The following is a 57551-nucleotide window of genomic DNA, read 5'->3' as shown; positions in this document are numbered from 1 at the left end:
CCCGAGCGTCCCCGGTACGAGCCGCGCGAGCGCGACGACCGGGAACGCAGTGGCCGCTTCGACCGCGACGACCGCGGCGACCGCCCCGAGCGACGGCCGCGCGAAGCCCGCGCCGGCATGGCGACGTACCGCATCGCCGTGGGCAAGCGCCACCGCGTCGAGCCCCGCCAGATCGTCGGCGCGCTCGCCAACGAGGGGGGCCTGCGCCGCGACGACTTCGGCGCGATCCAGATCCGGCCCGACTTCTCGCTCGTCGAGCTGCCTGCGGACCTCCCCCGCGGCACCCTCGACCGGCTGACCGACACCCGCATCTCGGGCCGGTTGATCGAGCTGCGCCTCGACACCGGCGGCCCGGGCGGGCGTCGCCGCGACGACGACGACCGCGGTCCGCGCAAGCCGCGCCACCGCGACTGACCCGCGGTCAGGACACACCCGCACGAGGCTCGGCCCGGTGATCGCACCGGAGCCGGGCCTCGCGCCGTTTCCGGCCTCCGCCCGTTGCACCGCCCGGTTCATCTGTGCGAATGCGACCCCGCGCCGCCACGGAAGGCCCCTTTCGCACAGACGAAACGCCGTGCACCGCCGCGTCGAGGCGGCGCACACGCCTCGCGGCGTCCACAGCCTGCCGGTGGCACAGCTTGCTCACCGCCGCCGCCCATAGGATCGAGGTATGGCCGGATTCTGGGGCAAACGCAAGCGTGACAACGAAGAACTCGCGGCGCAGGACGCCGACCTGGCGCGCCAGGCGCGCGCGGCGCTCGTCTCGGCCGATGAGCGTCTCCGCGTCACCTCCGACGAGCTCACGTTCGCCGAGATCGAACTCGGGGCAGAGCCGACGAAGGACCTCCGCGAGGCGCTCGAGGCGGTGCGCACTCATCTCGCCGAGGCCTTCCACCTCCACCAGCTCAACCACGACGAGATCCCCGACACCCCCGAAGAGCTGCGTACTCGCAACGCGCGGATCGTGCAGCTGTGCGAGTGGGCCGAGGATCTGCTCGACGACCGGACGTCGGCCCTGGCCGCCCCGATCGAGCGCGCGCGCCGCGCCCCCGAGATCATCGCCGGCGTCCGCGCCGACGCCGAGCGCCTCCGCACCCGCCTGCCAGGCGCTCGCGAGACCGTGGAGCGCCTGGCGGCGCGCTACTCGGCATCCGCGCTCGCACAGGTCGAGGCCAACCCGGCCGAGGCGGAGCAGCTGCTCTCGTTCGCCGAGCACAGCGCCGGGATCGCCGAGCGACGTCGCGAGGCCGGTCAGCGCGAGCAGGCCAACCTGGCGCTCGAAGCGTGCACCGAGGCCGCCCGTCGCGCGGCGACGCTGATCGACGCGGTCGAGACGTTCGAGGTCGAGGCGCTGCGCGCCGAGTCGACGCTCTCGGCGATCGTCGAGGACTCGCGCGACGACATCGCCGTGGCGCTGCGTGAACCGCATACCCCCGCCGTCAGCGCCGCGATCGCCGAGCTGCAGGCCGCCCTGGCCTCCCTTCCGGGCGCCGGCGTCAACGCCGACCCGTTCACGCTCCTGTCGCGCCTGCGCACGGCGAACGCCGGGCTCGACGATGCGATCGCCGCCGCACGCGAACGGGCCGCGCGGCCGATTCCGCCGCTCGAGCACGTGCGCCACTCCATCGACGACGGCGACCGGCAGCTCGCCGTGGCGCGCGACGTGATCGCGGGCCACCGCGGCTGGATCGGCGCCGACGCGCGCACGCGCCTGGCCGAGGCGGAGCGCATCCGCATCGACCTCGACCGTTACCTGGGCACGTCGGCATCCGTTGCGACGACCATCGACGACGACCACCGCGAGCAGGCCATGGCGATGTCTCGCAGAGTCGCCTTCCTGGCGGGCGAGGCGCTTCAGCTCGCACAGCGCGACATCGACTCCTCGCGGCCGCAGGGCGGGCCCGACCAATGGGGCGGCGGTCCGGGCTGGGGAGGCGGCGGCCGCGGCGGCGGGGGGAGCGGCCTCATGGGCGGCATCCTCGGCGGCATGGTGCTCGGCGGCCTCATGGACGGCATGTTCGACGGCTGATCCCGTTCGGCTGACCACGCTCGGCCGGCGACCAGGCCGCAAGACGACAGAGGGATGCCCCGACCGCGAGGCCGGGGCATCCCTGTGTACTGCTGCCTAAGAGGCGACGGCCTCCGGCGCGGTCTGGGTCGTGAGCGAGATCACGCCGTAGTCCCAGCCCTTGCGGCGGTAGACGACGCTCGGGTGGTCGGTGCGGACGTCGACGAACAGGAAGAAGTCGTGGCCGACCAGCTCCATGCGGTCGACCGCCTCTTCCACCGACATCCACTCCGGCTCGAACTCCTTCGTGCGGATGACGACGGGTGTGTAGTCCTCCTCGGCCTCGGGGCCGGTGACCACGGGGATCTCGCCGGTGGCGACGGCACGGAGCACGTCGAGGGATGCCGGCTGCACATCGATCCCCTGGATGGCGCCGCTGCCCTTTTCGAAGTGGGCGCCGCGCGGGTGGTTGCGCGCATCCACGCGCTTGTCCTTGGCCCGGCGGAGCTGTTCGCACAGCTTGTCGACCGCCAGGTCGAGTGCGGCGAACTTGTCACCGTCCGTGGCTTCGGCCCGGACGATCGGGCCCTTCCCCGTGAGCGTCAGCTCGACTGTGTCGTCTTCGACTCGGCCGTTGTGATACGCACGGTGAGTGACCTTGACATCAACGCGTTGAGCGCGTTGGGCGAGGTGTTCGATGCGGGTGGCCTTGTCTTCGACAACGGAGCGAAAGCGATCAGTGATCCCCACTCCCACGCCGACGATGCTGGTTTCCATCCCTGCCTCCTTGTTCCGGTCCGCCCGGCCAAGGGCGGACCTTCAGTCGCCTTGTGGTTCCCCACGCTAGCCCCGCACCGCTCGCCTGTCACCTGTGAGTTTCGAATGCGTCATCCGCAGGTCGCCGACCGTTCACGCGTCGCGGGGTGGCGGCTGTCGTGACGGCGCCGACGACGTGCGCGCCCGCCTCGCGCAGCGCGCGGACGGCCTCTTCCAGACTCGCCCCGGTGGTCACGACGTCGTCGACGATGACCACCCGGCGCCCCTCCGCGCGGACGCCGCGCAGGCTGAGCGCGACGTTGCGGCGACGGTCCCCGCGTCCGAGACCGCGCTGATCGCCCACGTGCCGGACGGTCCGCAGCAGTGTCGCGACCGGCAGGCGGGCTTTCGCCGCGATCAGCTCGGGCACGCGATAGCCACGGCGACGGTAGCTGCTCCGAGAGGTCGGCATCGGCACGTACACGACCCCGGATCCGAAGCGTGCCGCGGCGGCGGCGAGCGCCGGCGCCAGGTGCACGGCGAGCGGGGTGCGGCCGTCCTCCTTCAGCGCCCGGATGACGCGGGCCGGTACCCCTTCGAAGGCGAGGCCGCTCCACACCGGCAGATCGCCGTCGACACCGCGGAGGAGGCGCCGCTGCGTCCGCGGCGCAAGCGCAGCCCGGCAGGCCTCGCACAGGCCCGTGTCGGGTTCGTCGCAGCCGGCGCAGCAGATCGGCATGATCAGCGCCAGGGCCTCGCTCAGGGCGGCACGGATCACCCCGGCGAGAGCGGGCGCGGCATCCATCGGTCCACCGTGGCGCGAACGACACGGCCCCACGCTCTCCCCGCGTCGAACCCGGCACAGGGTGCTCGAGCAGACGGCTGGGGAGGAGGCGGCGCTACTGCGGGGCGCCCTGCTGCGTGGCGAGCACCAGCACGCCCGTCGCCGTCGGCTGCCAGCTCGTTCCGCGGTTCACGTAGAGGGTCCCGTCCTCGGCCCGAAGTCGCACGCTCGACAGCGACGTTCCGCCGGCGATCGACGCCATGGGCACCGCGACGGTGGTGGTGGACGGCAGCCCGCCGACCACCTGCTCGAGGACGACCGCCCCCTCGCCGCCGCTCGACAGCACGCCGAGCGACCCGTCGTCGAGCCACGCCAGTCCGCGCCCGGCACCCTCGACGACGCCGAGCTGCACCGGATCGCCGAGGCGCAGCGCGTTGTCGGGGCCGCGGACCACGCCTGCGACCCAGAGTGCCGTCGTTCCCCCGGTGGTCACGATCGCCGCCATGCGGGTGCCGTCCCGTGAGACCGCCATGGCCTCGATGCCGGTCGCGCCCGACCAGGCATCGATCACCTCGATGATCGTGCCGTCCGGGGCATGGGCCTGGACGGCGGCCGGCGCACCGCGCGGCACCGTCCAGATGAAGCCGAAGGGATCGATCGTGGGATCCACGAGCCCGGCGCGCGAGTCGAGGGTCTGGAAGCTCTGATCGGCACCGAGCCGCATCACGGCTCCCGAGGTGAGGCGTACGGCGGCCACGTCCCGATCGGGCGCCACCTGCACGGCGACCACCGGATACTGCTCGATCATGTCGGAGAGCCCGGCGATCTCGTCCAGCTCGTCGCCGGTGAGGAACCCGAAGCCCTCCTCGATCCGCACCAGCGGCGCGCCGCCGACGCGCGTGGAGCGCACCGGGACCGCCTCCGCCTCGATCGGCGTCAGCCCCACGGCGAGCTGCAGCGACGAGACCCCGGTGGTCTTCAGGCTCTCCAGCAGCTGCGTGTACATGCGGTCCATCGTCAGCGGGTCCACCGAGAGCGCAGCCTCGCTGAGATCCACCTCGGCCACCCCGCCCGCGGTCACCGGCACCGCGGGAACGAGACCGACGGCGTCGGGGAAGGCCGAGTCGACCGACTCGGCGAGCCAGCTGCTGGGCGCGCCGTTGACGAGCTCGTCGGCGATCCGCGCCGGAGCATTGGTCGGCGGGAACCAGCGCGCGTCGGGCACGAGGTACTCCCCCGTCGGATCGAAGTACATCAGCGAGTACCGGTTGAACACCCGGGGGAACTCGTCACGGCCGAGCACGACACCGTCGGGCGCGGCACTGATGCGCCATTCGCCGTCGTCGCGCTGCAACAGCTCGAAGGCCAAGGTGCGGGCGCCCACCTCGGCCGGCGCGTACGAGCCCTGGTCGTCCACGGTCGCGACCGCGCGGAGTGAGAGGGTGACCGCGCCGGTCTGCGGCTCGCTGTACACGCGGTCCTCGAAGAGATCGACGGTCACCCCTGCCCGAGGGTCCCAGCCGTCCGCGAACTCCCTCGTGAGGAACTCCCGGGCGCGGTCCCAGTTGGCGGCGAGGCCCGGGCCCGAACCGGCGCGGATGAAGCCCTCGACGATCTCCTCGGGCGTCGCGCCGGGCTGGGGACGGTCGGGGAGCAGGAACGACACCTCGTCCGAGTCCGGTGCGTCCTCCGCGCCCAGGCCGTAGTTCACGGTGCCGCTGGTGGGCAGCCCGGTGCAGGCAGTCAGCACCGCCGCGAGCAGGAGGACGAGCATCGACAGGATGCCGCGGCCGCGCGTCATGGCGCACCGCCCCGGGTGGCGGCATCCCGCAGCGCACCGTCGTCGGTGCTGCCGACCTTGATGGGCTGCGTGAGGCCGAGGTCGTCCACGGCGGCGATGGAATCGTCGCCCGGGTCGAGCGGGATCGGCGAAGGCCCGACGGGGCGTCCCGGCGCGCGAGGGAGCGTCAGGACGAAGTTGGTGCCGCGACCGAGTTCGGACCAGACCGCGAGCTGACCGCCGTGGAGCCGGGCGTCGCCGAGGGCGATCGACAGGCCGAGGCCCGTCCCGCCGATGGTGCGCGTCCGCGAGGGGTCGGCGCGCCAGAACCGGTCGAACACGCGATCGACGTCTTCCGCGCGCATCCCGAGGCCGTAGTCGCGCACACCGAGGGCGACCGACTGCTGGTCGCTGTCGACCGTGATGACGATCGGCCGCCCCTCGCCGTGCTCGATCGCGTTGCCCAGCAGGTTGCGCACCACGCGGCGGACGCGCCGCGGATCCATCTCGACCGGCGAATAGCCGCCCGGAGCCACCAGCCGCACGTCGGTCTGATGCTGCTGGGCGAGCTGCTCCATCGAAGCGATGACGTCCTCCGCGAGGTGTGCCAGGCTCGTCGGCTCCAGCTCGAGCTGCACCGAGCCCGCGTCGTACCGGCTGATCTCGAGGAGGTCGGTCAACAGCGTCTCGAACCGCTGCACCTGGTTGTTGAGGAGCTCGGCCGCCCGGGCGGTGGCGGGATCGAACTCGTCCCGGCGGTCGTTGATCATGTCGGCGGCCAGGCGGATCGTGGTGAGAGGAGTCCGCAGCTCGTGGGAGACGTCCGAGACGAACCGCTGCTGCACGAGCGAGAGGTCGGCCAGCTCCTTGATCTGCGACTCGATGCTGTCGGCCATGGCGTTGAAGGACCTGCCGAGCGTGGCCAGCTCGTCCTCGCCGCGCACCGGGAGGCGCACGCCGAGCTCGCCGGCGGCGAGCTTGGCACTGGTGTCGGCCGCCTCGCCGATCGGGGTCGTCACCGAGCGCAGCACGAACCACGCGATGCCGCTGATCAGCAGCACGAGCCCGATGCCGACGATCCACAGCGTGCTCTGCACGAAGCCGAGCGTCTGCGGTGCATTGGCGAGGTCGTACGCGAGATACAGCTCGTACGGTCCGACGCCGGGCACCGACAGCTGCTGCCCGACGACGATGCCGGGCACGACGGTGCCGTCGTCGGTCGGAAGGGCGATAGACTGCCACACCTGCCGGTCGGGGTTGGCGCGCACGCTGTCGCGGAGACCCTCCGTCAGCACCTCCTCGAACCGGAGGTCGCTGGTGAAGTCCTGCGGCGCATTGCTCGACGGCGGACCGATGCGGAACGCCGCGTTGATCTCGCTCGCCGACTGCGATGCCAGGGTGCCTCGTACGAGGCTCATCACGTTCTGCAGCTGCGTGCTGTCGGACTGGGCCGTCGCGCTGTCGAGCGTCAGCTGGGCGGCGGCCGTCGCACGCTGCGCGTCGCGCAGCACCTGGGTCTGCCGCGACACGAAGAGGTCGTTCTGGATGGCCAGCGCCATCCACACGCACGCCACGATCACGGTGAACGCGGTGAGGCCGAGGGTGACCATGATGGTCCGGAAGCGCAGCGAGCGGCGCCACAGCGCCGCGATGTTGCCCGGCCAGGTGCGCCAGTCGCGCCAGCCGGCCAGCGGCGTCCGGGTGGCCGTCACCCCCGTCGGCGGGGCCGTCATGAGCGCCTCAGACGACCGCGCCGGCGCGATAGCCGACGCCGCGGACCGTCGTCACGATCCGGGGGTTGTCGGGGTCCTGCTCGACCTTCGCGCGCAGGCGCTGCACGTGCACGTTCACGAGCCGGGTGTCGGCCTTGTAGTGGTAGCCCCACACCTGCTCCAGCAGCATCTCTCGCGAGAACACCTGCTGCGGACGGGAGGCGAGTGCGACGAGCAGCTCGAACTCCAGCGGCGTGAGTGCGATCGCAGCGTCGCCCCGGCGCACCTCGTGCGCGGCGACGTCGACCGTGAGGTCGCCGATGCGCAGCTGGTCGCCCGTCGGCTGGCTGCTCGGGCGCAGGCGCGTCTTGATGCGCGCGACGAGCTCCTTGGGATTGAACGGCTTGACGATGTAGTCGTCGGCGCCCGACTCCAGGCCCTTCACGACGTCGGCTGTGTCGGTGCGAGCGGTCAGCATGATGATCGGGACGCCGGACTCGGCGCGCACGCGCGTGCAGATCTCGATGCCGTCCATACCCGGCAGCATGAGGTCGAGCAGGATGAGATCGGGCTTCTCGGTGCGCCACGCATCCACGGCCTGCGCGCCGTCGGCGCAGAAAGCCGTCTCGAATCCCTCCGTGCGGAGCACGATCCCGATCATCTCGGCGAGGGCGGTGTCGTCATCGACAACCAGGATGCGTGATGTCATCGCGCGCGTTCGTCCTTTGCGTTCGGCGCGGGCAAGGCAGTGACCGCGCCTTCCCCTTGCGCTTCACACAGAGTAGTGGACGACGCCTGGATGCATGCCGAGCAGTGCACGTACGACTGCTGAGGGTGTGGACGGCCACCGCTCCCGTCGGAGCCGGTATGCCACGATAGGGAGCAGTCGAGCGGCACCCCGCCCACGCAGGAACCCGACCCCGGAAGAGGATCACCGTGACCGCGTATCCGGCCTGGACTCCGGCATCCCGCCCGGGGATCATCCCGCTCCATCCGCTCGGCTTCGGTACCATCCTCGGGCGCTCGTTCGCCGCCCTGCGCCAGAACCCGCGCGTGCTGCTCGGCTTCGCGCTGATCGTGCAGACTCTCGCCTACCTCGTCGTACTCGCCGCCATCGGCGGCATCGCGTTCGCGTCGTTCGTCCGTCTCGACACCCTGCGTCCCGGCACCGACGAGTACGAGGCCGTCTTCGCGGGCTCGGTCGGCATCACCTTCGTCGCCGGGCTGGTCCTGAGCATGGCGGCGGGTGCTCTCGGGGTCATCGTGCAGGGCATCGTCGTCGCAGAGGTGGCTCACGCCGCCGTCGCCGAGAAGCTGTCGCTGCGTGCGCTGTGGCGACGCATCAAGCCGATCGTCTGGCGCCTGATCGGCTACAGCTTCCTCCTCGCCTTGGCCGTCCTCCTGCTCGTCGCCCTGGTCGTGGTCGCCCTGGTGACCATCGGCATCGCCGCACCGCTGGCAGCGGTCGGCCTGACGGTCTTCGTGATCCTCGCGGCGATCCCGCTCACACTCTGGCTCATGATCAAGCTGCTGCTCGCGCCGGCGGCGATCATCCTCGAGCACGCCACGCTGGGCGGGGCGATCTCCCGCTCCTGGACGCTCACCCGCGGCAGGTTCTGGCCCGCACTGGGGATCATCGTCCTGATCTCGCTGGTGTTCGGATTCGTCGCCCAGGTCATCAGCGTTCCGGCGAGCTTCCTGTCGTCGGGCCTCGCCACGATCATCGCCCCGACCGGAGCGAACGAGCCCACCGCGATCATCGGCATGATCGTGGTCCTCCTGCTGACCCAGATCGTCACGCTGCTGCTGCAGGCGGTCGCCGTGGTCGTGCAGTCCACCGCGACGGCGATCATCTACATCGACTGCCGCATGAGGCGTGAGGGCCTGGACCTCGATCTGCTCTCCTATGTGGAGCGGCGGGATGCCGGGGCCACCGCGCTGCCGGATCCCTATCGCGAGCACATCGGCCGCACCATCGCCGTGCGCGCGCCCGGCTTCGCGCCGTATCCGGGACAGCCGTACCCGGCGCCGGCCTACCCGGCCGCTGCGTACCCCGGGCAGCCGTATCCGCAGCAGCCGTACGGGGGCCGGCCCCAGCAGGTCCCTGCCTACCCCCAGCCTGCCCCCGCCTACCCCCAGCAGCAGCCGGCGCCCGGCTATCCGGTGCCCGCGCAGGGCTACCCGGCCGCCCCGGCCTACAGCGCGCCGCAGCCCTACGGCCGGCCGCCGGCCCCGCCTGCCTACGGCCCGGCGCCCGGTCTGCCGCCGTACAGCCCGGCCCCGCAGACCCCTGCCGAGGCCGCCCCGGCATCGCCGACCGCGCCTCCCGAGGCGGCCCCGACCGCCGCACCGCCGACGCAGTGGGCCCCGCCCGCGGCGCACCCGGACACCGCCGACCGAGAGTCGCCATGGGCGTGAGCGCCGCGATCGCCGCCATCGTGGCGGATGTCGGGCCGCCGCTCACACCCGACGGCGACGAGGCCCGCGAGTGGGCGGAACGCGAGCTCGCTGATCCGGTCTACGACGCGGCCGAGCCGACGCCGTTCGATCTCATCGCGCGCGCGATCGCCGACGCCTTCAGCAACCTGTTCTCCGTGCAGCTGGGCGAAGGATGGGGCTCGGCAGCGGCGCTGCTGGCGGCGATCGTCGTCGTGGTCGCGATCGTCGTCGCCTTCGCGATCTGGGGGGTCCCGCGCGCCACGGGCCGCGCGCGTCAGCAGGCGCCGGCGCTGTTCGACGCGGACGAGCGACGCTCTGCCGCCCAGTTGCGAGCGGCGGCGGCGGCACATGCCGAGAAGGCCGAGTGGGATGCCGCGGTCGCGATGCGATTCCGCGCTCTGGCCCGAGCGTGCGCGGAGCGCGGCGTCGTGGACGTGCCGCCCGGGGCCACCGTCCACGCCTTCGCCCGCGCCGCCGCGCGGGCCTTCCCCGGCTTCGCGGAGCGACTGGAATCGTCCGCGACCGCGTTCGACGACGTCCGGTACCTGCGCCGCCCCGGGACTCCCGAGTTGTACCGCCTGGTCGCCGAGACGGACGATGCCGTCGCCGCTGCGCGACCCGCGCAGCTCCAGGAGACGTCGGCGTGAGCGCCGACGTCGAGATCTCGGCTCCGGCCGGACGTCGGCGACGGGTCGCCGCATGGATCGCGATCGGTGTCGTCCTCGTCCTCGTCGGCGGCATCGGCGCGATGATCGCCGGCGCCGGCGAGTGGAGTCAGCGTGACGCCCTCGACCCGGAGTCGGCCGGCGCCCTTGGGACGCGCGCCCTCTCCCAGATCCTCGAGGAGCACGGCGTCGATGTGGAGGTCGTCCGGGACCATGCCGCTGCCGCCGCCGCTCTCGACGACGAGCCGGCGACCCTCGTGCTCACCGACACCCCCGCCCTCTCCGACGAGGGACTGCTCGCGCTGACGGATGCCGCGCACGACGTCGTCCTGATCGACCCCCGCAGCCGAACCCTCGACCTGCTCCTCCCCGGCGCCGAGCCCGCCGGCTTCGCCGATGCCGGAGCGATCGATCCGGAGTGCGACTTCCCCGATGCCGAACGCGCCGGCGCGGTGCAGCCCGACGCGGTGTTCTCCGCGCCCGACGACGTGCTCGCGTGCTACCCCGGCGGCGACGGATTCGGCCTGCTGGCGGCCGAGCACGGCGACGGGGTCGTCGCGGCGGTCGACGGCACGGCCCTCCTGACCAACGAGGACCTGGCTGAGAACGGCAACGCGGCGCTCGGCGTGAACCTCATGGGACGCAACGCCACCGTCGTCTGGTACCAGCCCGGGCCCGGCGACACCGATCTCACCAGCTCCGACCCCTCGCTGGGCGATCTCACCCCGCCGTGGGTGAGCCCTGTGATCGTGCTGCTGCTCGCCGCAGGAGTCGCCGCGGCCATCTGGCGCGGCCGCCGGTTCGGGCCGCTCGTCGCCGAGCGACTGCCCGTCACCGTGCGCGCGACCGAGACCACCGAGGGTCGCGCGCGCCTCTACGCCCACTCGCGTGACGCCGTCCACGCCGCCGATCAGCTCCGCCTGGGTGCGCTCGAGCGCATCGGCCGACTCCTGGGCCTCGGGAATGCGGCATCCGCTTCCGAGATCGCCGATGCCGCCGCCGCGCGGACGGGACTCGACCGCGCGGGGGTTCACGGCGTGCTCTACCAGCGCCTTCCCGCGGGCGACGCCGAACTGGTCGTCCTCTCTCAGCAGCTTCGCCATCTCGAGGACGCCGTGCACGCGGCCGTCCGCCCGGAAAGGAACGATCCTCGATGACCGACACTCCCCCCGCCGCCCCGGCCAGGATCGACGACGCCGCCTTGCGCGAGGCGATGAACCGCGTCCGGCTCGAAGTCGGCAAGGCCGTCATCGGCCAGGACGGCACCGTCACCGGTCTCCTCATCGCCCTGCTGGCGGGTGGGCACGTGCTGCTCGAGGGCGTTCCCGGCGTCGCCAAGACCCTCCTGGTGCGTTCTTTCAGCGCGGCCCTGGGCCTGGACACCAAGCGCATCCAGTTCACGCCCGACCTCATGCCCGGCGACGTGTCGGGCTCGCTCGTCTACGACGCGCGCACCGGGGAGTTCGAGTTCCGCGAGGGCCCCATCTTCACCCATGTCGTGCTCGCCGACGAGATCAACCGCACGCCCCCCAAGACCCAGGCGGCGCTGCTGGAGGCCATGGAGGAGCGCCAGGTCTCGACCGACGGCGTGACGCGGCGGCTGCCCGATCCGTTCCTGGTCGCGGCGACCCAGAACCCGATCGAGCACGAGGGCACCTACACACTGCCCGAGGCGCAGCTGGATCGGTTCCTGCTGAAGCTCATCGTCGAGGTTCCCGCGCGCGACGCCGAGCTCGCTGTCCTCCGGCGTCACGCCGGCGGCTTCGATCCGCGGGACCTCGCCGGCGCCGGCGTCCGGCCGGCGGCGAGCGCGGACGAGATCCGCGCGGCGCAGCGGGCCGCGGCATCCGTCACGGTCTCCGACGACGTGCTGGGGTACGTCGTCGACCTCGCCCAGGCCACGCGCCGCAGCCCCTCGGTCCAGCTCGGGGTCAGCCCGCGTGCGGCGACCGCGCTGCTGGCGGCCTCGAAGGCCTGGGCGTGGCTCGGCGGCTACCCCGCGATCACGCCCGACCACGTGCAGACGATGCTCGTCCCGACCTGGCGCCACCGGATCCGCCTTCGCCCGGATGCCGAGCTCGAAGGGGTCTCGGTCGACGCCGTGCTCGGCTCGGTGCTGCAGCAGACGCGGGTGCCGATCTAGACATGTTCGTCTCCGGCCGTTTCCCCCTCCTCGTCGCCGTCGGCGCGGTGCCCGTCGTGCTGCTCTCGGCCGCGGGCATCGACGCGTGGGCGGCGACCGCGGGCTGGCTGCTGCTGTGCACGATCCTCGCCCTCGTCGACACCGTGGCGGCGCCCGACCCCCGGCGCATCCGCGTGGAGCGGCGGCTTCCCGGCCGAGTGCTGCTCGGCGAGCCCACCTCGGTCGAGGTGCGGCTGCGCAACACCGGCACCCGCACCGTGCGCGGCCGGTTCCGGGATGCGTGGCAGCCCACGGCCGGCGCACCGCAGGAGCGGATCGCCCTGACGATCCCTCCCGGCGAGAGCAGGGCTTTCCGGATGCCGCTGCTGCCGCGCCGGCGCGGCGAGCTCTCGACGCGCTTCGCCGTGGTGCGATCGGACGGACCGCTGCGCCTCGCCGGGCGCCAGGCGAAGCTCGACTCCACCGGCGCGATCAGGGTGTTGCCGCCCTTCACCGCCCGGCGGCACCTGCCCTCGCGGTTGGCGCGCCTGCGCGAGCTCGACGGCAACACGAGCGTGCAGGTGCGCGGTCAGGGCACCGAGTTCGACAGTCTGCGCGAGTACGTGCGGGGCGACGACGTCCGCTCGATCGACTGGCGCGCGACCGCGCGGTCGACGACGACGATGCTCCGCACCTGGCGACCCGAGCGCGACCGCCACGTCGTGATCATGATCGACTCGGGCCGGACGGCCGCCACTCGTGTCGGCGACGGCGTGCGCATGGATGCCGCGATGGAGGCCGCGCTGCTCCTGGCCGTGCTCGCCTCCCGAGCCGGCGACCACGTCCACCTGCTCATGTTCGATCGGGTGACCCGAGCCCGCGTCACGCGCGTGGACGGCCCGGCGCTCCTGCCGGCTCTGGTGGACGCGATGGCTCCCGTCGAGCCGCAGCTGATCGACACCGACTGGGACGCCGCGTTCGCGCAGATCCGGCTCCTCACCTCGCGGCCGTCGCTGGTCGTCCTGCTCACCGCGCAGGACGCGCCCGAAGCCGCGCGCGGCTTCCTCGGCTCGCTGCCGGCGCTCTCCCGGCGCACGACGGTGCTCGTGGGCACGGTGACCGAGGAGCACATCCCCGACGACTTCCTCCCCGACGCCGCAGCGGTGTATCGGGCGGCGGCCGGCGAGCGGACGGCTCGGGATGCCGCGGCCGTCGCATCGGCGATCGCCCGGGCCGGTGGCGAGGCGCTGGCCGACACGCCCGATCGACTCCCCCCGCGCATCGCCGACCGATATCTCGCCCTCAAGGCCGCGGGACGCCTCTGAGCACGAAAGCGGACACTCCGCCGGCGTTACCTGGGAATTCGCTGACCGTGGCGATAGCCTCGCGACGAGGAAAGGAGTCCGCCATGTCGGATACCACCAACCAGCCCAGCACGGCCACGAAGCTCGTCGCCGAGGCACTGGGGACGTTCCTGCTCGTCTTCGGCTCGATCGGCGCGGCGCTGTTCGCCTCGGACTTCGGCACGGGTGCGAACGGATCGTCTCTGGGAATCGGCTTCGTCGGCGTCTCGCTCGCGTTCGGCCTGACGCTTCTCGCCGGCATCTACACGTGGGGCCCGATCTCGGGCGGCCATTTCAACCCCGCCGTCACCCTCGGCCTCGCCGCGGCCGGCCGCTTCAAGTGGAAAGAAGCCCCGGCGTACATCATCGCCCAGATCGTGGGCGGTGCCCTGGGCACGACCCTCATCGTCCTGATCGGCATCTTCCACCCCGACGGCTGGCTGACCAACGCACAGGACAGCGGCTTCGCCAGCAACGGCTTCGGCGACGCCTCGCCCGGTGGGTTCGGTCTCGGTGCGGCCATCATCGCGGAGGTCCTCTTCACCGCGGTCTTCCTGCTCGTGATCCTCGGCGTCACGCACCCGCAGCGCGGCACCGCCGGCTTCGCAGGGCTCGCGATCGGCCTGACGCTCACCTTCATCCACCTCGCGTCGATCCCGATCGACAACACGTCCGTGAACCCGGCCCGCTCGATCGCCACCGCGATCTACGGCGGAGGCGAAGCGCTCGCCCAGCTGTGGGTGTTCCTGCTCTTCCCGCTCGTCGGAGCCGTGCTCGCCGGATTCCTGCACCGGGCACTGTTCGAGCCGCGCGGCGTCATGCCGGCCCAGGCCACCGCACGCGTCAAGTAGCGCTCGCCCCCGAAACGGCGAAGCGGCCCGTCCCCTCTCGGGGGCGGGCCGCTTCTCGTCGGATCGGGCCGGGGTCAGACCAGGTCGAACCGGTCCAGCTCGGTGACCTTGCCCCACGCCTTCACGAAGTCGCGGACGAACTTCTCGTTCGCGTCGTCGGACGCGTACACCTCGGCGACCGCGCGCAGCTCGGAGTTGGAGCTGAACAGCAGGTCGACGCGGGTGCCGATCCCGACGTGCTCGCCGGAACCGTCCTTGACGCCCGCGAACGCGTGCGCGCCGAGGTCGAGCGGCTTCCAGGTCGTGCCCAGGTCGAGCAGGTTCACGAAGAAGTCGTTCGTGAGGACGCCGGTGCGGTCGGTGAAGACGCCGTAGTCCGAGTCGTCCCAGTTCGCGCCCAGCACGCGCAGGCCGCCGACGAGCACCGTCAGCTCGGGAGCGCTCAGCGTCAGCAGGTTCGCACGGTCGATCAGGTGGTGCTCCTCGGGCATGAACGCCCGCGGTCCGTAGTAGTTGCGGAACCCGTCGGTGATCGGCTCGAGGAACGCGAACGACTCCACGTCGGTCTGCTCCTGCGTGGCGTCGGTGCGGCCGGGGTGGAAGACCACCTCTGCCTCGACGCCGGCGTCCTGCGCGGCCTTCTCGACCGCGGCGTTGCCCGCGAGCACGATGAGGTCGGCCAGCGACACCTTCTTGCCGTCGGTGCGGCCGTCGTTGAACGACGCCCGGATCTCCTCGAGCTTCGCGAGCACCGTGGCGAGCTGCGCGGGCTTGTTGACCTCCCAGTCCTTCTGCGGCGCGAGCCGGATGCGGGCGCCGTTGACGCCGCCGCGCTTGTCGCTGCCGCGGAAGGAGGATGCCGCCGCCCAGGTCGTCTCGACGAGCTGGGCGACCGTCAGCCCCGACTCGAGGACGCGAGCCTTCAGCGCCGCGGCGTCGGCCGCGTCGATCAGGTCGTGGTCCACGGCGGGCACGCGGTCCTGCCACACCAGCTCCTCGGCCGGGACCTCGGGCCCGAGGTACCGGTCGATCGGGCCCATGTCGCGGTGGGTGAGCTTGAACCAGGCGCGGGCGAACGCGTCGGCGAACGCCTCGGGGTCGTCCTTGAAGCGGCGCGAGATCGCGTCGTAGGCGGGGTCGGTGCGCAGCGCCAGGTCGCTCGTGAGCATGCGGGGCTCGCGGCGCCCGTTCGAGTGCGCGAGCGGCACCATGTCGGCGCCGCCGCCGTTGATCGGACGCCACTGGTGACCGCCGCCGGGGCTGCGCATCAGCTCCCACTCGTACGCGTAGAGGATGTGGAAGAACTCGTTGTCCCAGCGCGTCGGGTGGTACGTCCACGTGACCTCGAGGCCGGAGGTGATGGTGTCGTCGCCGTGCCCGGTGCCGTGGTTGTTCTTCCAGCCGAGGCCCTGCTGCTCGAGGCCGGCGGCCTCGGGGTTGTGCTCGATGTTGGTGTCGGGCGCGGCGCCGTGCGTCTTGCCGAAGGTGTGACCACCCGCGATGAGCGCGACCGTCTCCTCGTCGTCCATCGCCATGCGTCCGAAGGTCTCGCGGATGTCGCGGGCCGAGGCCAGCGGGTCGGGGTTTCCGTTGGGGCCCTCGGGATTGACGTAGATGAGGCCCATCTGCACGGCCGCGAGAGGCTTCTCGAGCTCGCGGTCGCCCGAGTAGCGCTCGTCGTCCAGCCAGGTGGTCTCGGGGCCCCAGTACACGTCGGCGTCGGGCTCCCACACGTCCGGGCGGCCGCCGGCGTAGCCGAAGGTCGTGAAGCCCATCGACTCGAGCGCCACGTTGCCCGCGAGGATCATCAGGTCGGCCCACGACAGCGACTGGCCGTACTTCTTCTTGACGGGCCAGAGGAGACGGCGGGCCTTGTCGAGGTTGACGTTGTCGGGCCAGCTGTTCAGCGGCGCGAAGCGCTGCTGACCGGCGCCGCCGCCACCACGGCCGTCGGTGATGCGGTAGGTGCCCGCGCTGTGCCAGGCCATGCGGATCATCAGCGGGCCGTAGTTGCCGAAGTCGGCGGGCCACCAGTCCTGCGACGTGGTGAGGGTCTCGGCGATGTCAGCCTTGACCGCGGCGAGGTCGAGCGACTCGAACGCGGCCTTGTAGTCGAAGTCTTCGCCGAGCGGGTTCGCGACCGCCGGGTTCTTGGCCAGGATCTTGAGGTTCAGCTGGTTCGGCCACCACACGCTGTTGGCGTTGCCGGTGGTCGGGTGCGGCTGGCCGCCGTGGATCACCGGGCAGCCCTCGGAGTCGTTCGGGCGCGGGCGGGTCTCGCCGTCCTCGCGCTCGTCGACCGGGGTGTCGATCGGCGTGACCGCCTGATCGGCGTCGGTGGGGTTCTCGCCGATGGGCTCAGCGCCCTCGTGGATGGTGTCCATGGGTTCCTTCCGGGTACAGATGGATGAAAGTGGTCAGTGGGATGCCGCGGCGCACGCCGGGCACAGGCCCCAGAACGTGACCTCGGCGGCGGCGATCGAGAAGCCGTGGGCATCGGACGGGGTGAGGCAGGGGGCGGGGCCGACTGCGCAGTCGACGTCCTCGACCCGACCGCAGCCCGAGCACACCAGGTGGTGGTGGTTGTCGTCGACGCGAAGCTCGAACAGCCCCGGACGCCCGGCGGGCTCGATGCGGCGAACGATTCCGGCGGCTTCGAAGTCGCTGAGCGCGTTGTAGACGGACTGCAGGCTCGTGTGCGGCACGGTGAGGGAGACTCGCGCGAACAGCTCGTCCGCGCTCGCGTGGGGATGCTGCTCCAGGGCCTCGAGCACGGCTCTCCGGGAGTCCGTCACCCGCAGCCCTGCGGTGCGGATCCGCTCCACCGCATCGATGGCGGGGAGGGGAAGCGTCATGCCTGGAGTCTAGCTTGTTTTGATCTGTTCAAAACACCGAACCGGGCAGCTCAGCCCGCGACGACGGTGGGTGTTCCGGCCTCGTACTCGGTCAGGTCGCCTGTCTCCCCGCTCCGGACGGCGCGGCCGCCGACCACCACCATGTAGACCACGAAGAGCGCCAGCGCCAGCGCGCCGATGCCGATCTTGACCGGCCACGGCCAGGGCTGCGCCGTGACGAAGCCCTCGATGAGCCCGGCCACGGCCAGCGCGAAGACGAGCCCGATCGCGATGGTCGCAAGAGAGCGGCCGGCGGCGGCGAGGGCCTCGCCGCGGGTGCGGCGGCCCGGCGCCGCCCACGCCCAGAAGATGCCGAGTCCCGCGGCTGCGGCGACGAAGATGCAGGTGAGCTCGAGAAGGCCGTGCGGAGCGATGTAGAGAAGGAACACGTCGCCGCGATCGAAGGCCAGCATGATGGCCGCTGCGGTGCCGACGCCCACTGCGTTCTGGACGAGGACCATGATGGGCCAGAAGCCGGTGATCCCGAACAGCACGCACTGCACGGCGATCCAGGCGTTGTTGGTCCACACCGTTCCGGCGAACGCGGCGGGATGGTTCTCGCTGTAGTAGTCGGTGAACTCGCTGTCGGCGTACTGCTGGAGCTGCATCTCGCTGCCCAGGGTCGCGACGAGCGCGGGGTCGCCCGAGATCCACAGCGCGGTCGCGGTGCCGACGGCGATGAAGCCGAGAGCGATCGCGAGGGTCGTCCAACGCACCCGGTACAGCGCGGCCGGCAGCTGGAGCAGGAAGAACCGCGGGAGCTGCCGCAGGACGTTCTCGGGCGCTCCGGTGAGGCGCAGACGCGCGCGAGAGAGCATGGTCGAGATGTGATCGCCCTGGATGCTGCGGCCCGCCGAGGTCTTGGCATCGGCGAGATCGGCCGAGGCGGCACGGTAGCGCGTGACGAGCTCATCGACCTCGGCACCGGTGAGGCGCCGGGTACGGCTCAGCTCCTCCAGACGCGCCCACTCCTCGCGCCGTGCGGCGGTGAGCGCGTCGAGGTCCATGCGGTTTACTGTACCCATGCCCGAAGGCCGTCCCGCGATCATCGACATCCATCAGGACGAGGTGCTCACCGGCGAGGCGGTGGCACTGGACGTGCAGCCCGTCGGCTTCTTCCTCCGGGCGCTCGGCGTGCTGATCGACATGCTCATCGGTGTCGGCATCCTGATCCTGTTCGTGCTGGTCACGTCGTGGCTGGGAACGCTCGGCCTGATCGACGGCGCGATCTGGCCGATCCTGACCATCGCCGTCATCGTGCTCGTGACGGTCGTGATCCCGACCACGGTCGAGACGATCTCCCGGGGCCGGAGCGTCGGAAAACTCGCCGTGGGCGGCCGCATCGTCCGCGCGGACGGCGGCGCGACCGGTTTCCGCCACGCCTTCATCCGGGCCCTGGTCGGAGCGTTTGAGCTCTGGTTCACCCTCGGCGCGGTCGCCGCACTCGTCGGAGCGTTCACCCCGCGCTCGCAGCGGCTCGGAGATCTCCTGGCGGGCACGTACTCGGAGCGCACGCGCACCCCTCCCCTGCCGGTCGGCGGGTTCGACGTGCCGCCGCCGCTGCGCGAGTGGGCCGCGCTCGCCGACGTCGCACGCCTGCCCGAACGACTGGCGCGCCGGCTCGCGCAGTTCGGGCAGAGCGCCCCGAACATGCAGCCCGGTCCGCGCGCGCGGGTCGCGGCATCCCTCGCCGCAGAAGCGGCCGAGCACGTGTCACCGGTCCCGCAGGTCGACCCCGAGACCTTCATCATGGGCGTCGTCGCCGTGCGCCGTCAGCGCGAGCTGCGCGCACTCGAGCTCGAGAACGCGCGAGTCGTCGCCCTCACCGGCGCGACGCCGACCGGGCCGAGAGGGTTCCCTGCCCGCTGAGCCTCAGTAGCGGTAGTGGTCGAGCTTGTACGGGCCGTCCACGGGCACGCCGATGTACGCGGCCTGCTCGTCCGTGAGAGTCGTCAGCTCGACGCCGAGAGCGTCCAGGTGCAGTCGCGCGACCTTCTCGTCGAGCGACTTGGGCAGCGTGTACACGCCGATCGGATACTCGTCCGGCCGCGTGAAGAGCTCGAGCTGGGCGAGCACCTGGTTGGTGAACGATGCGCTCATGACGAAGGACGGATGCCCCGTGGCGTTGCCGAGGTTCATGAGGCGGCCCTCGCTCAGCACCAGGACGCTGCGGCCGGTGGGCAGGCGCCACTCGTGCACCTGCGGCTTGATCTCGATGCGCTCGGCGCCCGGGACGGCGGCGAGGCCCGCCATGTCGATCTCGTCGTCGAAGTGACCGACGTTCGCGACGATCGCGAGGTGCTTGAGGCCGAGGAGGTGCTCGGCGGTGACGACCCGGGTGTTGCCGGTGCCGGTCACCACGATGTCGACGTCGCCGAGGACCGACTCGAGGCGGGCGACCTGGAAGCCGTCCATCGCCGCCTGCAGCGCGCAGATGGGATCGACCTCGCCCACGATCACACGCGCACCCTGACCGCGCAGCGCCTCGGCCGAGCCCTTGCCGACGTCGCCGTAGCCGGCGACGAAGACGACCTTGCCGCCGATGAGGACGTCGGTCGCGCGGTTGAGTCCGTCGGGCAGCGAGTGCCGGATGCCGTAGGTGTTGTCGAACTTGGACTTCGTGACGGAGTCGTTGACGTTGATCGCCGGGAAGAGCAGACGATCCGCGGCGAACAGCTCGTACAGCCGGTGCACGCCCGTCGTGGTCTCCTCGGTCACGCCGATGAGGCCCTCGGCCATCCGGGTGAACCGCTGCGGGTCTCTCGCGAGGCTCGCGCGCAGCGTCGCGAGCACGATGCGGTACTCCTCGGAGTCGCCGGGCGCGGCATCCGGAACCGCCCCCGCCTTCTCGAACTCGACGCCCTTGTGGACGAGCAGGGTCGCGTCGCCGCCGTCGTCGAGGATCAGGTTGGGGCCGTCGAAGCCCTCGGCCGACCAGTCGAAGATCCGGTCCGCGAGGCGCCAGTACTCCTCGAGGGTCTCGCCCTTCCACGCGAACACCGGGACGCCCGCGGGAGCGTCGACCGTGCCCGTGGGGCCCACCACGACGGCGGCGGCCGCTTCGTCCTGCGTGGAGAAGATGTTGCAGCTGGCCCAGCGCACCTGCGCGCCGAGAGCGATGAGCGTCTCGATCAGCACGGCGGTCTGCACGGTCATGTGCAGCGACCCGGCGATGCGGGCCCCCTTGAGCGGCTGCTGGCTGCCGAACTCCTCGCGCAGGGCCATCAGGCCGGGCATCTCGTTCTCGGCGAGACGCAGCTGGTGGCGCCCTGCGGCGGCCAGTGAGAGGTCGGCGACCTCGAACTCGAGCGAGCGGACGGCGGCGGGAGATTCGGTGGGCATCCGCCTATTCTCGCACCCGGCGCGCCGAGCCCGCGGCGCTCAGACCCGCAGCGTCTCGTGCCGCACGACGACCCAGCCCTTGGGCACCGACATGCGGTCGGTGTGGATGGCGCAGAGGTCGTGGGCGTGGGGGTCGTCGACGCCGCCGAGCGGGCCCACGGCGGCCATCTGGTCGCCGTAGTCGTACGTGAGCGTCGACACCGCCTCGCGGGCGCAGCCGACCTTGGAGCAGGTTCTCTGGAGCATCGCCCCGACACTAACCCGCGCTTCGGGCGGGATCGGGATGCCGCGCCCCTCGCCCCCGGATCCGCACGCCTGCCCGACCCCCGACCCTAGGATGGAGCCATGGCGTGGCGGCGAACCCGAAGCACGGAACCGGCGCGCAGCCGGCCGTCGCGGCACGGACGCCACGGCCGGGAGGGCCGCAGCCCGGTCGTCCGCCCGCCGCTGCCGCCGCTGGACACCCGGGTCGACCGCTTCGATCTCGCCGTCGGCACCGCCGCGGAGTTCCTGCGATCGGCGTGGAGCGAGCTGCGCGATGTGAGCTTCGAGATCGCGGACATGCCCGCGGCCTCCGACGACGACGGCATCCCCCGCTGGACGGTGCTCAGCGATGCCAAGCGCATCATCCTGTACCGCCTGCCGATCGAGCGGCTGAGTCATCTGCACCGCGACGACGAGCTCCACCGGCGCATGATGATCGAAAGCTGCGTCTTCCGCGCGGCGGCGGAGTATCTGGACCGCGACCCGTGGGATCTGGGGCCCGAGCGGTTCCGCTTCTTCTGAGCCGTCAGCGGCTCTGAGCCGGGTCAGGGATAGACGGTGATCTCGGGCGCCGCGGCATCTGCGGGCCACACCGGTATGCCGGCCAGCGCCCCGTCGCCGGTGAGCGAGAGCCCGGCGAGGATGTCGTTGCCGCCCGGATCGAGCACGTAGACGGTCCGGGGCGAGAGACGCGCCGTCATGCTCGCCTGCGCCGGCACCGAGAGCTCGAGACGGTACGAGCCGTCCTCGGAGGCCACCGAGATGTCCACCGGCTCGGAAGACGGATTCACCAGCGTCAGCGCGGGCGGCGGGCCGCTCGGCGCGGCGAAGATGCTGGGCACCGACACCGTCGGCGAGGGCAGGTACCAGGCGAAGTCGGACCCCTCCTCGAAGCCCGTGGTCTGCCACACCGCCGCGAGAATGGGCTCGCCCGCGGTCACCGCGACCGTGTAGGACCCGACCGCGAGGCCGCCCAGCTCGATCTCCACCGGCTGGCCTGCCACCAGCGGCACCGTCTGCGGCTCGAGCGCGGGCTCAGCACGGCCGACCGGGGTCACCGTCACGAGGGCGCTGGTCTCGGAGGACGGAGCGAGCAGACGCAGCACGGTCGCGGCATCCGATGCGCCCTCGGCGCCCGGCGACCGCGTCACCGAGATGCCGGTGATGGTCTGTGCGGGCAGCGGTTCGGCCACCGGCCCCACCTGGTCGACGCCCCCGGGCGTGAGCGTGCGGGTGAGGCTCGTCTGCAGCGAGGCATGGATGGGCGACCCGACGGCCGACACGCGCAGCACGGGGCTCTCCTCGCCGCTCACGAGACCGGCGAGCGGGAGCACGCGCTGGGAACCGGCTGGGATCACGACGTCGGTGCCGCCCGGCGGGGCCGACGCCCCCTCGGCGCCGAAGACGGTCAGCTGCACGGTCGCCGGGACCACGCCGGGGTTCGACAGGAGGACGAGATCTGCGGCACCGGTCCGTGCCGAGCCGCCGATCAGCCACGACTCCATGAGCGGGGGACGGCACGCCGATGCCGCGAAGCCCGCCAGGTCGTCGGCCGCGACCGTCGCCGCACCGGCGGCGGCCACATCGACCCTCGCGCGATTCTCCGGCTGTGCGGTGAAGACGGCCGGACCTTCGCCCGACGACAGCTCCGCGACCGAGAGCATGGACTCCTCCGGCGGCTGCGCGCCGGCGCTCACCCCGGCGATCAGGCGCTGCGGCGTGGCGACGGCGAGCGCGGCGACGTTCGTGACGTCGCGGCCGATCGACAGGAGCGGGCCGTCGCAGACGATGACCGATGGCGCGGGCGCCGGGACGGCCGAGACGCTCACCGGCTCCTTCTCCACCGTCGGCCACGGCACGGAGACGGCCGTCACCACCGCTACGACCGCGACGACGGACACCACGGTGCCCACCAGCATCCGGGCGCTGTTCGTCGCCCAGCGGAACACAGGACGGTCGCTCATCGCCCCTCCTCCCAATGCGGTCCGACGACTCGGGGAGTCCGGCGCGCCTCACGACGCGACGCGGCGGTGGGCAGCGCCAGCAGGAGCGCCGCGGCGACCACCGCCAGCTGCACGGCGGCGATCAAGCCGGCGGTGGTCCGAACGGAACTGCTCGGCTGCGGCCGCTCGGACACATCCGTCGTCACGCGCCAGAGCGAGCCCTTCGTGGTCTCTCCGACGGCGTCCAGGTTGTCGCGCTGGTCCAGCGCCGTCGAGGCCGACAGCCGCATCGTGCGCGCGGCGTCGGATTCCGGCGCGGATGCCGGAGCCAGCAGGACGAAGGCGACGCCCTGTTCGCCGAGCGCGGCGACGATCTCCTCCGACGAGGAGGTGACAAGGTCGGCGGCCAGTTCGGCGAGGGCGGAGTCGTCCGCGCTCGACTCCGTGCGCGTGGAGAGGAGCGTGGTCTGACCGCCGAGGGTCTCGCTCCCGCCCCACACCACCCGTACTGAGATGCCGGAGGCGTTCTGCGGCGTGAGAACGATGGTTCCGACATCCGGATCGTCGCGTCCCTCGGCGGCGACGTAGGCCGGCAGGGTGCTCTCGGGCCCGTTCGCCACGGTCGACGTTCCCCGCGCCATCGCCGTGAGGGCCGGCACCGCGAGGAGCGCGACAGCCGCGAGCACCACCGTCGCCGCGAGTCCGCGGGCGAGTGCCAGACGAGGCGCCAGGCCCGCGTCGAGCGTGACGAGCGCGGCGCAGACGGCGCCCAGCCAACCGAGGCTCAGCGCCGCACCCGGCCAGATCGCCACCGGAAGGGACTGCTCGAACGAGACCCAGATTCCCACGACGGCGAACGCGGTGGCGACGCCCAGGGCGGTGACCACCAGCAGCGCCACTCCGACGGCCCATCGCTGGGTCAGTGGAGCCGCCAGGGCGAGCAGCGCGAGTGGGGCGACCAGCAGCGGAACCCACCACGTCGGCCCGTCCGGCAGGATGGTCATCCAGCCTGCGAGGTCGCTCGTCGGGATCCCGGCCGCCAGCAGGGCACGACCGGCGGCATCGGGGGCGACCTGGGGTCCGGCCCACGGCACGCCGGGGTCTGCGAGGAGGCCCCAGAGTTCGCCCCGGCGGATCGCACTCCAGATCAGCGGGCCCGCGATCACGAGGGTCGGGACCACGGTCCACACGAGACGCGCGAGGCCGCGCCCCGCCCGGAGCACCAGCGCGAGCACGATCGAGGCGAGCCACAGCACGGTGAGCGCGGGGGCCAGCGACGGAGCGGTCGCGATCACGGCGGCCAGCAGCAGCGATGTGGCGCCGGCGCCCGCCCACGACCGATGCGCGACCGTGGCGGCGACGAACAGCCACGGCAGCAGCAGGTGCGCGATGACGGCGGCCGGACGGCCCTGAGTCAGTGCGATGAGGAGCGTCGGCGCGAGGGCCCACAGCGCTCCGCCGCACAGCCGCAGCAGGGATCGGTCGGTGACGCGCGTCGCCGCGAACCAGCCACCCAGTGCGGCAAGGGGAAGCGCGAGGATCCACAGCACGACGAGTCCGCGCGAGGGATCCCAGAACGACAGCGAGCCCAGCAGGGCCACCACGAAGGCGAAGGGGTCCGCCGGTCCGACGACATCGAGGCCGAGCGCGCGCTGCCCGAATGCGGTGTCCGCCCAGAGCTGGCCGACCGTCGAGCTCAAGGGCTGCAGAGCGCCTCCGCCGAGGACCGGCCACGCGAGCAGGGCCGTGAACGACACGGCCGAGACGACGAGGGCCGCGAGCACCAGCCAGGCGCCGCCGCCGGCGAAGAAGCGCAGGTCGCTCCGCCGATGCTGACCTGCCCCGCCGTCGTCGTCGAGCTGGTCGCCCAGCCGCTCGCGGAGCTCGGTCCGGCTGGCCCGCAGCGGTGCGAGCTGCGACCAGGACGCCTTTCGCCCCGCGGAAAGGCGACGCCTGCTGCGTGCGACCGCGACCGGGCGGACCATCGCGACGACCGCCGCACCCCATTCCGGAAGGATGAGGCCGGGCTCCTTGCGCACCAGGTCCAGCACCGTGCGCCACAGCGCAAGCGGCAGGATGGCGAGCCAGTGGAACGGCACCGCCGCGGCCGGCGCGTAGACCAGCCGGCGATGCAGCTGCGCGACGCGCGACGCGAACGCCGCACGACGGCGGCGGGCGGCCGTGAGCGGAGAGGGCAGCCCGGCCACGCCGTCGGCCGCGGTCGCGACCAGCGCCGACGGCACCAGCGTCACGCGCGCACCGGCGAGGCGCGCCCGCACCCCCAGATCGAGGCCCTCATCGGCTCCGAGGAGTGCCCGATCGAGACCGCCGAGGTCGCGCCAGGCGTCTGCCCGCACGACCAGACCTCGGACGTCGGCGCCGAGCACGTCATCGCGGCCGTCGTGCTGACCTTGGTCGAGCTCGCCGTCCGCGAGCCCCACGGTGCGGCCGAGCTGCGTCATCCCGACGCCCATCGACACGATCTCGGAGCGGTCGTCCCACCGCACCAGCTTCGGCGCGACGTACGCCACCGAGGGCGAGACCTCGAGCGTGCCGGCCAGGCGGGCCAGCGCCTCGCGTTCGGGCGCGGTGTCCTGCGCGAGAAGCCACACCGCATCGCCGTCCAGGCGGGGGGTGATGAGCGCGAGCGCCTCGGCGTAGCCGGTGGAGCCCGGTGCGGTCACGACCGACTCGGCGGCGGACGAGCCGGCGACCTCGGAAAGGATCTCATCGCCGCCGCACAGCACGATGGTCAGCACATCGACGGGGCGGCTCTGCTCGCTCAGCGCCGCGAGCGTGCGTCGCAGGTGATAGGCGGCAGGCGTGCGGCCGTCAGGGCGCACGACGAGGATGGCGTGAACTCGAGCGGGCATGGCCCCGTCAGCCTAGGCGGACCGGTCGGCGGGGCGTGGTCGCACGCGCCGCGAGCCCGAGATCGAGATCGATGGAACGGATGCTGCTCGTCAGCTGGCCTGGCGCTTGAGCTTGCGCCGCTCGCGCTCGCTCAGGCCGCCCCAGATGCCGAACCGCTCGTCGTTCTGGAGCGCATACTCGAGGCATTCGCCGCGGACGTCGCACGAGGTGCACACCCGCTTGGCGTCGCGCGTCGAGCCGCCCTTCTCCGGGAAGAACGCCTCCGGGTCGGTCTGCGAGCACAGTGCGTCGGTCTGCCAGGACAGCGGATTATCGTCTTCGGGCATCGCCTGACGGCGGACGCCCGGGACCCCGAGCTGGACTGGATCGACGAACCAATTGTCGGGAACGCCTGAACGGTATTGCGATGCCGTCATCTCGTTCTCCCCCCGGGTGATCCCCCTGCACGCGGTGTGCGTGTTAGGACCTAATTACACCCTTGTAGTTCGCCGGGGTCAAGTCGCAGATAGTAAAGCCTCAACTCTGTCTTGAACCTTCGCGACGCGCCGTCGGCGGGGCGCGAAGAGTAACGGTCCGATGAGAACTTCCTCACGGGCGATCGGCGGCTAGCCGGGCACGGCGACGAAGACCTCGCCGTCGCCGCGGACGGCTATCTCGTGCTCGTCCGGCGTGACGAACACCGCGCCGCCGGGCGCCAGGCGCGTCGTCCCCGTGCGTCCCTCGATCGAGACGGCTCCCCCGGTCGACACGGCGATCGCAGGGCCGTCGATCGCCACCACCGTCGCGGCGCCCGCCCGCGCGCGGAAGAGCGCGAAGTCGGGCACCGGTACGTCGTACCGGTCGACGCCCGTCGAGACCTCGCGCGGCTGCACGATCATCGGCGCCCCCGGGGTCTCGTCCAGCACCGACAGCAGCTCGGGGACGTCGATGTGCTTGGGCGTCAGCCCTCCGCGCAGCACGTTGTCGCTGGCGGCCATCAGCTCGACCCCGAGCCCTTCGAGGTACGCGTGCAGCACCCCGGCAGGGACGAAGAGCCCCTCGCCGCGGCGCAGCGTCACGAGGTTCATGAGAAGGGCGACGACGATCCCCGGGTCGCCGGGGGTGGACGCTTCGAGCCCGCGCGCCATCTCGAGCTCGGCGGCGAACTCGATCGAGGTCGCGGCGCTCGCGGCCGCCACGATGTCGCGCGCGTCGGCGGCGCCGTCCTCGGACAGCAGCCACCCGATCGCGGCGCCGAGTGCCGCATCCTCCCCCTCCAGGCGCTCCGCGAGCGAACGCGCACCGGGGCCGATCTCCTCGAGCAGCCGACGCGTGGCGTCGAGGTCGCGCAGGCCTGCGAGGGCGCGGAACTCCTCGCTCATCGCCACCAGCAGCTCCGGCTTGTGGTTGTCGTCCCGGTAGGTGCGCTCGGCGGCATCGCGGGCGATGCCCGCCGCCTCTTCGCGAGCGAATCCCGTCTCGGCCTGCGCCTTCGACGGGTGGGCCTGGATGGAGAGAGCGGATGCCGCGGCCAGCAGCTTCAGCAGATACGGGAGTCGCGCGGGGGCACCGGTCATGGGCCCCTCGGCTTCCAGCCAGGCGTCCAGCGTGCGCCCGTCGGCCGTCACGGCAGGGTCGCCCGGGTGATCGCCGAACCAGACCTCGGCCTCGGCGCGACCCGAGGGGCTGCGACCCTCGAGCTCCGCGAGGAGCGTGGCGGAACCCCAGGCGTAGTCGCGAGGGTCGTTCGAGAGAGGCACGAGCATGGTTCCCAGCGTAGAACGGGCCGCGATGAACCCCGGGCGCGCGCACCGGACGCGCAGGGTCGCGGGAGTAACCTTTCAAGCGATGGCCGTCCACTCCAAGCACCCCGCGGCGACGCCGCCCGCGCCGCCGGTCCGCGAGAGGACCCGGCATCTGCTGCTGCGCGGCTGGTGCATCTTCGTGCTCTTCCTCGCCCTGTCGGGCACCGCCTGGGTGCACGCGTTCGGGACGACGGTCGCCGCGGCCGTGGCCATCGGCGGCGGGATCGTCTCCGTCATCCTCTGGATCGTCATCCGGCCGCCCGTCTACTGGCAGCGCCTCCCCTGGTTCGTCGTCGGATTCGTCGCCTGGGCGACGCTCTCGCTGCTGTGGTCGGCCTGGCCCTCGACCACCGCGCTCACGCTCCTGCTGCTGTGGATCACGACGATCCAGGCGCTGTTCGTCGGCGGCGTGCTGACCTGGCGCGAGCTCGTGCGGGCCGCGGCATCCGCTCTGAAATGGGTCATCGGCCTCTCGTTCGTCTTCGAGCTGTGGGTGTCGGTGGTCGTCGGCGCACCGATCCTGCCCGGCTTCATCGTCGGCAAGGCAGACGACCCGATCGAGTACTGGTCGCGCGACAACCTGTTCTCGGGCGAGCGCATCCAGGGCATCATGGGCAACTCGAACCTGCTCGGCCCGGTCGCGCTGCTGGCGATCATCGTGTTCGCGATCCGCTTCGCCGCGGGCGCGCCGCGGCGCGTCCTGCTGTGGGTGTGGATGGGTCTGTCGGCCTACCTCTTCCTGCGCGCGTCGTCGGCGACCGCCTACGTCGCCGCGGCCGGCGTGCTCATCGTCCTGGCGACGGTGCTGCTGATGCGCCGGACCCGCGGACCCGGCGAGCGCACGAAGTACTACATCGCCTATGGCGTGGTGGGCTTCGGCGGTCTGGCCGCCTTCTGGCTGCTGCGCGATCGGATCTTCTCGGCGCTGGGTCGGGACTCGGACCTCACCGGGCGCGAGTCCATCTGGCAGGACGTGCTCGAGCGCGCGGGCGAACGCCCGTGGCTCGGGTGGGGCTACGCCACGCCGTGGACGCCGTGGGAACCCGCGTTCGACGGCTGGATCATCGACCACGGCCAGACCGTTCTGCAGGCGCACAACATGTGGGTCGACATCCGCATGCAGCTCGGCATCGTCGGCGTCGTCCTGCTCGGCATGCTCTACCTCGCCTTCGTCTGGCGCTCCTGGTTCTTCGCCGTCGATCGGCCGCGCTGGGACCTGCGCGATGACCGCCCGTACTCGCCGCTGACCCTGCTGCCGACGCTCGTCGGCGCGATCGTGCTCGTGCAGGGCCTGGCCGAGTCCTCTCCTCTCCTGCTGTGGGGCTGGATGTTCGTCGTCATGCTCGGCGCGAAGATCAAGCAGTCCCCGCACGTCGGCGAGGGCCCTGCCGAGCAGAGCGCCGCCATCGAACGCGACGAGCCTGCGAAGCGGATGCCGTGACCTCGGCGCCCGCCCCGATCGAGCCGCGCTGGCTGAGCGCGCTGCTGGCCTCCGCCGGCTTCGCTCGCGCGTACACGCTCGTCGTTCTCGGTGCGGTGTTCGCGTCCTACGCGATCGAGCGTGTCGCGGGACGCGTCACCCTCGTCTCGATCATCGTCGGGCTGTGCGTCATCGGCGCCGGGGTCCTGGTCGCCCGACGCGAGGAGATCTCGTTCCTGCGGCTCGTGCCCACCACGCTCGTGATGTTCGTCGGCTGGGCGTTCGCGAGCATCTTCTGGAGCTCCGATACGACGACCTCGTTCTGGAGCTGGCTGACGATGGCGTCGCTGGCCTTCCTCGCGGTCGTCATCGGGCACGTGCGCGACACGCTCCAGACCGCCCGCGCTCTCGGCGACGTGCTGCGCGTGCTGCTGGCGGTGTCGCTGGCCGTCGAGGTCCTCTCGGGGGTGCTGCTCGACATCCCCTTCGCGTTCCTCGGCGTGCAGGGCAACCTCGCCCAGCTGGGGCCGGTGCAGGGCATCTTCGGCACCCGCAACATGCTGGGGTTCGTGGCGGTCCTGGCGCTGATCACGTTCCTCATCGAGTACCGCACGCAGTCGGTGCGCCCGGGGCTGTCGTTCGTGTCGGTCGTGCTCGCAGGCGGCCTCGCCGCGTTCAGCGACTCCCCCACGGTCCTCGTGCTCGCCGTCGGCGTCGGCCTGGCCGTCGGCGCGCTCGCGCTCGTGCGGCACACTCGGCCCGAGCGCCGCGTCGCACTGCAGTGGGGACTCGGGGCACTCGTCGTGGTCGGCGTCATCGTCGGCTATCTGGCGCGGCATCCGATCATCGCCTGGCTCGGAGCCGGCACAGACTTCTCGATGCGGGTCAACCTCTGGAACCTCATGGTGGACCTGCTGCGCTCCCATCCCGTCGAGGGCTGGGGCTGGTACGGGGTCTGGAGCCCACGCGAGCAGCCGTTCATCAACATCAACTTCCGGCTCGACACCGACCACGCGACCGGCCTGAACGCGTACTTCGACGTGCTGCTGCAGCTCGGGTGGGTGGGGCTCATCCTCTTCTTGAGCCTCGCCGGCATCGCGCTCGTGCGCTCGTGGCTCGCCGCCAGCGAGCGGCGCTCGGTGATCTACGCGTGGACGCCGCTCATCCTCATCGCGCTGCTGATCGACTCGATGTTCGAGAGCTTCACGCTGACCGGCGTCGGCTGGATGATGCTGGTGCTGTGCGCCGTCCGCGCCGGGCTGTCACGGTCGTGGCGCGAGCGGTTCGACGTGGCGGACGGCGCGCTTCCTCCCTCGGACCCGGTGCTGCGGGGATGAACCGGAACCCTAAACTCTCTCTGGGCCGCGTCGCGGCCGTGACGGGAGATCGAGTGGCACCAAACGACGCGTCGAGTACGGTCGTGAAGTCCCGCGACCGATCCGTCGATGTACTCAAGGGCATCGGGATCATCGTGGTCATCATGGGCCACGTCGATCTCTCGGCTGTCGGCGGAGCCTTCATCTCCTATCTCTACTCATTCAACGTCGCGCTGTTCTTCATCGTCGCCGGGTACCTGTGGAAGGACAAGCCCGGCCAGGGCTTCTTCGCCTTCGCGGTCGTGAAAGCGCGGCAGATCTACCTGCCCTACGTGGTGCTCTTCTGCGTCTCACTCCTCTACGGCCACCTCATTGTGAGGTACGTCTTCGGGGAGTACGTGATCCCGTTCGACTTCGTCGATTCGGTGAAGGCGCTCCTGTTCTCGAGCGAGTGGCTGAACTCCGTCCCGACCTTCAACTTCGCACTGTGGTTCCTACCGATCTTCTTCATCTCGACGCTCGTATTCTGGGTTCTGCAACGCGTCCGCGACATGCGCATCTATGTGCCGCTGATCGTGATCATCGCACTGTCGGCGCTGCCGTTTCAGAGCATGCTGCCCGGCAGACCGATACTCGCGATCAACGTCCTCCCGGTGGCGCTGGCCTTCATGGGCTTCGGCTTCCTCCTGCGTCGCTGGGTTCCGGTCGGCCGCATCCCCTGGCTCGCGCTCGTCGGCCTGTTCGGTGTGTCGATCATCCTGGCGTGGCAGTTCCCGGGCAACGTCGCCGGAGTCGGGACTCTCTGGTACTTCCCTGGCGCTGTCGCCAGCTTCATCGTCTATCTGAGGATCGCCCGCGACATCGAGTCCAGTTCGTTTCTGGCGTACGTCGGCGAATACAGCCTGCTGATGTTCGGCCTCCACAGCCTCGTCGCGAAGAGCTACCTGTTCACGGGGACGACTCGGCTCTTCGACGAGTGGGCGTCCGGTCTCATGGGCTACGTGCTGAACGTGACCTACGTCGTGATCGGCACCTTCATCATCGTGAAGGTCTACCGCTGGGTGCGCGAACGGGTGGCCGACGCACGCCGCGGCAGGTATGCATCCGTTCCGCTGGGTCCCCCTATCTCGGGGGCGGACGCGTAGTCGAGCAGCGTCCAGGATCCGTCGACCTGAGCAAGGTAGGATCCTCGAGCCATGACTGTGACTTCCGAGAGCGCCGTGACGACCACCGCCCAGCCCTTCGAGCCGGCGTCCGCGACGATCGCGATCGTCACCTACAACCGCTCCGGCCTGCTGACGCGCCTGCTCACGAGCATCACGGAGATGGACCCGAAGCCGGGCCACGTCGTGATCGTCGACAACGCGTCGACCGATGACACCACCGAACTCGTCGCGTCGTTCCGCGAGCGCCTCGGCACCGAGCTCGTCTACCGCCGCATGGAGACCAACACCGGCGGCTCCGGCGGCTTCAGCGAGGGCATGCGGGTCGCCTACGAGCTGGGCTCCGAGTGGATCTGGCTCATGGACGACGACGTCGAGGTGCTGCCCGACGGTCTCGCCAAGATGGGCAAGTGGGCGCCGCGGTTCAAGAGCATCCAGGGGCGCCGGTACGACTACGACGGCAGCGAGTTCTACTGGCAGTACAAGGTGGCCGAGGCCCTCGGCATCCCGATCCCGTTCGCTCCTGCGAGCTTCGACGAGTCGGGCTACCGCCCGATGAATTCCGGATGCTTCGAGGGCATGTTCATCCATCGCGACATCGTCCGCCAGATCGGCCTGCCGGACCCGCGCTTCTTCATCTACTGGGACGACCAGACCTACGGCTGGCTCGCATCGCGCCGGACCGCCTCGGTGATCGTGAACGAGTTCGTGCTGCGCCGCACTCGCGAGATCAAGCAGTGGGACATGGGCGTCCGCCACATGAACGCGTCGAGCAACGCCTACCGGTACTACATCATGCGCAACCGCGCATACATCAAGCACTACTACCGTGCGCAGGGCGTGTACAAGCCGCTGCGCTTCGCGACGGGCACCGCCCTGACCTTCGTCAAGGAGCTCGTGCGCCTGGTGTTCGTCGAGCGCACCGTCCGCGGCACCTCGAACCTGTTCCGCGGGCTGCGCGACGGCCGCCGGATCGCGCGCGATTCGTCGTGGACGCCGATGCCGCCACTCGAGGCCTCTGCTGCTCCGACTCCGGCCGAGGCGCCCGCGAACGAGGATCAGGCCGCGGGATAGTCCGCGTTGTAGCGATCGAGCACGTCGCAGATCGGGGCGTCCATCGCGAGGCGATGCTTGTCGAGGTAGAGACCTCGGGTGCAGAAACGACGCAGGTCTCGTTCGCTGTGACTGACGAAGAACAGCGTTCGACCGTCGGCGAGCAGCTCGTCGATGCGCCGGTAGCACTTCTCGCGGAACGCCTTGTCGCCGACAGCGAGCACTTCGTCCACGAGCAGGATGGGCTCTTCTAGCTGCGACACCACCGAGAACGCGAGCCGGACCTTCATGCCGTTGCTGAGGTGCTTGTAGGGCGTGTCCACGAAGTCGTGGAGCTCGGCGAAGTCGATGATCCCGTCGAACCGGCGCGACACCTCGGCCCGCGGCATCCCGTGCAGTCCTGAAGTGAGGCGCACGTTCTCCCGCACGCTGAGGTCGCCCACGAAGCCGCCGGTGATCTCGATGAGCGGCGCGACGCCTCCGTGCACGTCGACGCTGCCCTCGTCGGGGAGCAGCACGCCGGCGACGAGCTTCAGGAGCGTCGACTTGCCCTGACCGTTGCGTCCGACGACTCCGATCGACTCGCCGGGCTGGACGTCGAAGCTGACGTCGCGGAGCGCCCAGAACTCGTCGGGACGCGAACGGCGCGACGAGTCCGAGAAGAGATCCTTGATGCTGCGTCGCCCGCGCCGGTTGCGGCGGAAGCGGACGCCGAGGTCCTTCACCTCGATCGCCAGAGGGGACGACATCACAGCTCCTTCAGCATCGGTCGCTCGAGGCGACGGAACACGGCGATTCCGACCACGAGGAAGGCCGCGCTGATGACGACGCTCATCACGACCGCGAAGGTGTCCCACTGGTCGGGGAAGAACCCCACGCGGTAGAGCGTGAAGATCCCCGAGAGGGGGTTGAACGCCGCAAGCTCGCGGAACACGCCCGGCAGATCGGAGACGCCGTAGATGATCGGCGAGGCATAGAACAGCGCGCGCAGGATGAGCCGCGTCGTCCGCTCCAGATCGCCCCACATGACGCACAGGGGTGCGACCAGCATTCCGAGGCCAACCAGCAGCATGGTCTGGATGAGCACGGCCACGGGCACCCACAGGATGCCCCAGCCCACCGTCGCTCCCGACACGATGGCGAACAGCGCCAGCACCGGCAGCGAGCACAGGAACTCGATGCCCTTGCTCAGCACGATGCGGTTGACCCAGATCGAACGCGGGATGGCTGTGGAGCGCACGAGGCGCGCATCCTTGCTGAAGGCCTTCGTGAAGTCGCTGACCGCCGCGTTGAACCACACCCAGGGCAGGAGGGCCGTGATGAGGAACACGATGTACGGCTCCTCGCCGACGCCTCGGCCGAAGATCACCGTGAAGACGAACCAGTAGATCGCGCTCATCACCAGCGGATCGAGGACCGACCAGAGGTACCCGAGGGCACTAGTGGCATAGCGGACCCGCAGATCGCGCGCGGAGAGGAGCCACAGCGAGTGGAAGTAGCGCCGCGGCGAACCGGGAGCGCCGACGGTGGCTGTGGTCACGATGTCGAGTCTAGAGTCCGAACCGCAGTGTTCCCGCGACTCAGGGCTCGAGCACGTCGACGGTGACATCCGCATCGGCGCACAGCTCGGTGAAGCGCTCGGCGACGGCGGGATCGCTCGTGACCACGCGCACCGGCCTGTCCCACGCATGCACCGCCTCGCACGCCTGCTCCTCGTTCTGAGGATCCAGTGTGTAGGCGAAGACGCGGATGGGATCCGCCCCCGAGGTCGCCTCGAGCTGCAGGAGCCAGCTGTTGAGGAAGGAGTCACCCGCGGGCCCGAGGTACGAAAGTGCGAGGGTCGGACGTCCCGGCTCGGCGAGGTCGAACAGGCGGCGCGCTGCGGGCTCACCGCCTGCCACGCCGGTGTTGCTGGCGATGGCGACGGGAGTCAGCAGCGGCGCGAGTCGTCCGTGCGGAGAAGGGAGAAGCATCATCAGCGAGAGCGGGACGACGAGTGCGACCGCCGCGACGCCTGTGGCGGCCCACGGCCGACCCCGAAGCCCCGCCATTTCACCCGCGAGGCTGGCGGTCAAGATGACAAGCACGAGTGACATGAGAATCCACGCGAACTTCGCCGGGTAGTACCCCCACAGTGAATCGAGGCCGAGTCGCTGCGCGAGAAGGTATCCCCCGGCGAGCGCGCCCGCGCCACACGTGATGAGCAGACCGTTCATGGGATGCACTTGATTGCGTTGGATGGCGTTGAGGACTGCGACGCCGACGGCTACAGCAACCACGACCATGACATGGCTGGCCTGAAGACCGATGAATCCGCCATCCACTGCGAGAGCTGCCCCATCACGACGAAGATCAGGCAGCGTCACCACCAGTCCGTAGAGCGGCACCGGCAGGGCTGCGAGCACGAGAACGATCCAGGCCCACCCTCGGCTCTTCGATCTGACCAGGATGGACATCCGCGAGATGAGAGCGAACAGCGCCAGCGCGAAAGGAATGAGCGCGAGCGGTGCCCAGGTGGCCAACAAAGCAACGGAGGCGAGACTCAGCACGGCCGCAGCGGCGACCGGCGACACGCGGGCTTCGAGCCAGGCGAGCCAACTGGCGAGCAGCAGCACCAGCGCAAGGGTGGCGTTGTAGAACCCGTACTGCGCCGCGAATCCGAACGTGTACCAGCTGACCGGCACGAGTGAGGCGAGTGCGGCGGCGACGATGCGTGCCGTGCGGGTGCCGCCGTGGACGCTGCGAGCGCCGATGAGAGCGGCAAGGAGCGCGGCGGCGAGGGTCGCTGCGAGCCAGAACGTGGCCACACGCGAGACATCGTGAGCGAGCAGGTCGCCGCCTTCGACGGCATGCCTTCCCACCGCGATCGCGATGGCCAGCAGCCCGGGCGTCAACGGCGCAGCGTTGGGGTGGGAGATGGCGTCGAGCCCGCCGTCCTCGACCATCGTCCTCGTCATCACGAGGTTCCAGACCGCGTCATTGCGCATCGCCCACTCGAGGTTCCCCGAGGAGAGCGTCAGGAAGGCCACGAGGGACATCAGCAGCACGGGGACGGCCAGCACCGGCAGACCGACGCGCAGGGTTCGCGCGCCGAGCAGGCGGGGCTCGCGGACGAAGCCGAACGCAAGAAGGCCGCCCAACCCCAGGAGCGCGAACATCAGGGCTGAACCGCCTGTGAGGCTCAGATTCCATGATGGGGTGAACCGGAGGATGAGCGCCACGAGTGCGAGCTGGACGATGACACCGGCCGCGAATGCGAACGGCCAGGACGTGCGCTGTCCGATCGCAAGGGTCAGGCAGAGCAGGACCGCCGCCGGAGCGAGCCACGGCGAGATGCCGGTCGCGAAGAGGACGATACCGAGAGCGAGGGCGCCGCCGGCTCCAGCGATCCAGGCGACACGCGCGCGACGGAGCGAGGCCTCAGGATCGGTGCGCTCATCTGGTGCTTCGGCTTCGGCGCGCGCGAGCGCTCGGGAGCCGGTGGTCACGCTAATTGGTTGTTCCACATCGACAGGGCCGAGCCGATGGCCATATGCATGTCGAGGTACTGGTAGGTGCCGAGACGCCCGCCGAAGTAGACGTCATGCTCTCCCTTGGCGAGTTCCCGGTAGGCGAGCAGCCGGGCGCGATCCTGCGCCGTGTTCACCGGGTAGTAGGGTTCGTCGCCAGACTCCGCGAACCGGGAGAACTCCCTCACGATCACCGTTCGGTCGGTCGGATAGCGGTCGGCCCGTTCCGGATGGAAGTGCTTGAACTCGAGTATGCGGGTGAAGGGCGTCTCGCGGTCGGCGTAGTTCATCACGGGCGTCCCCTGGAAGTCGCCGACTTCCAGAACCTCGCGCTCGAAATCGAGCGTGCGCCACGAAAGTGCACCTTCGGCATCCGCGAAGTAGCGATCCACCGCGCCCGTGTAGACGATCGGAAGCTGGCCGACCGTCGCCGACTTGTTCAGGGGCTGCGAGACGTCGAAGTAGTCCGTCGACAGCCGCACATCGATGTTGGGGTGGTCCGCCATCCGCTCGAGCCAGGCAGTGTACCCGTCCGTCGGCAGGCCCTCCCACGTGTCGTTGAAGTAGCGGTTGTCGTAGGTGTAGCGGACCGGGAGACGGCTGATCACCTCGCCCGGCAGTTGGGTCGGGTCGGTCTGCCACTGCTTGGCGGTGTAGTCGCGGATGAACGCCTCGTACAGCGGACGGCCGATCAGTGCGATCGCCTTCTCCTCGAGGTTCGCCGCCTCCTTCTGATCGAACTCGCCCGCCTGCTCCTGGACGAGGGCCCGGGCCTGGTCGGGAGTGAAGGCGGACTGGAAGAACTGGTTGATGGTGCCCAGACTGATGGGCAGGGGGAAGACCACTCCGTTGTGCGTCGTATACACCCGATGGACGTAGTTCGTGAAGGTCGTGAAGCGGTTGACGTACTCCCATACCGCCGGATTCGACGTGTGGAAGAGATGCGCCCCGTACTTGTGCACCTCGATACCGGTGCCGGGGTCGCTCTCGGAGTAGGCGTTGCCGCCGATGTGGTCGCGACGGTCGATGACCGTCACTTTCCGACCCGACTGTGCCGCGCGCTCGGCGACCGTCAGGCCGAAGAAGCCGGAGCCGACGACGAGGAGATCCATGGGCGAGGGCTTTCTTGGTCGGCGCCCTGCGTCCATCGCGCGGGCGGACAGGGTGACCCGTCGCAGAAGATCCTATCGCCGTCGGCCGAGCGGACCCTGCGGGACTCGACCCGGCGAGGCGCGCTCCCAGCCAGATCTCCTAGGCTCGAGCCGTTATGACAGTCGAGATCTTCGTACCCTTCTGGGGAGACCCCGGACTCCTCTACGCAACCGTCGAATCGGTGCGGACACAGCGTGACCCCGACTGGGTGCTGACAGTCATCGATGACTGCTATCCGGACGAGACGGTTCCCGCGTACTTCGCCGACCTGGGCGATGACCGCATCAGGTACGTCCGCAACGAGGTGAACCTGGGCATCACCGAGAACTACCGGGAGGCGATCCGGCGAGCGACCACCGATCACATCGTCATCCTCGGCTGCGACGATCTGCTTCACCCGAATTATCTCGACGTCATCAACCGCACGATCGCAGCCGTCCCGCACGCGGACGTGATCCAGCCCGGTGTTGTCGTCATCGACGAGCACGGCGTCGAGGTGCTGCCGCTCGTCGACCGAGTGAAGCAGGGCCTCCTGGCACCCCGTCGTGGAGCGGGGATCGCCGTCCTCACCGGCGAGCGCATGGCGACAAGTCTCATCCGCGGCGATTGGCTGTACTGGCCCTCGCTGGCGTTCCGCACGGAGACCCTCAAGCGCATCGACTTCCGGGAGGGCCTGCCCATCATCCAGGACCTCGCCCTCCTCATGGACATCGCATTCGAGGAGGGCACACTGGCCTACAACCCGACGGTCGCCTTCTCCTATCGTCGGCACGGGGGCAGCGCGTCACAGAAGACGCTCCTGGACGGCCGCCGGTTCCGCGACGAGCGCACGTACTATGCGCAGGCTCGCGTGCTCGCGCACGCCAAGGGTTGGCGGCGCACCGCCTCGACGGCCCGTCTGCGCGCCATGTCGCGCCTGCACGGCGTATCCGAGCTTCCGGGCGTGATCAGGCACGGAACGGGCTCCGGTCTACAATCTACGCTGGCGCACATCTTCGCCATCTAGCGCTCAGGCGACCTCCCTCGCCGCGCGACCTCACACCCAGGAGACCACGCATGCCCGACCACGTGCTCATCACCGGCGGCGCAGGATTCATCGGCACCCGGCTCGCACGACGCTTCGTCGACGCAGGCCACACGGTCACCGTTCTCGATTCGCTGATCCCTCAGGTCCACGGCTCGGATCCGCAGAGCACCTCGCCGCTGCTGCGCTCGCTCGACGGCATTGCGGACGTCATCGAGGGCACGGTGACCTCGACGGACGATCTGCGGACGGCGCTCGAGGGCGCGACGATCGTGGTCCACCTGGCCGCCGAAACCGGCACCGGGCAGTCGATGTACGAGATCGACCGGTACGTCGATGCCAATGTGGGTGGAACGGCCAAGCTGCTGGACCTCCTGACGAACGAGGCCCACGCTGTCACGCGGCTCGTCATCGCGTCGTCGCGGTCGATCTACGGCGAGGGTGCCTACCGCACCGAGGACGGCCGGATCGTGTATCCGCCCCACCGAGCGGAAGCGGACATGGCCGCCGGCGACTTCGCCGTGCACATTTCCGGCGAAGGCGCTCTGGAGATGGTGCCGACCGACGAGCAGGCCAAGCTGCACCCGTCGTCCGTCTACGGCATCACGAAGCAGATGCAGGAGGCGCTCATCATGACCGTCGCGCCCACGATCGGGATCGAGCCGGTCTCGCTGCGCTACCAGAACGTGTACGGGCCGGGTCAGTCGCTCAAGAACCCGTACACCGGCATCCTTTCGATCTTCTCCACGCTCGTGCGCCAGGGGAAGGACATCAACATCTTCGAGGACGGCCTGGAAAGCCGCGACTTCGTCTACATCGACGACGTCGTCGAGTCGACCTTCCTGGCAGCGACGCTGCCCTCCGCTGCCGGGCACACCATCAATGTCGGAAGCGGGGTGGCGACGACCGTCAACGACGTCGTCGAGGCGCTCTTCGATGCCTTCGGCACCCGAGTGCCGACGACGATCACCGGCAATTACCGGCTCGGAGACATCCGTCACAACGTCGCCGACACCAGGGTTCTCCGCGACGTTCTGGGCTATGAGCCCCAGACGGACTTCCGCACCGGTGTCGCCCGGTTCGTGGAGTGGGTGAAGACCGAGCCGGTCGAGGACAGCGGGTACGAGCGGTCGCTGCAGGAGATGGCCGAACGGAGCCTGCTCAAGTGATGGTCACCGCTCCGACCTCAGCGCGGGCCTTCCCGCACAGCCGCAACAGCCTGAACATGTTCCGCTTGGTCCTCGCCGCGGCGGTGCTGTTCGCGCACGCGTTCTACATCACGGGCAACGGCCACGGGCCGATGCTCCACGGCGAGAACATCGGCGGGTGGGCGGTAGCGGGGTTCTTCGTCCTGAGCGGGTTCCTCATCGCCGGCAGCCGTAGCCGTCACTCCGCAGGAGAGTTCCTCGTGCACCGGATTGCGCGGATCTACCCCGCCTTCCTGGTCTGCCTCGTGCTCACGGCTCTCGTCTTCGCCCCGATCGCCGGGCTCCTCGAACGCGGCGAGCTGGGGGGCTTCATGACGACGCCGGTGACGCCGCTGGAGTACATCTGGGGCAATATCGGCCTGCACGTGCACTCCTACACGATCTCGTGGACGCTGCAGACCGTGCCGTATCCCGGGGCGTGGAACGGGTCGCTCTGGACGCTCTACTACGAGTTCTTCTGCTACATCATCGTGTGGACGCTCGGCTTCCTCGCCATCTTCCGGCGCACCCTGTGGTTCCCTGTCGCCCTGTGGGTCGTGTCGCTCGCCGTGCACGCGAGCATGGGGGTCTGGACGCGCCTCGGGCTCGACCTCGACTTCACCCTGCTGTTCAAGCTGCTGCCGTTCTTCCTCGGCGGCGTCGTCGCGCATGCCGTGTTCGCCCGCTGGGGAATGCACCGGAACATCGGCATCGCATGCCTGGTGGGCTCGCTCGTGCCCATCATCCTGGTGCCCGGCTTCGGCGGCCAGCTGGCCGCACCGCTGCTGGCGTACGGACTGCTCTGGCTGAGCACGGTCGTCCCGCAGCCGAAGATCATCGCGAAGCACGACGTGTCCTACGGCTTCTACATCTACGCCTGGCCGACCGCCCAGCTGCTCATGCTCCTCGGCGCGGCGGGCCTCGGCGTCTGGGCGTTCATGGGCGTCAACGTGCTCGTCACCCTCGTCTTCGCCGTCGCGAGCTGGCTGTTCATCGAACGCCCGGTGCTGAGGGCAGCACGCGGATCACGAACGACCCCCGCGGCACTCGCTCCGGCCACGGCTCCCTGACGTGGCGAGGATCTTCGTCGACCTGCTCTCGCTCACCGGAACGAAGGGCGGGATGGAGACGTACGCCCGCGAGCTCTACCGCCAGCTCGGACGGCTGGCGCCGCAACACGACTACGTGGGTTACTTCAGCAAGGAAGGCTGGGAGCTCGATCGATCGTGGTTCCCGGGCGAGTCGGTCGCATCCGGCATCAGCGGTGAGAACCGTTTCGCCTGGGCATGGGGTGAGTTGACCTGCGGCCGCGCAGCAGCTCGCGCGAAAGCCGACCTGCTTCACTCCCCTATGACGCTCGGACCGTGGCGCACGACGATGCCGGCCGTGATCTCCATGCACGACATGCTCTACTGGAGCCACCCTGAGTACATGTCGACGCCGCTCTACACCGGACCGGTGAAGGCCATGGAGCGTCTCACCTCGCGCAACGCGACCCGCATCCTCACGATCAGCGAAGAGTCGCGGGAGGCGATCGTCCGCTACCTGAAGGTGCCGATCGAACGGATCGACCTCGTCCCCCTCGCGGGAAGCAGCGTGGTCGGGGCCGACCGAGCCAGAGCATCCGAGCACGGAGCCATGGTTCTGGCAACGGGCAACCGGCGCCCGCACAAGAACTGGCCGTCCCTGATTCGCGCGCTTCCCCTCGTGGACCCCGTCGTCCGGCCGAAGGTCGTGATTACAGGAAGCCACGGCGACGATCCGCTCATCGCCGTGGTCGAGGAGACCGGGATGCAGGAGTGGGTCGAGCTGAAGTCCTGGGTCGATGACGACGAGATGCGCGAGCTCTATTCGACGGCGACCGTGCTGGCGATGCCTTCCTTCGCCGACGGCTTCTCCTTGCCTGCACTCGAGGCCATGGGCAGCGGCCTCCCCGTCATGATCAGCGACCTTCCGGTGTACCGCGAGGTCGTCGGTGACGTCGCCCTCTTCACCGACCCGCACGACCTGCAGACGATCGCCGACGCGATGACGACGGCCGCGACGCGTCCGGACGTCCTCGCCGATCTGACCGCACGAGGGTATGAGCGCGCCGCGCTGTTCTCGTGGGAGCGCACCGCGCGCGGAACGCTCGAGTCGTTCGAGCGAGCGCTCGAGACGGGCCGGCGGTAGCCGCCGAGCAGCTGGCCGCTGGCCCGTCTCGACGGATCAGCTCGCGGCGACCCGCTCGATCGTCTCGGCCACCAGGTCGATCCCGTCACGGACCCGGTAGTGGTGGTTGCCGACGAAGAGTCCGTCGACGTCGATCTTGTCGGCAGCCGGCAGGTCGTCAGGAACAACGGCGTCCAGGTGCGCCATCACGGGGTTCCGGGTGAAGTTTCCGGCCACGATGGGGCGGGACTCGATACCGGCGGCGGCGAACGCCTTGACGACATCGGAGCGGCGTCCGGCGAGTGGTCCCTCGAGCACCATCGAGAAGCCGAACCAGCTGCTCTCGCCGGTCTCTCGTTGCGTGCGCACGGCGGAGATGCCGGCGAAGCGCTCGAGGAAGTAGGCGGCGTTGTCGCGGCGACCCGAGATCAGGGCGGGGATCTTCTTCAGCTGCTCGAGGCCGAGGGCACCCTCCATCTCGAGCGGACGCACGTTGTAGCCCGGGAGCACGAAGCGGAACAGATCGTCCCATGCGTCGCCGGTCTTGTTGTGCACGTGGTTCTCGACGGGCAGCTCTCGCGTCCATCCGTGGGACCGCAGCGAGATCATCTCCTGGTAGAGCTGCTCGTCGTCGGTGAGGATGATCCCTCCCTCCATCGTCGCGATGTGATGGGAGAAGAAGGAGCTGAACGTACCGGCGAGGCCCGCCGTGCCGGCATTGATGCCGTCCTTGACGGCGCCCAGGGACTCGCAGTTGTCCTCGAGCAGTACGAGCCCGTGCCGCTGCGAGAGGTCGCGGAGCCGCGGGAAGTCGTTCGGGTTGCCCAGGAGGTTCACCGCGAAGATTGCCTTCGTGCGCGGCCCGACCGCGGCCTCGAGCAGGTCGAGGTCCATGTTGAGCGTGTCGATGTCGATGTCGACGAACTTCGGCCGCAGCCCGTACTGCGTGAGCGGATAGTAGGTGGTGGGCCATGACACGGCGGGCACGAGCACCTCGTCACCGCGGTTGAGGTCGATCCGGGGGTCGAGCACGGCAGCCGCGATGGCGATCAGGTTCGCCGAGCTGCCCGAGTTGACCATGACGGCGAAGCCGGCGCCGAAATGCGCGGCGAACTCGGCCTCGAACTGCTTGACGATCGGCCCCATCGAGAACCGGCCCCCGGCGATGACCCGCTGGAGTGCTGCGTACTCCGCGTCATCCCAGGTGCTGGTGGCGAGCGGATAGGCGGGCGTCGAGGTCATCGGAGGTCTCCTGTTGCGGTGCGGGCGAGGAAGGATCGGTAGCACGAGGCCATTCCGTCGCGGATGTCGGTGCGCGGCGCCCAGCCGTGCTGGCGGGCGAGCGACGAGTCGATGAGCCGCTGCGGGACGCCGCTCGGCTTGGATGTGTCGAATGCGAGTTCGCCGCCGAAGCCGACGACTGCGCCGGCGATCTCGTAGAACTCCCGGATCGAGTGGTCGACGCCGGCGCCGACGTTCATGACCGACGGCCACTCGTTCAACTCGCCGATCGATGCGACGATCCACTCGGCGAGGTCGGGGGCGAAGGTGAATTCACGGCGTGCCGTTCCATCGCCCCACACCTCCACCGACGTTCGCGCTTCCTCTCGCGCGGTGTGCGTCTTGAGGAGGGTGGATGCAATGAGGTGCGACCGGCCGGGCTCGAACGTGTCGCGCGGCCCATACAGGTTCGACGGCAGGATGGCGCGGTAGGCGCGATCGGTCTGCCTGGCCGCGTATCCGACGGCGGTGAGCCCGGTCAGCTTCGCCAGACCGTACCCCTCGTTGGCCGGTTCGAGCGGCCCCGTGAACAGCGCGCCCTCCCCGATGGGGTTGGGTGCGTTCGCGGGGTAAACCGCCGCGGAAGCCGTGTAGAGGTACGCCGGGATGCCGCACCCCACGACGGCGTCCAGGACCGAGGAATCGATGCGGACGTTCTCCATCAGATACGGCAGCGGCCGTGCGATCTTGTCGGCGATGCCGCCGACGAAAGCCGCGGTGTGGATCACGACATCGGGTGCAATCTCGGCGAAAGCCACCCGTGTCGCCTCCGCGTCAGCCAGGTCGACGTCGCGACGCGATACGACCGTCAGGCGGTCGTCAGGGCGTTGCCGGTGCCATGCTTCGGCGATGCTGGAGGCGAGCATGCCGCCTCCGCCGGTGAGGAGAGCGTGCACGTGGGACTAGCTCTGCACCTGGTCGACGAAGTGACTGCCTTCGACCTCGAGCGCCGCGATGTCGGCGTCGACCATGATCTGCGCGAGGCGAGGCGTGTGGATCTTGGGCTCCCAGTCGAGGAGGCTCTTGGCCCGGCCGTAGTCGCCGATGAGGGCGTCGACCTCGGTGGGCCGCAGGTAGCGCTCGTCGAAGCGGACGTACTTCTCCCAGTCGAGGCCGACGTGCTCGAACGAGAACTGCAGGAAGTCCTTGACCGAGTAGGCCGTGTTCGTGGCGAGCACGTAGTCGGTCGGCTCGTCGTGCTGCAGCATCCGCCACATGCCTTCGACGTACTCAGGCGCGTAGCCCCAGTCGCGGACCGCGTCGAGGTTGCCGAGGTAGATCTCGGACTGCAGTCCGGCCTTGATCCGTGCGACGGCGCGCGTGATCTTGCGGGTCACGAAGGTGCCGCCGCGGCGCGGCGACTCGTGGTTGAAGAGGATGCCGTTGACCGCGAAGAGGTCGTACGCCTCGCGATAGTTGCGGGTGATCCAGTACGAGTACACCTTGGCCACCCCGTACGGCGAGCGTGGGTAGAACGGCGTCTCCTCGCTCTGGGGCGGCGGGGTTGCGCCGAACATCTCGGAGCTGGATGCCTGGTAGTAGCGGGTATCGATCTTCGCCGCGCGGATCGCGTCGAGCAGACGAGTACTGCCGAGGCCGGTGATGTCACCCGTGTACTCGGGTTCGTCGAAGCTCACCCGCACGTGCGACTGGGCGGCGAGGTTGTACACCTCGTGCGGCTGGATCTCGTTGAGGAGCGTCACCAGTCGCGAACCGTCGGAGAGGTCGCCGAAGTGGAGGAACAGGCGGTGGTCCTCGGTCTGAGCCGGCTGGTACACGTGGTCGATGCGCTGCGTGTTGAACGACGACGAGCGGCGGATCAGCCCGTGGACCTCGTAGCCCTTCTCCAGAAGCAGCTCGGCGAGATAGCTGCCGTCCTGTCCGGTGATGCCCGTGATGAGGGCGCGCTTCGGTGACGCAGGGGTCTGAGACATGGGTTTCACTCCTGTGGGGCTGGCCGGAAGGCGTAGCTTCAGCGGACGAGTCTATCCGAGGTGACCGAAGCCCTTATCCCGCAACGGGCGACGATGGCATCGAATCAACCGTCCGAACGAGTTCGATGAGATGGGTCACGAGGCCGATAGCCGGCGGAACCAGCAGTGCAGCGGTGAGCCGGGCCTCCATAGGCAATGGAAGCAAAAGGAATCCGACCGTCAGCAACGCGGCGACGAGCCAGCCGGCGGCGTACGGGACGTGGCGACTCTGACTCACGAGCGCCGGACCGGTGATGCACATGAGCGCAACGAGGCCCGCGCTCGCCGTGATCACCGCCATCATCGCCGAGCTGATCTCGAAGCGGCCGGAGGAGACCAGACCGATCACGAACGGGCCGATGAACCACGCCGCCACGGAGAGCAGCAGCACACCTCCCGCTGCTGTGGCGAGAGCGAGAAGGATGCGGCGAAGCATCCCGCGGCCGCCCTCCCGGAAGATCGAGATGAAGTAGCTCTGCAGCGCCAGGAGGGGGACGACGATGGGCGCACGGGTGAGCGTGACGGCGAGGATGAGTCCGGCCAGGACGGCGGTTTCGGACCGGTGCGCGGTGAGGCCGAGGAACATCGGAAGCCCGCTCAGCATGGCACCCATCGACGCCGCCGCCACGACAGTGCCGAGCGTGTGCGCGATGAGCCGACGGAGCCGGACGTCGAGCCGGAAGGCACCGACCACCGTCGGCCGCGTGCGCAGCCAGACCGCGAGGAAAGCCAGGCCGAACGGCACCGAGACGGCAAGCGCGATCCACTCCGGAGCGAGGCCGAGCGCCAGCGCGATCACGACGAGGACGGCGCGGATGCCGGCATCCACGATCGTCAGCCACGCCACCGCGAGCCACAGCCGGAGCCCGTAGAGCACGCCGCTCAGCACCGCGACCATCAGGTAGCCGACGACGCCGATCGCCAGGCACACCGCGAGCGCGACCGTGGAGTCGGGGAGGATCTCGTTGCCGAACAGGAGCGCCAGCACGGCGACGGCCGCGAGCACGACCCCGATCGCGATGAGAGTGAACTGCCGCAGCACCGGCGTCGGCGGCTCGTCGACGACCGGCCTGGCCGCGCGGGTCACCTCCTGCTGGACGCCGGACAGGGCCGCCACGCAGAGGTAGAGGGTCGACCAGTAGACCGAAAAGGCAACATACGCGGCGTCGTCTGTGAGCAGCGCGGGTGCGAGCAGCTGGATCGCGTAGCCCAGCGCCCCCGCGACGACGGTGGCAACGAGGATCGCCCGGAGGCCGGTGCCGGCTGTCTCAGCCTTCATCGCCGGCTCGGCGTTCGGCATCCGGAATCTCTCCGGGAACCGTGCCATTCGCCCTCGGGCCCTCGGTGCCGGCATCCAGCCCGACGCTCTTCCTGAGCTCCTCGACGTCGGCACGCAGGATGGCGACGTCTTCCGCGACCCGCCGCACCTCGTCTTCAGCCTGCGAGAGCTCCCACGAGAGGTGAAGTGCCACTCCCACCAGCAACACGATCGCGAGCGCGAAGATGAGGTTGGCCGGGACCTCCACCCCGAGAAGCTGCGAAAGTCCCAGCAGCAGGCCTGGGAACAGCGCGAGCACCAGAATGACGAGGCCGATGATGATCCAGAGCGTCGCGTACTTCTCACGCAGCTGGCGTCGGAGCAGCAGCGACACGATGATGACCAGCACGAGGACGGCAAGTCCTATGCCCGCGAGGACGATCATGCGCTGACCTCCCCCGCACGCCGACGCCCGCGCATGAGCGCAAGCGTGAGGGCGAAGACCGATCGCAAAAGGTAGATCGTCGCCCCGACGGGGTTCTGACTCGGCTTTCCGTGCGCGCGTGCTCGCATGGCGACCGGGACCTGCGTCACGGTGAGGCCGGAGTGGATCGCGCTGACGAGCGAGTCGACGGTGTCCCCGAGATACTCGGCCGGATAGTAGCGGACGTACTGGTCTATCGCCCGGCGGTTGGCCGCCCGGAAGCCGCTGGTGACATCGGTGAGTCGCGTGCGCGCGACACGGGAGATGACTCCCGCGAGGAAGACCATCGCCCAGCGGCGCGGCCCTTTCGCCTGGTACTCCCCCACATCGGCGAAGCGAGCGCCGATTGAGATGTCGGCGTGACTCAGACCCGCGATGACGTCAGGGATGTCGCGCGGATTGTGCTGCCCATCGGCGTCGACCTGGATTGCACGGTGGTACCCGTGTCGCTGGGCGTATGTGAATCCGGTCCTCATCGCACCGCCCACACCCATGTTGAAGGGCAGCACGAGGACGCGAGCGCCGGCTTCGCGGGCGAACTGGGCAGTTCCGTCGGTCGATCCGTCGTCGACGACGAGCACGTCGTACTCGGCGGATTGATCGAGGATCTCGCGGACGGTGTTCCCGACATTCCGGGACTCGTTCCATGCCGGCACGATGACGAGCGTGCGCTCCGGTGGAAGGGGCATGATCCGGGATCTTATCAGCGGCGGCACGCTCTCCCGTGGCACTGACGCGCCCGGTCGCCCGGGTGACGTTCGACCGCGGCGGGCTACGATGCCTGAGTGAAACGTCCGGGTATCCAGCTGCGACGGATGCTGCTCGCCGCCATCATCCCCCTGCTCGCTTTCGTGTCGCTCGGAGCCTGGGCCTTCAGCTCGCCGGTGGGCTCGAGCCCCGACGACGACTTCCACCTGGCGGCTGTCTGGTGCGGTCTGGGCGAACGCGACGGCCTGTGCGAGAACCCCGATGACGGCTCGCAGGACCGTCTTGTTCCCGCATCGCTGCCCACCGCGCCTTGCTACGCCTTCAACCCCGAGCAGAGCGGTGAGTGCTGGGTCCCCGACGAGTCGGGCCTGATCACCGTCACGCGCGCGAACATCGACGGGCTCTATCCGCCGCTGTTCTACGCGACGATGTCGATCTTCGCGAGCGAGGACATCCAGGCGTCGGTGATGGCGATGCGGCTGTTCAACGCCGCCCTTGCGGTGGGCCTGCTCACCGCCGTCTTCTTCGTCCTGCCCCGCTGGACCAGGCCCGCCCTGATCGTCTCCGTCGCCGCGACGAGTGTGCCCCTCGGCGCGTTCGTGCTGGCATCGACCAACCCTTCCGCGTGGGCGGTGCTGTCGGCAGCCGTCGTCTGGATCGCGCTCTACGGTGCGACCCAGACCGCCGGGCGACGCCGCTACGCTCTGGCTGGGCTCGCCCTGTTCGGCGCGCTGCTCGGAGCCGGCGCACGTGCGGATGCCGCGGTGTACGCGTGCTTCGCCGTCGTTCTCGCCCTCATCCTCGGCGCCCGCCTGCACCGCGATGCACTGATCCCCGCCGTCACCGGCGGAATCATCGTCCTCGTGAGCGCCGTGTTCTATCTCAATGCCGCGCAGGGCGGCGCGGTCGTCACCGGCATGACGGAGGGCAATCCGCCACTCACCGGCGGACAGCTCCTGTCCAATCTCCTGGAGATCCCGTCGCTGTGGATCGGGGCGGTCGGCGGCTGGCATCTGGGCTGGCTCGACACGCGCCTCCCCGCTACGGTGCCGATTCTCGTCATGGTCGTGGTAGCGGGAGCGCTGTTCGTGGGCATCCGCCGGCTCGACCTCCGACGGCTCGTCGCCCTCCTGCTGGTGCTGGCGTCGCTGTGGGTCGTGCCTTTCGTGCTGCTCTACCAGTCGCGCGTCGTCGTCGGCACGATCATCCAGCCGCGATACCTGCTGCCGCTTCTAGTGATCGCGATCGGGGTCGCGTCGCTTCGTCGCGATGCCGAGTCCTCCTGGAACGGCGGTCGGCTCGGCCTCGCCGCCGCCGCACTCACCGTCGCCTTCACGGTGTCGCTGCAGTTCAACATCCAGCGCTACACGACCGGCACGGACGAGTCGAGTCTCGACCCGGGCGCGAACGCCGAGTGGTGGTGGAACGGCGCGCCGAGCCCGGCCTTCGTCTGGGTGCTCGGCTCGCTCGCGTTCGCGGGCATGCTCGCGCTCTTCGCCCTGGCGCTGCCGCGCCCGGAGCGCGAAGCCTCGACGGCGTGGACCGCGGAGCCAGCGCCTGAAGGGTCAGACCGCGCGGTAGCGGAGCCCGTCGCGCAGCCCGCGGAAGAAGGCTCCGATCTTGCGCGGACGGTCCCGCTCGCAGACGATGACCTTGACCCACGCCCGCACGGCGTAGCGGATGTCGTCCCGCAGCCAGCGTCCGCCGCCGAACCTGCGGGCAAGGATCACCCGGTTGCGTGACATGTAGTACTGCCGCAGTGGCGAATAGTTCGACAGATAGACGCGTCGCCCGAAGAACGACCCGGGCACCGAGTCGCCGAATCGGTGATCCAGCAGCGTGTCGTACACCTTCAGGTTGGTGAAGCCCGCCCGCGTCGCCCGAAGGCTGATGTCGTGGTCGACGTAGTCGATGAACAGTGCCTCGTCGTGGAGGCCGATCGTTTCCAGCAGCTGACGCGAGAACAATGCGCCGGAGGAGATGAGGGCGTCGATGGGGGCGCTCCCCTGACCGCGGTCGGCGTCGTAGACGTTTCCCGTCTCGGCGGCGCGGAGAGCGGGACCCACGATCCCGACCGCGATGTCTTCGCGGTCCTGCGCGCGCAGCAGGGCATCGAGCATGCCCGGGGCGACGGTGCTGTCCTGGTCGAAGATCCAGACGTTGTCGGCCCCTTCATCCAGCGCGGCGCGCATGCCCGCGTTGAACCCGGCGGCGACCCCGACGTTGTCGGCCTGATCGAGCACGGTGACAGCCGGATCCCCGAGGGAGTCGAGAAGGCGTCGCGACGCCGCGTCGGGCGAGTTGTTCACGACGAACACGCGCGGCACCTGCTCGCGCAGTGCGCGGATGTTCCCGAGGATCTCGTCGGTCGGGTGATACGCGAGCACGACACCGGCGACCATCCGCGCCCCGCCAGGTCGCTGATCGCCGGCAGGGGTGGATCGCTGGGTCGACGAGGGCATGGTGCCCCATCGTACAACCCTCACCCAGGGAGCCCGAGGCCACGGGCGGTATAGTTGGAGGCCGTGTCCGACGAGAGAAAGCACCAGTGACGAGTGGATAAGGGAGTTCCCGGCAGGTTCGCGCGCCTGCGCCAGGAACCCTTGATCTCGACCACCGGCTCGGGTGGGCTGCGAGGCACGTGGGGTTCGCTGCGAGCGGTCCTCGCCCACCGGCAGCTCCTCGGCCTCCTCGTCCGTCGCGACATTAAAGCGCGCTACAAGGACAGCGTCCTCGGCCTGCTCTGGACCCTGATCAACCCCATCGTGCAGCTCATCATCTACTACGTGGTGATGGGCAAGATCCTCGGCGCCGCGCGCGGCATCCCGGACTTCGCGATCTACGTCTTCGCGGGCCTGACCATCTACGGCCTGTTCTCCGAGACGCTCTCCAGTACGACAGCGTCGATCGTCGCGAATTCCGGTCTCGTCAAGAAGGTCTACGTGCCGCGGGAGGTCTTCCCGATCTCGGCGGCCGGCTCGTCCCTCTTCACTTTCGCCGTCCAGGTCGTCGTCCTCATCGCCGCATGCTTCCTTCTGGCCACCGCGCCGCTCGGGCCCGGACTGCTGTACTTCATCCCCTCCGTGCTGATCGTCGTCGTGTACGGGCTGGGGCTGGGGCTCCTCTTCTCCGCCTTGAACGTCTATCTCCGCGACGTGCAGTACCTGACTCAAATCCTGCTGATGCTGTCGCTGTGGGCGTCCCCCATCGTCTACGGCTGGACCATGGTGGCCGACATCATCCGAGATGCCGGTCTGCCGTCCTGGCTGCTCGAGGTCTACACCAACAATCCGCTGACGCTGGCTGTTCTGGGCTTCCACCGCACCTTCTGGATGGCGGGCACGGATGCCGACTACCCGCCGGATCTGCCTCTTCGCATGCTCATCGCCCTTCTGGTCGGCGCCGTCCTCCTCTGGATCTGCCAGCGTACGTTCGCTCGGCTCCAGGGCAACTTCGCGCAGGAGCTGTGACATGACGGAATCAGACCTCGGCCAGCTCGACGCACCCCCGATCGTCGTCATCGAGGACGTCTCGAAGACCTTCGTCCTCCGCAAGGACAACTCGCTGAAGGAGCGGATCGTCACGCTCGGGCGGCGCGGACGGACGCACCGCGAGGAGTTCGAGGCGCTGCGGGACGTCTCACTCACCATCCACGCCGGCACGACCATCGGGCTGATCGGCACGAACGGCTCGGGGAAGAGCACCCTCCTCAAGGTGATCGGCGGGATCGTCGACCCGAGCTCCGGCCGAGTGATGCGGCGCGGACGGCTCGCCGCCCTGCTGGAGTTGGGTGCCGGGTTCCACCCCGACCTCTCCGGGCGCGACAACGTCTACCTCAACGCATCCATCCTCGGCCTGTCGAAGGCCGAGACGGACGCGCAGTTCGACAGCATCGTCGCCTTCGCCGAGATCGGCGACTTCATCGACACCCAGGTGAAGTTCTACTCGTCGGGCATGTACGTGCGCCTCGCCTTCGCCGTGGCCGTGCACACCGACCCCGACCTCCTGCTCGTCGACGAGGTGCTCGCCGTCGGCGACGAGGCGTTCCAGCGCAAGTGCATGGACAAGATCCGGCAGTTCCAGCGCGAAGGCCGGACCATCATCCTCGTCTCGCATTCGGCGGCTCAAGTCATGGACATCTGCGATCAGGGCGTGGTCCTTCGCAACGGTGAGGTCGCTTTCATCGGCTCCGCGGTCGACGCCATCACCGTCCACCGCGAGATCCTCGAGGGCAAGCGCAAGGACACGCTCGAGCACGAGCGGATCGCCGAGTCTGAGGCGCGTGAAGCGGCGGACCTTCCCGCCGAGCCTTCGGCGCCGCGGCCCACCATCACGTCTCTCACCGTGCGGGACCTCGACGGGATCGAGACCGATCACTTCCCCAACGTCGGCGGCCTCATCATCGAGATCGGCGTCGACCACCCGACCTCCATGGAGCGCTGGCACTCGGGCATCAGCATCGACACGTCGCAAGGCCACCAGGTGTTCAACACCGGCACGCGCCTCATGGAGACGCCCCACGGGCCGCACGCGGCGGGCCTGACAACACTGCGCTACGTGATCTCCGATCTGGCGTTGGGGGGCGGTCAGTACTTCGTCAACGCCGAGATCACGAACGAAGACGGTGATTCGTGGGACGCGCGCTGGCTGGCCGCATCGTTCTTCGTCCCGGTGGTGCGCCGCCAGAACGGAAGCGCCTACGCGCGCGCCGAGGTCGAAGAGGCCTGACGCCGTTGCCGGTCCTCAGCCGCGGCGCTTGCTGATCGCCTGCCCGAGCGGCGACGACCGGCCGACGGCACGCCGCACGACGGCAGTCGCTTCCGGCAGGTGCATGTTGGCGTAGATCCTGACGAGATCGATGATCCGCCCCTTGCCGACGAAACCCGTGCCGCTGCGCAGAAGCTGGATCTGCTCGACCATGTCGCCGGGCACTTCGGCGGCGAGCTGATCGAGCTTGTACTCCAGAGCGGTATGACTGACGGACATGTACTCGGTGGTCGCGACGGTCCGCGTATGGAATCCGAGCTCGCCCGCGGCGTAGGACGGCATCCGCTCGAGCACGTGGGCGAGGCCGCCGTCCTGGTACGCCTCTGCACCGCCGAAGTCCTCATACGTCCAGTCGCGGTCCACCATGAGCCGCAGCGCCTTCGGCCGCGCGATGAACATCCCGCCGAAAGGCGCGAGCGGCGACACGTCGTCGAGGGGCACCCGGACGCCGAGAGTCTCCGCCAGTGCGGCGAACGGCTTCTTGTTCGCCCACCAGGCGCGGCCCATCGTCGGGTAGCCGATGTGGATCATCGGGGGGTAGACCAGGCCGAGGCCGGGCTCCTTCTGGAACAGGGCGAGGACGTTCGCGGTGTAGCCGGGGCTGTTCAGCAGGTTGTCGAACTGCTGCCGCCGGAAATGGCGCCCGATGTTGTGCCCGTCCTGCGGCGTCTTCTTCGAGTGGAGCTTCACCACGAGGTCGTACTCGTCGCCGAGCAGCAAGTCGCGGCATCCGATCAGGAAAGCGCTCTGGTCGCGGCCCTCGTTGCTCACCACGCGCACCTCGAAGGCTCGATGCCGGCGCGGCCGACCAGCGACGATGGCGCGGATCGCCTCGGCCTTCGTCTCGTCGGCAGTGGTGACGATCAGGTCATACCCCTCGGGCAGGGTGTCGACCCGGTCGAGCATCTCGTCGGCGAGTTCCGGGTAGAAGACGTGCAGCAGCGCGGCGATCCGGAGCGGCGCGTCGCGGTTATACGTCAGGTCCACGTCCGGCAGCACTTCGAGCATGCCCGCGTCGGCGTTGAGCACCTTCGGCTCGACGTTGCGCGCGAGGTCCTGCCAGATGAGCTCCAGTGGGTAGCCGTAGGCCTCGACGCCCTGGAGGATCTCCCGGCCGATCACGGCGTGGCGGTCGAGGAACGGTGGGTAGTGGAAGAAGGGGCGCCGCTTGAGGATCGGGCAGCCGTCGTCGATCAGGAGATCCGGGTTGAACAGCGCCGGGTGCTCAGTGGGGTAGTCGGCGCTCGGAAAGGCCGCCTCCGCGGTGAAGCCGCGCTCGGTGAAGTGCTCCGTGAAGATCGCCTCGTGCTTGAGCACGGCGTCGAAATAGTCCGGCATGGCGGGCAGATCGCGCCAGTACGCGCTCCAGGCCTCTGACGTGAACATCGCGCGCCGTACCGCGATCCAGAAGGACTGGAGGTGGTACGGGAGGGATCCCTCCCCCGTGAACGGGTTCACCTCTTCGCGCGCGTGGTCCGTCATCCCCCAGAAGTCGACGGGCCGCCCAGCCATGCGCTCGAACACCGGCGCGAAGTCGCGGATCGGACCGAACCAGGTGTCGTTGGTCAGGACGATCTCATCGAAGTCCGCCACGCGATCGCCGAGGTGCGCCAGCGCGTCCTTGTGCGCCCAGATGTCGTATCCGGCGTTCTCACGGACGAGGATGTCGTCGGCGGTGGCTTCCAGCGCGACGCGACCCTGTTCAGAGAGCGACCCGTTCACCACCGCAAGGATGTGCGAAGCGTGTTCGCGCATACCCTCCAGGGCATACGGGATATAGTCCTCGACGTCTCCCCGGCGGTCGTAGACCACGTAGATGATCGCGCGCCGTGCCGCCGCTGGGGTTTCCGACTCCGAGTCGGGGACTGCAATCTGGCTGCGCTCGGGCTTGTTCAAGAGGGGGACTCCGCCGATCCATTGTGCGCGGGGCGAGCGGCTCGGACGCGCCATCGGTGATCAGCGCCCCGCGCCGACGATTCTATCGGCAGTCACTGATGAGCCAGTGTGAAACGATGGTGGATGTGAAAGGCATCATCCTCGCGGGCGGCAGTGGTACGCGGCTTCATCCGATCACCCTCGGAGTCTCCAAGCAACTGATCCCCGTCTACGACAAGCCCATGGTGTATTACCCGCTGTCGACGCTCATGCTGGCCGGCGTCCGCGACATCCTTGTGATCACCACCCCCCACGACGCCCCGTTCTTCGAGCGGCTCCTCGGCGACGGCTCCCAGTTCGGCGTCTCCCTGACCTTCGCACAGCAGCCGTCCCCGGACGGCCTGGCACAGGCGTTCACGATCGGCGCCGACTTCATCGGCTCCGACAAGGTGGCGCTCGTGCTCGGAGACAACTTGATCTACGGCCCCGGCCTCGGTTCGCAGCTCAAGCGCTACGCCGACGTCGACGGCGGTGCGGTCTTCGCCTACTGGGTGTCCGACCCGCAGGCCTACGGCGTCGTCGAGTTCGACGTCGCCGGCACCGCCATCTCCCTCGAGGAGAAGCCGGCCGCCCCCAAGAGCAACTACGCCGTGCCGGGCCTCTACTTCTATGACAACGACGTCGTCGCGATCGCGCGCGACCTCGAGCCGAGTCCCCGGGGCGAGTACGAGATCACCGACGTCAACCGCGCCTACTTGGAGCGCGGAAAACTCTCGGTCGAGGTCATGCCGCGCGGCACCGCGTGGCTCGACACCGGCACGTTCGATCAGATGACGGATGCCGCCGAGTACGTCCGCACCATCGAGCGTCGCACCGGCATGAAGATCGGCTCGCCGGAGGAGGTCGGCTGGCGTCAGGGCTTCCTCACCGACGACGAACTGCGCGAACGCGCGACGAAGCTCGTGAAGTCCGGCTACGGCTCCTACCTGCTCGAGATCCTGGAAAGGGGTCGCTGATGTCGAAGCTGCTCGTCACCGGTGGCGCCGGCTTCATCGGCTCCAACTTCGTCCACCATGTCGTCGGCCATACCGACCACCACGTCACCGTCCTCGACGCGCTCACGTACGCCGGCAACGAGGCGTCTCTCGCGGGTCTCCCCCAGGATCGCGTGACGTTCGTGAAGGGCGACATCACCGATGCCGCGCTCGTCGACGATCTGTTCGCGGATGCCGATGCCGTGGTCCACTACGCGGCGGAGTCGCACAACGACAACTCGCTGCACAACCCGCGCCCATTCCTCGACACGAACATCATCGGCACGTACACGCTGCTCGAGGCCGCGCGCCGGCACGACCGCCGCTTCCACCACATCTCGACCGACGAGGTCTACGGCGACCTCGAGCTGGACGACCCCGCCCGGTTCACGGAGCAGACCCCGTACAACCCCTCATCGCCCTACTCATCGACCAAGGCGGGCAGTGACCTGCTCGTGCGGGCGTGGGTGCGATCGTTCGGCGTGCGCGCCACGATCTCCAACTGCTCCAACAACTACGGCCCCTACCAGCACGTCGAGAAGTTCATCCCGCGTCAGATCACCAACGTCATCCGCGGCATCCGCCCCAAGCTCTACGGCGCAGGCGAGAACGTGCGCGACTGGATCCACGCCGACGACCACTCCTCGGCCGTTCTGACGATCCTCGACAAGGGTGAGATCGGCGAGACCTACCTCATCGGGGCCGACGGCGAGAAGAACAACAAGGACGTCGTCGAGCTCATCCTCGAGCTCATGGGCGAGCCCAGAGACGCCTACGACCACGTCACCGATCGCGCCGGTCACGACCTGCGCTACGCGATCGACTCGACCAAGCTGCGCACGGAACTCGGCTGGACGCCCCAGTACGGCGACTTCGAGGCCGGCCTGACCGCGACGATCCAGTGGTACCGCGAGAACGAGTCGTGGTGGGCGGGCGCCAAGGACGGCGTCGAGGCGTTCTACGCGTCGAAGGGCCAGTGATGGCGGAGTTCGGCAAGCAGCTCGCGGTCGTCCAAACCTCCATCCCGGGTCTGGTCGTCTTCGAGCTGCCGGTACACGGCGATGCACGTGGCTGGTTCAAGGAGAACTGGCAGCGCGAGAAGATGCTCGCGCTGGGCCTGCCTGACTTCGGGCCCGTGCAGAACAACATCTCGTTCAACGACGAGCGCGGCACCACCCGCGGCATCCACGCGGAGCCCTGGGACAAGTGGGTCTCGGTCGCGACGGGACGGATCTTCGGGGCGTGGGTCGACCTGCGCGAGGGACCGACGTTCGGGGCGGTCTTCACGACCGAGCTCGACCCGTCCCGCGCGATCTTCGTCCCCCGCGGCGTGGGCAACTCGTACCAGACGCTCGAGGCCGACACCGCGTACACGTACCTGGTGAACGACCACTGGTCGCCGAACGCGTCGTACTCCTTCCTCAACCTCGCGGATGAGACTGCTGCCATCGCCTGGCCGATCCCGCTCGAAGAGGTCGAGATCTCGCCGAAGGACCTCGCCCACCCCCGACTCGACGAGGTGACTCCCGTCCCCCCGCGCAAGATCCTCGTCGTCGGAGCCGGCGGCCAGCTCGGGCTGGCGCTGCGCGACGAGTTCGCCGGCCACGGTCCTGTCGAGTATGCGACCCGCGCGGACCTCGACCTCACTGACCCGGAACTCGCATCGGCCCGGCGCTGGCGCGACTACGGCACGATCGTGAACGCCTCGGCCTATACCGCCGTCGACACCGCGGAGACAGCAGAGGGCAGGCGCGACGCGTGGGCCGCCAACGTCTCGGGCACGGCTGCCCTCGCCCGCATCGCGGCCGAGAACGGCATCACGCTCATCCACGTCTCGAGCGACTACGTGTTCGACGGCTCCTCGGAGAGCGCATACCGCGAGAGCGACGCGCTGAGCCCCCTCGGCGTCTACGGCCAGACCAAGGCCGCGGGCGACGCCGCCGTGGCCACCGTTCCGCGTCACTACATCGTGCGGACCTCATGGGTGATCGGCGAAGGCAAGAACTTCGTACGGACGATGGCCTCGCTGGCCGAGCGCGGCATCGACCCGCGGGTCGTCGACGACCAAGTCGGACGCCTGACCTTCACCGATGACATCGCACGCGGCATCCGGCACCTGCTGGAGTCGGGAGCGCCCTTCGGCGTCTACAACCTCACGGGTGCGGGCGAGCCTGCGTCATGGGCGGATGTCGCACGCCGGGTGTTCGAGCTGACCGGGAACGACACAGCCCGCGTGACCGGCGTCTCGACGGAGGAGTACTTCGCGTCGGCGGCCGGGCCCGTCGCTCCCCGCCCGCGCAACAGCGTGCTCGACCTCGCCAAGCTCCAGGACAGCGGCTTCACGCCACGGTCATGGGATGCCGCTCTCGCCGACTATCTCGCGAGCTGATCTGCAGCATCCCGGACGCGGTCACGGGAACCGGGCGATCCCGCCGGCTACGGTCACCACACCGCCCTGGAACGCCTGCGTGTAGTTGCCGGTCGCCGGGTCTGCCGACGGCGCGCCCGTCGGGAACCCGAGGTCTCCGTACTCGCGGCCCCACGACGACCACAGCGACAGCACCGCCGTCGGCACCGCGAACGAACCAGAAGTGCTTCGCACGACCCAGCCGCCCTGGAACGGCTGATAACAGCC

50 protein-coding genes and 1 pseudogene (1 of these 51 running past the window's edge) are annotated in these 57551 nt (G+C 69.7%); 24 read left to right on the top strand and 27 right to left on the bottom strand.

Annotated elements, in window-relative coordinates:
• On the top strand, nt 1-414 hold the end of the coding sequence (locus ASD56_RS14565; protein WP_055968132.1) for a DEAD/DEAH box helicase. 1308 nt of this gene lie to the left of the window's left edge; only the last 414 of its 1722 coding nucleotides appear in the window; the start codon falls outside the window, past its left edge; its stop codon occupies nt 412-414.
• 256 nt (nt 415-670) lie between these two features.
• The gene (locus tag ASD56_RS14560) at nt 671-2029 is read left to right on the top strand and encodes a hypothetical protein (RefSeq protein WP_055967433.1); all 1359 of its coding nucleotides are present in this window, start codon (nt 671-673) and stop codon (nt 2027-2029) included.
• A gap of 96 nt (nt 2030-2125) precedes the next feature.
• On the opposite strand, the gene hpf is transcribed toward ASD56_RS14560, so the two are convergent.
• The 5 genes from hpf to mtrA all read right to left on the bottom strand — a co-directional run bounded on the left by hpf (nt 2126) and on the right by mtrA (nt 7749).
• Nucleotides 2126-2785: a ribosome hibernation-promoting factor, HPF/YfiA family gene (hpf, locus tag ASD56_RS14555; protein WP_055967430.1), complete on the bottom strand. Its 660-nt coding sequence runs from the start codon at nt 2783-2785 to the stop codon at nt 2126-2128.
• Between the two features lie 88 nt (nt 2786-2873).
• Nucleotides 2874-3569, bottom strand: coding sequence for a phosphoribosyltransferase family protein (locus ASD56_RS14550; protein WP_055967427.1), 696 nt, complete (start codon nt 3567-3569; stop codon nt 2874-2876).
• Nucleotides 3570-3663: 94 nt separating this feature from the next.
• Nucleotides 3664-5349 carry an LpqB family beta-propeller domain-containing protein gene (locus ASD56_RS14545; RefSeq protein WP_055967424.1) on the bottom strand — a complete coding sequence of 562 codons (1686 nt, stop codon included), beginning with the start codon at nt 5347-5349 and terminating at the stop codon, nt 3664-3666.
• Nucleotides 5346-7061, bottom strand: coding sequence for an MtrAB system histidine kinase MtrB (gene mtrB / locus ASD56_RS14540; protein ID WP_055967421.1), 1716 nt, complete (start codon nt 7059-7061; stop codon nt 5346-5348). Before mtrB ends, ASD56_RS14545 begins: the two co-directional genes overlap by 4 nt.
• Nucleotides 7062-7068: 7 nt before the next feature.
• Entirely contained in the window at nt 7069-7749 is a 681-nt protein-coding gene (mtrA, locus tag ASD56_RS14535) for an MtrAB system response regulator MtrA (RefSeq protein ID WP_055967418.1), read from the bottom strand.
• Nucleotides 7750-7976: 227 nt separating this feature from the next.
• On the opposite strand from mtrA, the gene ASD56_RS14530 reads away from it, so the two are divergent.
• The 6 genes from ASD56_RS14530 (at nt 7977) to aqpZ (ending at nt 14460) form a co-directional block, all read left to right on the top strand.
• Entirely contained in the window at nt 7977-9458 is a 1482-nt protein-coding gene (locus tag ASD56_RS14530; protein ID WP_055967415.1) for a glycerophosphoryl diester phosphodiesterase membrane domain-containing protein, read from the top strand.
• The gene (locus ASD56_RS14525) at nt 9455-10126 is read left to right on the top strand and encodes a DUF4129 domain-containing protein (RefSeq protein ID WP_162249521.1); all 672 of its coding nucleotides are present in this window, start codon (nt 9455-9457) and stop codon (nt 10124-10126) included. The genes ASD56_RS14530 and ASD56_RS14525 overlap by 4 nt, the downstream gene beginning before the upstream one ends.
• Nucleotides 10123-11301: a DUF4350 domain-containing protein gene (locus ASD56_RS14520; protein ID WP_235565738.1), complete on the top strand. Its 1179-nt coding sequence runs from the start codon at nt 10123-10125 to the stop codon at nt 11299-11301. Before ASD56_RS14525 ends, ASD56_RS14520 begins: the two co-directional genes overlap by 4 nt.
• Entirely contained in the window at nt 11298-12287 is a 990-nt protein-coding gene (locus tag ASD56_RS14515) for an AAA family ATPase (protein WP_055967410.1), read from the top strand. The genes ASD56_RS14520 and ASD56_RS14515 overlap by 4 nt, the downstream gene beginning before the upstream one ends.
• A 2-nt stretch (nt 12288-12289) precedes the next feature.
• Nucleotides 12290-13591 carry a DUF58 domain-containing protein gene (locus ASD56_RS14510; protein ID WP_055967407.1) on the top strand — a complete coding sequence of 434 codons (1302 nt, stop codon included), beginning with the start codon at nt 12290-12292 and terminating at the stop codon, nt 13589-13591.
• Between the two features lie 83 nt (nt 13592-13674).
• Complete coding sequence (gene aqpZ, locus ASD56_RS14505) at nt 13675-14460, top strand: aquaporin Z (protein ID WP_055967403.1); 786 nt, start codon at nt 13675-13677, stop codon at nt 14458-14460.
• 74 nt (nt 14461-14534) lie between these two features.
• Here aqpZ and katG read toward each other — a convergent pair whose 3' ends face one another.
• From katG to ASD56_RS14490, 3 genes are read right to left on the bottom strand one after another with little or no spacing between them, the layout of a single operon-like run.
• Nucleotides 14535-16844: a catalase/peroxidase HPI gene (gene katG, locus ASD56_RS14500; RefSeq protein ID WP_055967400.1), complete on the bottom strand. Its 2310-nt coding sequence runs from the start codon at nt 16842-16844 to the stop codon at nt 14535-14537.
• 33 nt (nt 16845-16877) lie between these two features.
• A complete protein-coding gene (locus ASD56_RS14495; RefSeq protein ID WP_055967398.1) occupies nt 16878-17315 on the bottom strand; it encodes a Fur family transcriptional regulator in 438 nt (145 codons plus the stop codon).
• Nucleotides 17316-17365: 50 nt separating this feature from the next.
• The gene (locus tag ASD56_RS14490) at nt 17366-18361 is read right to left on the bottom strand and encodes a stage II sporulation protein M (protein WP_055967395.1); all 996 of its coding nucleotides are present in this window, start codon (nt 18359-18361) and stop codon (nt 17366-17368) included.
• Nucleotides 18362-18377: 16 nt separating this feature from the next.
• On the opposite strand from ASD56_RS14490, the gene ASD56_RS14485 reads away from it, so the two are divergent.
• Nucleotides 18378-19223: an RDD family protein gene (locus ASD56_RS14485; protein ID WP_055967389.1), complete on the top strand. Its 846-nt coding sequence runs from the start codon at nt 18378-18380 to the stop codon at nt 19221-19223.
• Nucleotides 19224-19226: 3 nt separating this feature from the next.
• On the opposite strand, the gene ahcY is transcribed toward ASD56_RS14485, so the two are convergent.
• Nucleotides 19227-20696 carry an adenosylhomocysteinase gene (ahcY, locus tag ASD56_RS14480; protein ID WP_055967384.1) on the bottom strand — a complete coding sequence of 490 codons (1470 nt, stop codon included), beginning with the start codon at nt 20694-20696 and terminating at the stop codon, nt 19227-19229.
• Between the two features lie 39 nt (nt 20697-20735).
• Nucleotides 20736-20942, bottom strand: a complete 207-nt coding sequence (locus ASD56_RS14475; RefSeq protein WP_055967381.1) for a DUF3499 family protein — start codon at nt 20940-20942, stop codon at nt 20736-20738.
• 99 nt (nt 20943-21041) lie between these two features.
• On the opposite strand from ASD56_RS14475, the gene ASD56_RS14470 reads away from it, so the two are divergent.
• Nucleotides 21042-21482, top strand: a complete 441-nt coding sequence (locus tag ASD56_RS14470; protein WP_055967378.1) for a metallopeptidase family protein — start codon at nt 21042-21044, stop codon at nt 21480-21482.
• Nucleotides 21483-21505: 23 nt separating this feature from the next.
• Here the strand turns inward: ASD56_RS14470 and ASD56_RS14465 are convergent, their stop codons facing one another.
• The 4 genes from ASD56_RS14465 to manA all read right to left on the bottom strand — a co-directional run bounded on the left by ASD56_RS14465 (nt 21506) and on the right by manA (nt 27522).
• Nucleotides 21506-22924, bottom strand: a complete 1419-nt coding sequence (locus ASD56_RS14465) for a DUF5719 family protein (RefSeq protein WP_055967376.1) — start codon at nt 22922-22924, stop codon at nt 21506-21508.
• Entirely contained in the window at nt 22921-25776 is a 2856-nt protein-coding gene (locus ASD56_RS14460; protein ID WP_055967373.1) for a glycosyltransferase, read from the bottom strand. Before ASD56_RS14460 ends, ASD56_RS14465 begins: the two co-directional genes overlap by 4 nt.
• 90 nt (nt 25777-25866) lie before the next feature.
• Nucleotides 25867-26193 (bottom strand): WhiB family transcriptional regulator, encoded by a 327-nt coding sequence (locus ASD56_RS14455; protein ID WP_082541510.1) that lies wholly within the window; start codon nt 26191-26193, stop codon nt 25867-25869.
• Between the two features lie 189 nt (nt 26194-26382).
• Entirely contained in the window at nt 26383-27522 is a 1140-nt protein-coding gene (gene manA / locus ASD56_RS14450) for a mannose-6-phosphate isomerase, class I (RefSeq protein ID WP_055967370.1), read from the bottom strand.
• An 82-nt stretch (nt 27523-27604) separates the two neighbouring features.
• On the opposite strand from manA, the gene ASD56_RS14445 reads away from it, so the two are divergent.
• The 4 genes from ASD56_RS14445 (at nt 27605) to ASD56_RS14430 (ending at nt 32534) form a co-directional block, all read left to right on the top strand.
• Entirely contained in the window at nt 27605-29002 is a 1398-nt protein-coding gene (locus ASD56_RS14445; protein WP_055967367.1) for an O-antigen ligase family protein, read from the top strand.
• Complete coding sequence (locus ASD56_RS14440) at nt 28999-30318, top strand: O-antigen ligase family protein (protein ID WP_055967363.1); 1320 nt, start codon at nt 28999-29001, stop codon at nt 30316-30318. Before ASD56_RS14445 ends, ASD56_RS14440 begins: the two co-directional genes overlap by 4 nt.
• Before the next feature lie 83 nt (nt 30319-30401).
• Nucleotides 30402-31442 carry an acyltransferase family protein gene (locus ASD56_RS14435; protein WP_055967360.1) on the top strand — a complete coding sequence of 347 codons (1041 nt, stop codon included), beginning with the start codon at nt 30402-30404 and terminating at the stop codon, nt 31440-31442.
• Between the two features lie 51 nt (nt 31443-31493).
• Complete coding sequence (locus ASD56_RS14430) at nt 31494-32534, top strand: glycosyltransferase family 2 protein (RefSeq protein ID WP_055967357.1); 1041 nt, start codon at nt 31494-31496, stop codon at nt 32532-32534.
• Here ASD56_RS14430 and ASD56_RS14425 read toward each other — a convergent pair.
• The 4 genes from ASD56_RS14425 to glf are packed head-to-tail and all read right to left on the bottom strand — an operon-like array spanning nt 32519 to nt 37134.
• On the bottom strand, nt 32519-33262 hold the full coding sequence (locus ASD56_RS14425) for an ABC transporter ATP-binding protein (RefSeq protein WP_055967354.1): 744 nt from the start codon (nt 33260-33262) through the stop codon (nt 32519-32521). The genes ASD56_RS14430 and ASD56_RS14425 overlap by 16 nt on opposite strands.
• The gene (locus ASD56_RS14420; protein ID WP_055967351.1) at nt 33262-34053 is read right to left on the bottom strand and encodes an ABC transporter permease; all 792 of its coding nucleotides are present in this window, start codon (nt 34051-34053) and stop codon (nt 33262-33264) included. Before ASD56_RS14420 ends, ASD56_RS14425 begins: the two co-directional genes overlap by 1 nt.
• Before the next feature lie 40 nt (nt 34054-34093).
• The gene (locus tag ASD56_RS14415; protein WP_055967348.1) at nt 34094-36001 is read right to left on the bottom strand and encodes a hypothetical protein; all 1908 of its coding nucleotides are present in this window, start codon (nt 35999-36001) and stop codon (nt 34094-34096) included.
• Entirely contained in the window at nt 35998-37134 is a 1137-nt protein-coding gene (glf, locus tag ASD56_RS14410) for a UDP-galactopyranose mutase (protein ID WP_055967345.1), read from the bottom strand. Before glf ends, ASD56_RS14415 begins: the two co-directional genes overlap by 4 nt.
• Before the next feature lie 155 nt (nt 37135-37289).
• Here glf and ASD56_RS14405 point away from each other — a divergent pair, with 155 nt between their 5' ends.
• Genes ASD56_RS14405 through ASD56_RS14390 form a run of 4 tightly spaced genes read left to right on the top strand, consistent with a single transcriptional unit; the run spans nt 37290 to nt 41557 of the window.
• Complete coding sequence (locus ASD56_RS14405; protein WP_055967342.1) at nt 37290-38180, top strand: glycosyltransferase family 2 protein; 891 nt, start codon at nt 37290-37292, stop codon at nt 38178-38180.
• 50 nt (nt 38181-38230) lie between these two features.
• Nucleotides 38231-39367, top strand: a complete 1137-nt coding sequence (locus ASD56_RS14400) for an NAD-dependent epimerase/dehydratase family protein (protein ID WP_055967339.1) — start codon at nt 38231-38233, stop codon at nt 39365-39367.
• Nucleotides 39367-40455: an acyltransferase family protein gene (locus ASD56_RS14395; protein ID WP_055967336.1), complete on the top strand. Its 1089-nt coding sequence runs from the start codon at nt 39367-39369 to the stop codon at nt 40453-40455. Before ASD56_RS14400 ends, ASD56_RS14395 begins: the two co-directional genes overlap by 1 nt.
• 1 nt (nt 40456) lies before the next feature.
• Complete coding sequence (locus ASD56_RS14390) at nt 40457-41557, top strand: glycosyltransferase family 4 protein (RefSeq protein ID WP_055967333.1); 1101 nt, start codon at nt 40457-40459, stop codon at nt 41555-41557.
• Between the two features lie 36 nt (nt 41558-41593).
• Here the strand turns inward: ASD56_RS14390 and ASD56_RS14385 are convergent, their stop codons facing one another.
• The 6 genes from ASD56_RS14385 to ASD56_RS14360 all read right to left on the bottom strand — a co-directional run bounded on the left by ASD56_RS14385 (nt 41594) and on the right by ASD56_RS14360 (nt 47221).
• Nucleotides 41594-42778 (bottom strand): DegT/DnrJ/EryC1/StrS family aminotransferase, encoded by a 1185-nt coding sequence (locus tag ASD56_RS14385; protein WP_055967330.1) that lies wholly within the window; start codon nt 42776-42778, stop codon nt 41594-41596.
• A complete protein-coding gene (locus ASD56_RS14380; RefSeq protein ID WP_055967327.1) occupies nt 42775-43713 on the bottom strand; it encodes an NAD-dependent epimerase/dehydratase family protein in 939 nt (312 codons plus the stop codon). The genes ASD56_RS14385 and ASD56_RS14380 overlap by 4 nt, the downstream gene beginning before the upstream one ends.
• A 6-nt stretch (nt 43714-43719) precedes the next feature.
• Complete coding sequence (gmd, locus tag ASD56_RS14375; protein WP_055967324.1) at nt 43720-44751, bottom strand: GDP-mannose 4,6-dehydratase; 1032 nt, start codon at nt 44749-44751, stop codon at nt 43720-43722.
• Between the two features lie 73 nt (nt 44752-44824).
• Nucleotides 44825-46090 (bottom strand): hypothetical protein, encoded by a 1266-nt coding sequence (locus ASD56_RS14370; RefSeq protein ID WP_055967321.1) that lies wholly within the window; start codon nt 46088-46090, stop codon nt 44825-44827.
• Nucleotides 46059-46493 (bottom strand): DUF2304 domain-containing protein, encoded by a 435-nt coding sequence (locus ASD56_RS14365; protein ID WP_055967318.1) that lies wholly within the window; start codon nt 46491-46493, stop codon nt 46059-46061. The genes ASD56_RS14370 and ASD56_RS14365 overlap by 32 nt, the downstream gene beginning before the upstream one ends.
• Complete coding sequence (locus ASD56_RS14360; protein WP_055967315.1) at nt 46490-47221, bottom strand: glycosyltransferase family 2 protein; 732 nt, start codon at nt 47219-47221, stop codon at nt 46490-46492. Before ASD56_RS14360 ends, ASD56_RS14365 begins: the two co-directional genes overlap by 4 nt.
• 96 nt (nt 47222-47317) lie before the next feature.
• Here ASD56_RS14360 and ASD56_RS16530 point away from each other — a divergent pair, with 96 nt between their 5' ends.
• On the top strand, nt 47318-48982 hold the full coding sequence (locus tag ASD56_RS16530) for a DUF2142 domain-containing protein (protein WP_157536131.1): 1665 nt from the start codon (nt 47318-47320) through the stop codon (nt 48980-48982).
• Between the two features lie 333 nt (nt 48983-49315).
• On the opposite strand, the pseudogene ASD56_RS16650 reads toward ASD56_RS16530, so the two are convergent.
• Nucleotides 49316-49642, bottom strand: a pseudogene (locus tag ASD56_RS16650) (glycosyltransferase); the annotation flags it as partial.
• 201 nt (nt 49643-49843) lie between these two features.
• On the opposite strand from ASD56_RS16650, the gene ASD56_RS14350 reads away from it, so the two are divergent.
• Nucleotides 49844-50710, top strand: coding sequence for an ABC transporter permease (locus tag ASD56_RS14350; protein ID WP_235565737.1), 867 nt, complete (start codon nt 49844-49846; stop codon nt 50708-50710).
• 1 nt (nt 50711) lies between these two features.
• Nucleotides 50712-51968 carry an ABC transporter ATP-binding protein gene (locus tag ASD56_RS14345; protein WP_055967309.1) on the top strand — a complete coding sequence of 419 codons (1257 nt, stop codon included), beginning with the start codon at nt 50712-50714 and terminating at the stop codon, nt 51966-51968.
• 15 nt (nt 51969-51983) lie between these two features.
• On the opposite strand, the gene ASD56_RS14340 is transcribed toward ASD56_RS14345, so the two are convergent.
• Nucleotides 51984-53903, bottom strand: a complete 1920-nt coding sequence (locus ASD56_RS14340) for a rhamnan synthesis F family protein (protein ID WP_055967306.1) — start codon at nt 53901-53903, stop codon at nt 51984-51986.
• A gap of 125 nt (nt 53904-54028) precedes the next feature.
• Between ASD56_RS14340 and rfbA the strand changes: the two genes are divergently transcribed.
• The 3 genes from rfbA to rfbD are packed head-to-tail and all read left to right on the top strand — an operon-like array spanning nt 54029 to nt 57305.
• Entirely contained in the window at nt 54029-54898 is an 870-nt protein-coding gene (gene rfbA, locus ASD56_RS14335) for a glucose-1-phosphate thymidylyltransferase RfbA (RefSeq protein ID WP_055968122.1), read from the top strand.
• Nucleotides 54898-55896 (top strand): dTDP-glucose 4,6-dehydratase, encoded by a 999-nt coding sequence (rfbB, locus tag ASD56_RS14330; protein WP_055967303.1) that lies wholly within the window; start codon nt 54898-54900, stop codon nt 55894-55896. Before rfbA ends, rfbB begins: the two co-directional genes overlap by 1 nt.
• A complete protein-coding gene (gene rfbD, locus ASD56_RS14325) occupies nt 55896-57305 on the top strand; it encodes a dTDP-4-dehydrorhamnose reductase (protein WP_055967301.1) in 1410 nt (469 codons plus the stop codon). The genes rfbB and rfbD overlap by 1 nt, the downstream gene beginning before the upstream one ends.
• Nucleotides 57306-57326: 21 nt before the next feature.
• Here the strand turns inward: rfbD and ASD56_RS14320 are convergent.
• Nucleotides 57327-57551, bottom strand: a 225-nt coding sequence (locus ASD56_RS14320) for an LGFP repeat-containing protein (protein WP_055967298.1), incomplete at its 5' end; no start/stop codon positions are given.

The organism is Microbacterium sp. Root166 (assembly GCF_001427145.1).
In the GTDB taxonomy this organism is placed as follows: Bacteria; Actinomycetota; Actinomycetes; order Actinomycetales; family Microbacteriaceae; genus Microbacterium.
The sequence above is the reverse complement of the archived record's forward strand: the minus strand, read 5'-3'. Positions and strand labels throughout refer to the sequence as shown.

Coding starts and splice junctions, on each gene's coding strand:
- ASD56_RS14495 (WP_055967398.1), bottom strand. CDS start 17,315: ATGACGCTTCCCCTCCCCGCCATCGATGCGGTGGAGCGGATCCGCACC.
- ASD56_RS14405 (WP_055967342.1), top strand. CDS start 37,290: ATGACAGTCGAGATCTTCGTACCCTTCTGGGGAGACCCCGGACTCCTC.
- katG (WP_055967400.1), bottom strand. CDS start 16,844: ATGGACACCATCCACGAGGGCGCTGAGCCCATCGGCGAGAACCCCACC.
- aqpZ (WP_055967403.1), top strand. CDS start 13,675: ATGTCGGATACCACCAACCAGCCCAGCACGGCCACGAAGCTCGTCGCC.
- ASD56_RS14550 (WP_055967427.1), bottom strand. CDS start 3,569: ATGGATGCCGCGCCCGCTCTCGCCGGGGTGATCCGTGCCGCCCTGAGC.
- ASD56_RS14425 (WP_055967354.1), bottom strand. CDS start 33,262: ATGTCGTCCCCTCTGGCGATCGAGGTGAAGGACCTCGGCGTCCGCTTC.
- ASD56_RS14470 (WP_055967378.1), top strand. CDS start 21,042: ATGGCGTGGCGGCGAACCCGAAGCACGGAACCGGCGCGCAGCCGGCCG.
- glf (WP_055967345.1), bottom strand. CDS start 37,134: ATGGATCTCCTCGTCGTCGGCTCCGGCTTCTTCGGCCTGACGGTCGCC.
- ASD56_RS14365 (WP_055967318.1), bottom strand. CDS start 46,493: ATGATCGTCCTCGCGGGCATAGGACTTGCCGTCCTCGTGCTGGTCATC.
- ASD56_RS14460 (WP_055967373.1), bottom strand. CDS start 25,776: ATGCCCGCTCGAGTTCACGCCATCCTCGTCGTGCGCCCTGACGGCCGC.
- ASD56_RS14485 (WP_055967389.1), top strand. CDS start 18,378: ATGCCCGAAGGCCGTCCCGCGATCATCGACATCCATCAGGACGAGGTG.
- gmd (WP_055967324.1), bottom strand. CDS start 44,751: ATGTCTCAGACCCCTGCGTCACCGAAGCGCGCCCTCATCACGGGCATC.
- ASD56_RS14445 (WP_055967367.1), top strand. CDS start 27,605: ATGGCCGTCCACTCCAAGCACCCCGCGGCGACGCCGCCCGCGCCGCCG.
- ASD56_RS14560 (WP_055967433.1), top strand. CDS start 671: ATGGCCGGATTCTGGGGCAAACGCAAGCGTGACAACGAAGAACTCGCG.
- hpf (WP_055967430.1), bottom strand. CDS start 2,785: ATGGAAACCAGCATCGTCGGCGTGGGAGTGGGGATCACTGATCGCTTT.
- ASD56_RS14385 (WP_055967330.1), bottom strand. CDS start 42,778: ATGACCTCGACGCCCGCCTATCCGCTCGCCACCAGCACCTGGGATGAC.
- ahcY (WP_055967384.1), bottom strand. CDS start 20,696: ATGCCCACCGAATCTCCCGCCGCCGTCCGCTCGCTCGAGTTCGAGGTC.
- rfbB (WP_055967303.1), top strand. CDS start 54,898: ATGTCGAAGCTGCTCGTCACCGGTGGCGCCGGCTTCATCGGCTCCAAC.
- mtrA (WP_055967418.1), bottom strand. CDS start 7,749: ATGACATCACGCATCCTGGTTGTCGATGACGACACCGCCCTCGCCGAG.
- ASD56_RS14515 (WP_055967410.1), top strand. CDS start 11,298: ATGACCGACACTCCCCCCGCCGCCCCGGCCAGGATCGACGACGCCGCC.
- ASD56_RS14395 (WP_055967336.1), top strand. CDS start 39,367: ATGGTCACCGCTCCGACCTCAGCGCGGGCCTTCCCGCACAGCCGCAAC.
- ASD56_RS14430 (WP_055967357.1), top strand. CDS start 31,494: ATGACTGTGACTTCCGAGAGCGCCGTGACGACCACCGCCCAGCCCTTC.
- ASD56_RS14360 (WP_055967315.1), bottom strand. CDS start 47,221: ATGCCCCTTCCACCGGAGCGCACGCTCGTCATCGTGCCGGCATGGAAC.
- ASD56_RS14465 (WP_055967376.1), bottom strand. CDS start 22,924: ATGAGCGACCGTCCTGTGTTCCGCTGGGCGACGAACAGCGCCCGGATG.
- ASD56_RS14400 (WP_055967339.1), top strand. CDS start 38,231: ATGCCCGACCACGTGCTCATCACCGGCGGCGCAGGATTCATCGGCACC.
- ASD56_RS14475 (WP_055967381.1), bottom strand. CDS start 20,942: ATGCTCCAGAGAACCTGCTCCAAGGTCGGCTGCGCCCGCGAGGCGGTG.
- ASD56_RS14510 (WP_055967407.1), top strand. CDS start 12,290: ATGTTCGTCTCCGGCCGTTTCCCCCTCCTCGTCGCCGTCGGCGCGGTG.
- manA (WP_055967370.1), bottom strand. CDS start 27,522: ATGCTCGTGCCTCTCTCGAACGACCCTCGCGACTACGCCTGGGGTTCC.
- ASD56_RS14490 (WP_055967395.1), bottom strand. CDS start 18,361: ATGGACCTCGACGCGCTCACCGCCGCACGGCGCGAGGAGTGGGCGCGT.
- ASD56_RS14345 (WP_055967309.1), top strand. CDS start 50,712: ATGACGGAATCAGACCTCGGCCAGCTCGACGCACCCCCGATCGTCGTC.
- mtrB (WP_055967421.1), bottom strand. CDS start 7,061: ATGACGGCCCCGCCGACGGGGGTGACGGCCACCCGGACGCCGCTGGCC.
- rfbD (WP_055967301.1), top strand. CDS start 55,896: ATGGCGGAGTTCGGCAAGCAGCTCGCGGTCGTCCAAACCTCCATCCCG.
- ASD56_RS14455 (WP_082541510.1), bottom strand. CDS start 26,193: ATGACGGCATCGCAATACCGTTCAGGCGTTCCCGACAATTGGTTCGTC.
- ASD56_RS14370 (WP_055967321.1), bottom strand. CDS start 46,090: ATGCCGAACGCCGAGCCGGCGATGAAGGCTGAGACAGCCGGCACCGGC.
- ASD56_RS14545 (WP_055967424.1), bottom strand. CDS start 5,349: ATGACGCGCGGCCGCGGCATCCTGTCGATGCTCGTCCTCCTGCTCGCG.